We start from the raw sequence: 54,624 nt of genomic DNA, 5'->3' as shown, positions 1-54,624 counted from the left end.
AGCCCCACCACGGGTCCCCGGCCCGCTGCCGCCCTTGGTCGGGCACGGCGGCGACCAGGAGTTCGGCGTCGCCGTCGCCGTCCACGTCGTCCATGAGCGGCCAACTCCAGGAGGGCTCGTAGCCGAAGTTCTCGTAGGAGCCCGGATCGGAGTCGCCCTTCTCCGGGTACGGGTCGGCGCCGGCGCTCTCCGGGCACAGCAGCACCGCCCCCTCGCCGGTCAGCCCCTCGGGGCCGCCGCGCAGCAGGATCACGTCGCCCTTGTTGAGAGGCAGGCGCCGCTCCCACACCGGGCGGTGCACGCTCGCCGCGACCTCGTCGCGGCCGTCCCCGTCGACGTCGCCGGCGGCGAGCTCCCGGCCGAACCGGTCCCCCTCCGCGGAGTCCCTGGGGACGCCCGGGGAGTCCAGGGTCAGCTCGCCGACGGGTCCCCCGTCCAGGCCGTCCGGGCCGCCGAAGAGGACCGTGAGCCTGCCCGGCTCCCCGTCGGAGTCCTCCGCGGAGGAGCCGGTCCGGTTGAGCACCAGGTCGCCGTAGCCGTCGCCGTCGATGTCGGCGACCGCACCGGAGTCGGCGATGACCGGGTCGAGGCTCTGCACCGCCTCCTCCCCCTCCGCACCGGAGAGCCGCACCTCCGCGGGGCCCCTGGTGTCCTCGAGGACGGGGAACACCACGAGGTCGTCCTCGCCGTCGCCGTTCACGTCCCCGGCGACGTCCGCGCGGTCGTCCTCGCCGTCGCCGTTCGCGTTCCCGCGGACGCCTCCCTCTTCCGCCCCGGGGCCGGAGGGCTCCTCCTCGTCCGGGGGCTCCGCGGCCCGCTCGATCGGCGGTGCGGTGGGGAGCGCGGCCCCGCACCCGGTCGAGGCGGGGTCGACGGGGCCGCCGCAGAACGAGCAGAGCAGGAGCACGGCGGCGGACGCGGACGCGACCGCGATGAGCGTCCGTCGGCGGTCGGGCATGAGGGGGCGCCTTTCCAGGAGGGGATGCCTGGGGGAGACGCGCGCCTTTCGCCCCGGGTTGCCATGGAACGCCGCGCCGGGGCGCCCCCACGGCACGGCTCCGGGGCGGGAACTCCGGGCTCAGGCCCCGGGCAGCTCCTTGGCCAGTTCGATGAACTCCAGGTCGTCGCGGCGGGGGACGCCGAAGCGCTCGTCGCCGTAGGGGAAGGGCGAGACCGCGCCGGTGCGGGCGTAGCCGCGCCGCTCGTACCAGGCGATCAGCTCCTCGCGTTGGCGGATCACCAGCATCCGCATCCGGCGGGCGCCCCACACCCGGGCCGCGTACCCCTCGGCCTCGGCCATCATCGCGCCGCCCAGCCCCTTCCCCTGGGCGGCGGGGCTGACCGAGAACATGCCGAAGTAGGCGTCGCCCTCCCCGGAGCGCTTGAGCTCGCAGCAGACGGTGAGCCGCCCGCCGGCCTCGGCCACCAGCACGGTGGTGCCGGGGGCCCGCAGCAGCGCGGTGACGCCCTCGGCGTCGATCCGCTGCCCGCCGAGCAGGTCCGCCTCGGTGGTCCAGCCCTCCTTGGAGCCTTCGCCCCGGTAGGCGGAGTTGACCAGCTCGACCAGGGCCGGCACGTCCTCCGGTCCGGCCGGCCGCGCCGCTCCGGCCCTGGTCTCCTCGCCCGCGCGCATCCGCCGCCTCCCGCTTCCCGTCGCCGCCCGTCCGCTGCGCGGATCAGGGTATACCTCCTGGCCCGGGGCACGGCGACCGGGGAAGGGCGCCCCCGCCCCCGCCGCGTCAGGCGCCGGCGGGGACGGCCTCGGCGAGGAACCCGCCGATGAGCTCGTCGACCCGGTCCGGTTCGTCCAGCGGGGCCAGGTGCCCGGCGCGCTCGATGTCGGCGTAGCGGCCGCCGGGCGCGGCCGACGCGGCGCGGCGGACCGCCCGCCCGTCGACGGCCTTGTCGTGCACGCCGTGCAGCCACAGCGAGGGGGCCCGGAGCCGGTGCAGCTCCGGGACGAGGAAGGTGCGCATCCGGCGGGGCCCGTAGGCGTGGATCTGGAAGTCGTCCAGTACGAGTTCGCGGTGCGCGGCCCGGAGCCGCCCCTCCTCCTCGATCCGCGCCATCATCCACGGGTAGCCGGGGGTCTGCGCGCCCCGGACCAGGTGCGCCCGCATGGCCCGGTGCAGCACGGAGGGGCGGGCCAGCAGGCCGGTCGCCCTGCGCAGCGGCCACTCCCACTGCAGGAGGCACCAGGTGGGGAACTGGGCCGGGCGGACCTCCTCCAGGCCGCCGGCGCCGATCGCGGCCAGGGCGGTGACCCGCTCCGGGCGGGAGGCGGCGTAGCCGGCGGCGACCGAGCCGCCCATGGACAGCCCCACCAGCGCGGTCCGCTCGATGCCGAGCAGGTCCAGCAGCTCGTCGACCACGGACTCCAGGGCCGCCTGGTCGAGCCGCCCCGACCAGGGGCGCGACCCGCCGTGGCGGGGCATGTCGACCGCGATGACGTCGCGGTCGCGGGCCAGGTGCGGCAGGAGGGAGTGCCAGATGAGCGGGGCGCTGTCCAGCATGGCCCCGTGCAGCAGCAGGACCGGCGGCGCGCCGGGCGGGCCCGCCCGGTACACCCGCAGCGGGCCGCCGGAGAGGCGCAGGTCGGTGGGGTCGGTGAAGGCGCCGGCGGGGGTCATTCGGCTCCGATCTGGGCGTCGAGGCGGTCGAGCAGGGCGGTGTGGGCGCGGCGCGCGGCCTCCGGGTCGGCGCGGGAGGCGGGCTCCTCCCAGCCGGCGCTGATCAGGTCGGCCATCAGGGAGACCGCTTCCGCCGGCCGCTCCGGCGGCAGCCCGCCCAGGGCGGAGGCCGCGTTGGCCAGGCCGACGCCGAACACCGACATCAGCACCGAGGCGGCGCCGGGGTCGAGGTCCGCGCGGATCATCCCGGCCCGCTGCAGGTCGGCGAGGTAGTCGCCGAGCCAGTCCATCCGGGCGCGGTAGCGCTCGGGTCCCTTGGTCCGGACGTAGTCGCCCAGGACGTCCTCGTCGGAGAGGTACAGGGCGAGCATGAGCCGGTCGCCGAGCAGGGCCTCCAGGCCGAACCGGAAGGCGGCGGAGAGGGAGACCGGTTCCGGGGAGGCCGCGGCCCGCTCCCGCACGTCTCGGGCCAGGTCGCGCATGGAGCGGGCGAGCAGTGCGTCGAGCAGCTCCTCCTTGGAGGCGAAGTCCAGGTAGACGGCGCCCTTGCCGACCCCGGCGCGGGCCGCGATGTCGGCGATGGTGGAGCGGCGGTAGCCCTTCTCCAGGATCACCTCGCGCGCGCGGTCCAGCACGGTCCCGGCGCGGTCGGGGATGGTCGGTCGGGGCACGGGGTCCTCCTCGGGCCGCTCCGGCAGTGTAGTGACCAGAGTAGTCGATTCGGTCACTACATCCGCGCCCCTCCCCCGCACGGTCGGTTCAGGGGCCGCTCCCGGGCACGGCGCAGACCCCCGGCGCCGGCACGCCGGCGGGGAGCACGACGCCGTGGCCGAGCCGGGCGGCGGCTCGGTGAAGAACCCGGTGGCGGCGCGGGCGAGCGGCGCCCCCGCCCTGGTGCCGCGACTTCGGTCCCCGGGCGGCGCCCCGGGCTCCGGTCGGAGCCCGGGGCGGGAGTCCGGGGGAGCTGGGAGGGGCGGCGCGCCGCTTCCGGCCCGGGGTCAGCGGCGCAGCACGAAGACGCCCCAGCCCATCTCGTCGCGGCCGTACTCCAGGTGGCCGCGGCGGCTCCGGTCCAGGAAGCCGCGCATCCCCTCGGCGTCGGGGTGGCCGGGGTTCTCCCGGAGCCAGGCGTGGACCGCCCGCCACTGGGCGGCGATGTAGCGGTCCCAGTCGTCGGGGGCGGAGAGCACCATCTCGACCAGCTCGAACCCGGCCGCCGCGATGCGGTCGGCGGTCCCGGGCAGGTCGGCGTAGTCGTCCGGGCCGAAGCCGTGCGCCTCCAGGCACCCGGCGCTCGGGGTGCCGTGCCAGTAGACCTCGCCGACCAGCATCGTGCCGCCCTCGGCGAGCAGCGGGGCCATCAGCTCCAGGGTGCCCGCCAGGCCGCCGCCGATCCAGGTGGCGCCCAGGCAGGAGACGACGTCGAAGCCGCCCCGAGGGGCCTCCTCCCGGGCGTAGCGGGCGGCCTCGCCCTCGACCAGGCCGACCCGGTCGACGACGCCGAGGGAGGCGGCGCGCTCCCGCGCCGCGGCCAGGAACACCGGGCTGAGGTCGACCCCGGTCCCCGAGGACCCGTACCGGTGCGCCCACCGGCAGAGCAGTTCGCCCTTGCCGCAGGCCAGATCGAGCACCCGGGTCGCCGCGGTCGGCGCGCAGATCTCGCCGACCAGGTCGAGCTTGGCCTCGCTGAGCGGGTTGAGGATGGTGTGCAGCGCTTCGGCGCGCTCGTGGAATCGCAGTGCGTTGCTCATCGCCCCGGATGATCCCGCGCCGCCCCGCGCCGGTGCCAGTGCTTTTCCGGTGCGCCGCCCCGGTTCGGCCGCCGAGGGAGGCGGTGAAGTGGAAGGCGGGGACGGCCGCGCCCACCGTCGGGTGGAAGCGGTGCGCGGCGTGCCGTCCTGGAGTCCGGGTGGAGCCGGCCGCAGCCGAGGGCGGCGGCGCCGGCCCCGGGTTCCGCGAACGCCCCGGCGAGCCGGTGGCCCTGGGGGCGCGGTTCGGCGTCGGCCAGGGCGGCGAACTCCTCGGGGCGCCGATGCCCGGGCCGCAGCTCCGGCATCGTCCGGGCCGGGACGGGCCGCACCCTTTCGTCGGGATCGGGCGGATCTCCGGCGACTTTCGTCGATTTTCGACGAAAGGGGGATTGACGGTCGCCATAACCAGGCATAGTTTCGTGGCCCGGATCACACTCAGGGGTGTGCGGCCGCCCGCGGACCGCGCGCCCGCGCTCCCACCGAGCCCTCGGGAGGCCGCGTGAACTCTCCGGGCGACGTCCTGGACCTCATCAGCCGGGGCGATGCCGGCACCCGGGCCGAACTGGCCCGGATCACCGGGCTGGCCCGGTCCACCATCGCCCAGCGGGTGGAGGCCCTGATCGCCCACGGCCTGGTGGAGGAGCGCGAGACCGGCGCCTCCACCGGCGGGCGGCCGCCCCGGGTGCTGCGGCTCAACACCGACCGCAACCACGTCGTCGGAGTCGACCTCGGCGCCACGCACTGCCGGGTGGCGCTGATGGACATCGGCGGCGCCCTGCTCGCCGACCGGGAGGACCCGCTGCTCATCACCGAGGGCCCGGAACCGGTGATGCGGCACATCGAGGAGCGCATGCGGGAGCTGCTCGCCGAGGCGGGCCGCCCCCTGGAGACGGTCAAGGCGGTCGGCATCGGGGTGCCGGGCCCCGTCGAGTTCGCCACCGGCCGCCCGGTCAACCCGCCCATCATGCCCGGCTGGCACGAGTACCCCGTGCCCGCCCACTTCGCCGGCCGCTACGACTTCGACGTCCTGGTCGACAACGACGTCAACACCCTGGCGCTGGGCGAGCTCCGGCACGGCCGCACCGCCGCGGAGAACCTGCTGTTCGTCAAGGTCGGCACCGGCATCGGCTGCGGCATCATCGCCGGCGGCCGGCTGCACCGCGGCGCCCAGGGCGCCGCCGGCGACATCGGGCACATCCGGGTGCCCGGCGCCGGCGACGCCCCCTGCCGCTGCGGCAACACCGGCTGCCTGGAGGCGGTCGCCGGCGGCGGCGCCCTGGCCGCCCGGCTCACCGAGGCGGGGGTGCCGGCCGCCGACGGCCGCGCGGTGGCCGCCCTGGCCGCCGCCGGGGAGCCGCTCGCGGTCCGGCTGGTCCGCGAGGCCGGCCGCGGCATCGGCGACGTCCTCGCCGGCCTGGTCAACTTCTTCAACCCGGAGGCCATCGTCGTCGGCGGCGCCCTGGCCGCCGTGCACGAGCCGCTGCTCGCCGGGGTCCGGGAGGTCATCTACCGGCGGTCCCTGCCGCTGGCCACCAACCGGCTCACCGTGGCGCCCAGCGGAGCCGGCGAGAAGGGCGGCGCGCTCGGCGCCGGCCGGCTCGCCATCGACCACGTCCTCGCACCCGAGCAGATCGACCGGGCCCTGGCCGGGCGCGCGGCCGGCCCGGCGAGCGCGGCGCGGTGACCCGCCCGCACCCAGGCGACATCCCCCGAACATCCAGCACATGGAGGCCCACGATGGGTTCGAAACCGCTTCGGCGCACCCCCGGCCGGTACGCGCTCGGCGCGCTGGCCGCCGCCGGCACCGTGCTCGCCGCCACCGCCTGCAGCACCCCGGAGGGCGGCGGAGGCGACGGCGGCGCCGAAGGCCCGTTCACCATCGGCGTCAGCAACGGCTTCATCGGCAGCGAGTGGCGCGAGCAGATGCTGTCCACCCTGGAGGACGCCTTCGCCGGGTACCAGGACGAGGGGGTCGTCGACGAGCTGGTGGTGGAGAGCGCCGACGTCGACGTCAACGGCCAGATCCAGCAGATCCGCAACCTGATCCGGTCCGACGTGGACGCGATCATCGTCAACCCCAACTCCCCCACCGCCCTGGACCAGGTCTTCGCCGAGGCCGCCGAGCAGGGCATCCGGATCGTCGCCATCGACCAGGCGGTGGAGTCCGAGCACGTCACCAACGTCGTCATCGACCAGGCCGAATGGGCCTCGATCTCCGCGGAGTGGCTGGCCGAGGAGGTCGGCGAGGGCGGCGAGATCATCGCCGTCAACGGCATCGACGGCCACCCCGCCAACGAGGACCGCTGGGAGGGCGCCCAGGCCGTCTTCGACGAGGCCGGGGTGGAGGTCGTCGCCAACGACTTCGCCGAGTGGGACCAGAGCAAGGGGCAGACCGTCACCCGCGACCTGCTCACCGGCAACCCCGACGTGGACGGGGTCTTCGTGCAGGACGGCATGGCGCTCGGCGCGTTCCAGGCCCTGCAGGCCGAGGAGAAGGTCGGCGAGATCGCGATGACCGGCGAGGCGCGGGTCGGCTACATGAAGCAGTGGGCCGAGCAGCGCGAGGAGAACGGCGACTACAGCAGCATCGGGGTGCCCAACCCGCCGTCGGTGTCGGTGTCGGCGCTGCACGTCGTGGTCCGGATGCTGCAGGGCGAGGAGCTCGCCGCCGACTCCCTGGACGGCAACTCGCTGTTCCTGCCCATCCCCGACCCGGTCACCGACGAGAACTTCGACGAGCGCTTCGACGAGGTCGCCGACGAGCCCGACGCCTACGCCGTCGACCACGCCATCACCCGCGAGGAGGCCGGCGCCTACTTCGAGTAGGCGCCGCAGCGGACAGGGAGACGCCTGTGGACACGACGCCGTTCCTGCGGATGAGCGGGGTGCGCAAGCGCTACGGCGGGGTCACCGCGCTGGCCGGCGCCGACTTCGCCGCCGACGCCGGCACCGTGCACGCCGTGCTCGGCCCCAACGGCTCCGGCAAGTCGACCCTGCTGAAGGTGCTCACCGGGGTGGTCGCGCCGGACGCCGGGGAGGTCCTGCTGGACGGGCGGCCGCTGCGCCCCCGCGGCCCGCGGGACACCCTGGCCGCCGGGGTGAGCGCGGTCTACCAGGAGCTGTCGCTGATCGACGACTTCACCGTGCTGGACAACCTGGTGCTCGGCGTGGAGCCGACCCGCTTCGGCCTGCGCGACCCGCGCGCGGCCCGGGCCCGGGCGCTGCCCTGGCTGGAGCGGTTCGCCCCCGCCTTCGGCGGCCGGGTGCCCGCCGGCGAGCGCGCCGGCGACCTCGACCCCGGCGAGCGGCAGGTGGTGGAGGTCTGCAAGGCCCTGGTGCGCGACCCGCGGGTGCTGGTGCTGGACGAGGCGACCGCCTCGCTCCGCCGCGGCCAGGTCGACGTGCTCTTCGAGGTCCTGGCCGAGCTGCGCGAGCAGGGCGTGCTCGTCCTGTTCATCACGCACCGGCTGGCCGAGATCCTGGCGCTGTGCGACAGGGCCACCGTGATGCGCAACGGCGCCGACACCGCCACCGTGACCGTCGGCGAGGTGCCCGAGCGGGAGCTGGTCGAGCTGATGTCCGGCGGGGCCGGGGCGCAGGACCGCCCCGCCGGGCAGGCCGGCGCCGCGGCCCGGCCGGACTCCGGGGCGCGCCCGGCCCCGCCCGCCGCCCCGGCATCGGCGGCGGAGCCGCTGCTGGAGGTGCGCGAACTGTCCGGCGCCCGGCTGCACGGCGTCTCCCTGCAGGTCCGCCCCGGCGAGGTGCTGGGCCTGGGCGGCCTGCAGGGCCAGGGCCAGTCCGACCTGCTGGCCGCCCTGTTCGGGGCGGACCGGCGCACCGGCGGAACCGTCCTGCTCAACGGCGCACCGGTGCACCCCCGCTCGCCCAAGCAGGCGGTGCGCGCCGGCTTCGCCTACGTCCCCGGCAACCGGGGCGCCCAGGGCCTGGCGCTGGGCCGCCCCGTCCTGGAGAACTTCGCGCTGCCCTCGGTCGGCCGCCGGGCCGTGCTGGGCGCGGCGCTGTCCCGGCGCCGCGAACTCGCCGCGGCGCGCGCCGTCGCCGAGCGGATCGGCATCCGCTACGGCTCGCTGGACGACCCGGTCTCCACCCTGTCCGGCGGGAACCAGCAGAAGGTCGTGGTCGGCAAGTGGTTCCCCACCGAACCGGCCGTGGTGCTGATGGACGACCCCGCCAAGGGCGTCGACGTCGGCGCGAAGGCGGAGATGTTCGCGGTCGTCGCCGAACTGGCCGCCGCCGGCGCCGCCGTGCTGCTCGGCTCCAGCGACGACCGGGAGCTGGTGGAGGTCTGCGACCGGGTGCTGATCATGTTCGAGGGCCGCATCGTCGACGAGGTCTCCGGCGACCGCCTCACCGAGGACGCCCTCATCGCCGCCTCCATGCACATCACCCCCGCCGACGCGACCGCCGCCCGCGGCCTGCCCGCACCGGACCGCGAACCGGCCGCCTCCGACGGGGGAGGCCGCCCATGACCCGCCCCCGCGCGGAGGAACCGGACACCGGGCCGCCGCAGGCCCGGGAGACACCGGGCCCCCACCCGGCGCCGGCCGCTCAGACCCGGCCCTCCGGCGGGGCCGTGCACCGCTCGGCGCGGCCCACCGGTGCTCCCGGTGAAAGCGGCCTTCCGGGAACCGCCGGGAGACCGGGCGTGCTTCCGGCGCCGGCCGGCCGATCCAGTGGGCAGGGAGGCGGGCGGCGGTCCTGCATCCCCGCCTCCGGCCCTGCCCTGCGCCGCGGAACCGCGTTTCCGAACGGCCCTTCCCCTGTCGGTGCGCGGCGGGAGACCCCGGCCTCCTCCGTCTCGGCGGCACGGCCCCCGGCCCGGCATCCGTACGGGCTCCTCCGTCCGGGCGGCCCCGAGAGCGCCCGGATGCCGCGCCCCGCCGAGTGCCGCGGAGCACCTCCGACCGGGCCCCGGCCGGTGTTTCCGGTTCCCGCCCGGGACCGGCGCCGGGGCGGGCCGGGGCCCGGGGGACGGAGGGGCCGGGACCGCCGGCCCGGCCCCTCCGCCGCCCCGCCGCGGAGCCGCGCCGACCGGACCGGAACCGAGGGAGAACGATGAGCACCCCCAGCAGAACCGGAGGACCCCCGCCGAAGGCGGCGGGCCCGCCGCCGCTCCCGGCCCGAGCCGGGCGGGCGCTGCTGTCCGCGCGGATGCCGACGGTGGCGGTCGCCGCCCTGCTGGCCGCGACCGTGGCCGCCTCCGCCGCGCTGCAACCCGGATTCTTCTCCCCCTACGGCCTGACCTCCAGCTTCGCCACCTTCCTGCCGCTGGCGACCATCGCCGCCGCGCAGACCGTCATCGTGCTCGGCGGCGGCATCGACCTGTCCATCGGGGCGGTCGTGACGCTCTCCTCCGCGGTGTCGGTGGTGCTGATGCAGGGCGACGACGCGCGCCTGCCGCTGGCACTGGCGGCCGGGCTGGCCACCGGCGCCGCATGCGGCCTGCTCAACGGGCTGGTCGTGGCCGGGCTCCGGCTCCAGCCGATCGTCGCCACCTTCGCCACCGGCTCGATGTTCGGCGGCGCCGCGCTGCTGGTGCTGCCCAAACCCGGCGGCACCGCGTCGCCGCTGCTCACCGAGGCCTACCGGATGGTGGTCCTGGCCTACATCCCGGTGCCGGCCGTGCTGCTCCTGCTGCTCTGGCTGGCCTGGAGGGTGCTGCGCCGGCACCGCTTCGGCCAGTACCTGTACGCGGTGGGCGGCGACGCCGGGGCCGCCTACACCTCCGCCGTCCCCGTCTCCGCGGTGCGGGTGCTCTCCTACACCCTCGGCGGCCTGATCGCCGCGCTCGCCGGGACCGCGCTGCTGGCCGACTCCGGCGCCGGCGACCCCACCCTGGGCACCGAGCTGACCCTCGGGTCGATCGCGGCGCTGGTCATCGGCGGCACCCGGCTGCGCGGCGGCTCCGGCGGGGTGGGCGGCGCGGTCACCGGCGCGATCGTGCTCTCCCTCATCCAGGGGCTGGTCTTCTTCGCCGGGGTGCCCACCGACGCCCGGGAGTTCGTCTACGGCTGCGTCATCATCGCCGCGATCGCGCTGGCCGGGCTGCTCACCGCCCGCGCCGCGCAGCGGCCCGCGTTCCAGGGAGCGAACCGTTGAGCACCTCCACCGCACCCGCCCCCGCCGCACCGCAGGCCCCGGAGCGGCCCTCCGCCGCCCGCAGGCTGCTCCGCGACCCGGTGGCCGTCTCCGCCGCGGTCACACTGCTGCTGTGGACGGCCACCGTGCTCCACTCCCCGTCCTTCGCCGAGTGGGGGCAGGTGGTCACGCTGCTCACCGTGGCGTCCTTCCTCGGCGTGATCGCCATCGGCCAGACCCTGGTCATCATCGCCGGCGGGGAGGGCATCGACCTGTCGGTGGGCGCCACCGCCACCCTGTCGGCGATCATCGCCTCCCGGTTCATGGCCGGCTCCGACGACGGGTTCCTCACCGCCGTGCTGCTGGCGCTGGCCGCCTGCTGCGCCGTCGGCGCGGTCAACGCGCTCGGGGTGCTGGTCTTCCGGGTGCCGCCGCTGGTGATGACGCTGGGCATGATCGCCGTGGTCACCGGCTTCATCCGGCTCTACACCGGCGGCCGCCCCGAAGGGTCGGCGGCGCCGCTGCTGCGCACCCTGGTCACCGGGGACACCGTCGCCGGCGTCCCGGGAGTGCTGTGGCTCTGGCTCGGGCTGGCGGCCCTGGTCATCTGGATGCTGCGGCGCAGCCCCTTCGGGTGGCGGCTGTACGCCGTCGGCGGCAACCCGGCCACCGCCTACCTGTCCGGGGTCAGCCCCGCGGCGGTGAAGTTCGCCGCCTACGTCCTCTCCTCCCTGTTCGCGGGGGTCGGCGGGCTGCTGCTGCTCGGCTACGCCCAGAACGTCTACACCAGCCTGGGCACCGACTACATGCTCAACAGCGTGGCCGCCGCGGTCATCGGCGGCACCGCGCTGATCGGCGGGGTCGGCGGCTACCTGGGCACCGCCATCGGCGCCGTGCTCCTCACCGTCCTGGACACGCTGCTCCGCGTCACCCAGGTCGGCGGCGGCGAGTGGGGCGACGCCCCCCGCCAGATCATCTACGGCGCGGTGCTCATCACCGTGCTGACCGCCTACGGCAGGCAGAGGCGGCTCCGCCAGTGACCCCCCGCCGCGCGGAGAACGGAGAGGACGACGCGACACCTCCGCCTCGCCACCGAGGAGGAGCCCAGGACCGGGCCGCACCGGCCCGGGGACGACCACGAACCACAGGAGCTCACATGCGTGCTTGGTTCCCGCAGTGCGGGCCGCGCCCCGGCGGCCGCGCCCGGGCGACGGACCTCCCGGCCCCCTTCCGCACCGGGGAGGCCCGATGACCGCGCGGAAGAGCGGCGACCGGCTCGGCGTCGGCATCGTGGGCAGCGGGTTCATCGCCGGCTTCCACACCCGCGCCTTCCAGGGGGTGCGCGACGCCGACGTGACCGCGGTCTGCGGGCGCACCGAGGCGTCCGTGCGCGAGCTCTGCGACCTGGCCCGGGAGCTGAGAGTCGGCGACCCCGCCCCCTACGCCGACGTCCGGGAGATGGTGCGCGACCCCGCCGTGGACGCGGTCTGGGTGACCACGCCCAACCACGTCCGGGTGGAGACGGTGCGCGCCATCACCGAGGAGGTCTCCTCCGGCCGCGCGGTACTGCGCGGCATCGCGATCGAGAAGCCGCTGGGGCGCACCGTCGCCGAGGCCGAGGAGGTGCTGCGCCTGGTGGAAGGCGCCGGGCTGCTCCACGGCTACCTGGAGAACCAGGTGTTCGCCCCCGGGGTGACCCGGGCGCACGAACTGGTGTGGGCGCGCGGCGCCGCCGTGTCCGGCACGCCGTACCTGGCGCGCTGCGCCGAAGAGCACAGCGGCCCGCACAAGGCGTGGTTCTGGCAGGGCGAGAAGCAGGGCGGCGGCGTCCTCAACGACATGATGTGCCACAGCGTGGAGGCCGGCCGCTACCTGCTGACCCCGCCGGAGTTCCCGGCCGGCGAGTGGCTGACACCGGTCAGCGTGGACGCCACCATCGCCTGCTTGAAGTGGTCCCGGCCGGACTACGCCGACGACCTGGTCCGCCGGTACGGCCCGGAGGTGGACTACCGGCTCCGCCCGTCGGAGGACTACGCCCGGGCCACCATCGTCTACCGCAACGGCGAAGGCGACGAGGTGGTCGCCGAGGGCACCACGTCCTGGAGCTACGTCGGTGCGGGCCTGCGGCTCAGCTTCGAGCTGCTCGGCCCGGAGTACAGCATGGCGGTGAACAGCCTGGACACCGAGGCGAAGATGTTCCTCAGCCGGGAGATCGCCGGAAACCCCGGCGAGGACCTGGTGGAGAAGCAGAACGCCGAGGGCGGGCTGATGCCGCTGCTGCCGGACGAGGCCGCCGCCTACGGCTACACCGAGGAGGACCGGCACATGGTCACCCGGTTCCTCGACGGCGAGGTCCCCGCCGAGGGGCTGGACGACGGGCTGGAGGTCACCCGGCTGCTGATGGCCGCCTACCTCTCCGCCCAGGAGGGGCGCCGGATCGACCTCACCGACCCGGCCACCGCGAAGCGGCTCTCCTCCTTCGTGCCCGACGTCGCGCAGGGCACCTGGCGGCCGGGGCGCTGAGGACCCGGCGGAACCGGGAGGGGCGGCGGGACCATCGAGCGGGGCCCGCCGCCCCTCCCCTCTCCCTCCCCCGATGATCTTGACGTTGCGGCCCCGTCAGAGCGCTCTGACGGGGCCGCAACGTCAAGATCATCGCCCTGGGGCGGGCTTCTGCCGGCAACGGCCTCAGGCGTGCGGGCCCACCGTGATCGGGCCGATGGACAGCTCGGGGCGCGCGCCGAGGACCGCGCCCATCCGCTCCACCTGATCGTCGAGTTCGGCCAGCCGGGCGGCGGAGAGCGGCTCCAGCGGCTCCACCGCGATCCGCACCCGGCGGCCGGACAGCCGCTGGTGCCACACGCCCGCGACGGTGCCGTCGATGAGCAGCAGCGGGTAGTTGCCCGCTTGGCCCCGGGCGAGCGCGCGCTCGTAGGCCCGCCCCGGGAAGATCCGCTCCCGGGGATGGCCGCCCACGCCGTAGGCGTCGAAGTAGGGCAGCAGGCGCAGGCCGCGCGCCGGGGCCTCCGCGGGGGCGGTGTCGCCCGCCGCCACCCAGGCGGTGGCGCCCTCCACGTCGACCGGCTGCACCGCGTCGGCGTTCCGCTCGAACAGCGCGGCGGCCCAGGTGACCGGGGCCGCCAGCCAGCGGGCGAAGGACTGCGGGGTCGCCGGCCCGTAGGCGCGCAGGTAGCCGGTGAGCAGCAGGGTGAGCGCCTGCTCGGCGGGGAGGGGGCCGAATCCGGGCAGCAGCCGCCGGGGCGAGGTGAGGGTGACCTTCCGGCCGCGCGGTGCGCCGAAGCAGAGCACCCCCCGGTGCGCGGCGAGGTGGGTGGCGGCCCGCCACCGCGGCCAGGCGCCCTGGAAGGCCTCCAGCACCGGGTCGCCCGCCCAGGAACCGGTGCGCTCCACGATCGCCTCGGTCAGCTCGTCGGTGGTGAGCTCGGCGCCGGCCAGCGCGTCGTCCATCGCCTCCAGCACCCGCCCGGTCTGCTCGTCGCTGAGGTGGGCGCGCGGGCCGCCGCCGTTGCCGGACCCGGCGGGCAGGGCGGACAGCGCCCCCGTCCACATCGGCAGGTCGCGGGCGGGGAGCAGGTGCACGGTGCCGCGCGGGCCGTAGGTCTTGACCAGGGTGTGCTCGGTCAGCAGGGCGGTGCGCACGTCCTGCCGGGTGGCGCCGTCCAGCCGCAGCGCCACCGAGACCTCGCCGGCCGACTGGATCTGGGCGTGCGCCCCGGACATCGCCGCCACCGCGTCGGCGGGCGCCGCCCCGGCGGGCCGGGCGCCCAGTCCGTGCCGCTCCACCCGGCGGTCGATCGCCTGCCGCCAGGTCATCCGGGCGGTGCGCGCCGGGGTTCCGAGGGGCGCGGAGGCAGAGGGCATGGGGGCTCCCGAGGGTCCGGCGGCTCCGTCCCGGGCCGCGTGGACCGCCAGGATAGGGGCGGCCGAGGACGGTACCTGTCCGCAATGACCGGCGCCGCCCCGCCCGTTCCGGGGCCGTGCGGCCGCCGGCCGCTCTCCGGCCTCTGCGGGCGGCCGCGCCCCGGGTCGGCTATCCGTCCTGTTCAGCGGGGCATGCGGGGGCGGCCCCGCCGTGCTCCGCGGACGGGGACGGTCCGGCGGGGGCCGCCGACCACCTGCGCACCGCCAGCTCGGCGCCGAGGTACAGCAGCACCCCGCCCGCGATGCACAGCGGGGCGAAGTAGGCCGGCAGCGACCCGGCCGACCCGAGCAGGTAGCCGGCGCCGATCTCGAACAGGCTCCACCCGGCGGCGCCGGCCGCGGCGTGCGGGGCCGCCTCCCGGTAGCGGACGCCGGAGGCCCCGGCCAGCCGCGGGACGAGGGTGCGCAGGAACGGCACGAACCGCCCGATCAGGACCGCGCGCGGACCGTGCCTGCGGAACAGCGCGGCCACCCGGTCCCAGTGCCGGGCGGGGATGCGGCGGCCGGCCCGGGAGGCGCGCAGCCGCGGCCCCAGCACCCGGCCGCTGCGCACCGCCAGCGCGTCGCCGGCCGCGGCGGCGCAGAACGCGGTGGCGAGCAGCGCGGAGAGGGAGAGCGCTCCGCTCGCGGCGAGCACCCCGGACCCGACCATCACCACCGCGGAGGGCAGCACGATCCCGGGGAGGAACGCCGTCTCGGCGAAGACCACCGCGGCCAGGACCGGGTACACGCCCGCGGGCGGCAGGGCCGCGATGTCGGCGGCGTTCACCGGATGCGGCCCGCGGCCTCGGAGGGGGTCCCGCGCAGGATCGTCATGTGCAGCTCTTCGAGTTCGGGGCTGGGGTCCATGCCCATGTCGGTGCGGAGCCGGGTGGCCACCTCCCGGTAGGCGTCCAGCGCCTCCACCCGGCGGCCGCTGCGGTACAGGGCCAGCACCAGATGCTGCCAGAACCTCTCGTGGTAGGGGTATTCGCGGGTCAGCGAGCGCAGCTCGGCGACCAGGTCGCCGTGGCGCCCCAGGGCCAGGGCCGCCTCGTTGTAGCGGTCCAGGGCGCGGATGCGCTCCTCCTCGATCCGCCCGGCGACGGCGCTGCGGAACCGGTCGGAGCCGAGGCCGGGCAGGACCGGGCCGCGCCACAGCGAGAGCGCCTCGCGCAGCCAGGCGGCACCGGACTCCAGGTCGCCGCCGTCCAGCACGCGCCGGGCCCGCTCCGCCTTGTCCCGGAAGACCAGCAGGTCGAGCTGGTCGGCCACGAGCGCGATGGAGTAGCCGCCGCCGGAGCCGCGGACGATCCCGGCCGCGCCGGCCCCGCACCGGCGCAGCGACTGCCGCAGCCGGGTGAGGTGGGTGTAGAGCGTCGCCCTCGGGTTGTCCGGGCCGTCCCCGTTCCAGATGAGGGAGGCCAGCTCGTCGGCGGGCAGCGCTCTGTGCGGGTTGGCCAGCAGGACGCCGAGCAGGGCGCGCTGCTTCCCTCCGGGGAGGGGCAGCGGGTGGGAGTCCGCCTGGGCCTCCAGCGGGCCGAGAATCCGGAAGACCGGTTTGGCATGCATGGCTTCTCCCTTTTTCCGTTCCGGGGGCGGTGCGGCCCGGAACGGAGTGGTGAGGCGGGGGAATCGGCAGAATCGGTGCGGGGTTTCGGAGGATTCGAGGGATATCGCCGTCCGGGTACACGCGCCCGTCGGCGACTTTCAGTTTACTCTTCGCGACTCTCCGTGGGATCGATCGGCCGAAAGTCGAAAAAGTCGAGAATGCGCGGTCGGAGAAAACGGGGCGGTTCCCGGATCCGCCCTCCGGAACCGTCGGGTCGCCGACTATGCAGGGGTTCGCGAGGCTTGCCCGAGGTGGAGGAGGGTTGTCCGGAATCGGGGGCGGCGGGGGTCGCGGCCGCCGGCGGTCCGGTGGGGTGAAATGGCCGGGGGCCACCCGCTCGGACCTGCGAGAAATGAAAGAGAAAGGTCACTGAAAGTGAGTGTGTTCTAACGTAGTGCCCGGCGACCTCAGGGGCGGAAATCGGAAAAGATCATGCCCCGCCGAGCGGGCGGGGCGAGAAAGGCGGACATGCCAGCAAAGGAACCGACCCTTTATGAGGGCGTCGAGGTAATTCGCCGGATCCAGCAACTCATGGTCGTCTGCTCACTTCTCCCGAACGACGGAAGGCTGCGCGAAGTCCTCCGAGCCGCACTCGACCTCCCCGGCGAGCCCCTCCTGGCCCGGACGCCTCCCGTCACCGACCTCCACCCGCACAGCCTCAAAGGGTGGCTGGAGTCCGTCTGGCTCTCCGACTCCCTCACCCCGGAGGAGAAGGCCCTGGTCGACTGGCAGAGCGACAGCGACAACATGTCCGCGGCGATGCGCGAACTCGACGAAGTGGAACGGGCCATCGGAGCGCGCCTGAGCATCGCCCTGGACGACCCGGAGAGCCGGTGACCGGCCCCGCTCCCGGAGCGGCGGGGCGCACCGTCTCCCCATGACCGCCCGTAGACCCGGCCCGCCCGGCGGCGGGCCGCACGAACCCGGGAACAGCCCGACGGGCGCCGGAGCCCCCTCCGGCCCCCACTCTTCGGACCGACCCCCTGCGGAGGCCGCTCGGCGGCCGATGAAACAGGAGCTCTCCGCCCGTCCCGGGCGGAGGACCCCGCTCCGGCGGGGTGCATCAACCCATGGCACCGGTGTCCGCACCACTGTCTCTAGGAGGTTCCCCATGACCCAGTCCACCATCCTGCGGCAGGCCGCCGCCGACGCGGAGTTCCGTCGCATCCTGCTGGCGGACCCGTCCCTCTTCGGCATCTCGGCCGACTCCGTGCCCAGCTCCGTCGAGCAGCCCGACACCGCCTCCCTCGAGTTCTGGACCAGGGGCCAGGGCGCGATGGAGACGGTCGCCTGCCGGACCAGCTGCAGCTGGGGGCCGTTCACCATCGCCTGCGACGGCTCCACCAAGCCCTGACCCGGGCTCCGGCGCGACCGTCCCGGCCGCCTCCGCGGCCGGGACCCCGCCGGCGGACCGGCAGCCTTCCGCGCACCCCGCCCGCACCGCCGGGCCGGGTGCGCCCCCTCCGCACCGCACCCGAACCGGGAAACCGGAGACCATGCACCCCGACTTCCCCCTCGACATCGCCGTCCGCGCCGCCGGCCTCGACGAGAGGCTCGCCCTCGCCGAGCTGGTCCCGACGCCCGGCACCGCCCCCGACCCGCTCACCGCCTGGCGGACCTCCCGGGCCGCCGACCGCCTGGAGCGCCCCGGCCTCGACCGGGACGGCCTCGCCGCCGCGCTGCTCCGCTACCACGGCGCCACCGCCGACACCGCCGCGCTCGGCGGCGCCGCCCGCACCGCCGTCGACCGGACCCACTCCTCCTGGCTCCCCGCCTACCGGGCCGCGCTCGAAGGACTCGACCGCGCCCGCCCCCGCTCCGCCTCCGCCCCCTGGCGCCGGGACGACGTCTACTACGGCCGCTCGGCCGCGGCCTGCGAGCCGTTCCTCCTCGAACTCGGCGGCAGGGTGCGCGCGGCCCTGCGCCGGGCCCGGGAGACCCCCGGGGCCCCGGGCTTCGCCGACCGCATCGCCGAGGACTTCGAGGCCCACCTGCTGGACCGCTTCTCCCTGGCCCTGGCCTGGACCGTGCAGGCCGACACCGAGGTCCACCTGGCCGGCGGCGCCCCCGGCGGCGACTACGCCGGCCACCTGGACGCGCGCTTCGCCGACGCCGCCGCGCACCACGACTTCTACCGGGACTTCCCGGTGCTGGGCCGGTGGCTGGCCGAGAACACCCGGATGCTGGCGGAGGCCGCCGAAGAGCTCGTGCTCCGGCTGGCCCGCGACGCCGACCGGATCGCCCGCACCCTTCTGGGCGCCCCCGCCGTCGAGGAGTACCTCTCGGTCGAGCCGGGCCGCTCCGACCACCACGCCGGGGCGCGCACCGTCGCCTTCGTCGAGGCCGCGGTCGACGGCGGCCGCACCGCCCGCTTCGTCTACAAGCCGCGCAGCGTCGACGCCGAGGCCGGGTCGCAGGCCCTGCTCCGCCGGCTGCGCGGCGACGGGGTCCTCGACTTCGCCACCCGGGCGGTGCTGCCCCGCTCCGGCCACGGCTACGAGGAGTTCATCCCCTCCGGCCGGAACCGCGTCGACTCGCTGCCCGCGGCCGAGGCCGTCTACCGGGAGCTCGGCGGCCACCTCGCCGCCTTCTACGTGCTGGGCGGCGGCGACCTGCACTTCGAGAACGTCATCGTGGCCGACGGCCACGCGCACATCTGCGACTGCGAGACCATCCTGGCCGCCGCACCGCCCGGCGCCGACGCCCCGATGGGCACCCTGCTCGACTCGGTCTTCTCCACCGGCCTGCTGGAGTGGCCGCGAGACGAGCAGGGCGGCCCGGACGAACTCCGGATCAGCGGCTACTCCGGCGGCGAGGCCTACGAGATGCCCACCCCGGTGCCGCAGGTGGAGGAGGGCGGCTTCGGCCCGAAGGTCGCGCACCGCTCCGGAGTGCGGGTCGAGCCCCGCGCGGCCAACCGGGTCTTCCTCGGCGAGGAGCTGCTCCGGCCGCAGGACTTCGCCGGTGCGATCACCGACGGCTTCCACCGGGTCTACGAGTGGTTCCGGCGCGACCCCGAGACCTCCGCCGGGGCCGTCGCCGCCTGCTTCGCCGACGGCGACATCCGCTTCATCAACCGCTCGACCCAGGTGTTCGCGCAGCTCATCCAGGCCGCCCAGCACCCTCGGGCGCTCGCCGACCCGCTGGAGGTGGACGCGCTCTTCGAAGGGCTGCGCGCCTCCCCCCGGGCCTGGGACGGCGACTCGGCGCTCGCCGAGCACGAACCCGCCGCGCTGTGGCGGATGGACGTCCCGGTGGTCACCGTGCCCGTCGACGGCCGCCGCTTCGTCTGCGACCACCGCGCCGGCACCGGGCTCCGCGCCGCGGCCTCACCGGTCGAACAGGCCGCCCGGCGGATCCGGGCGCTCTCCCCGCGCAACCGGGACCGCCAGGAGAGCTACATCAGGGCGGCCCTGTCCGGCGGCGGCGCCCCCGAGACCGCCGCCGCCCACCTGGAGTACGCGGTGCGGCTGGGCCGCTGGCTCTGCCGGGCGCAGGCCGACCCGGGCGCGGCCTCCCCGTGGCGAGCGGAGCACACCACCGCCGCGGGCCGGCTCGAGGCCCCCGTCGAAGGCGACCTGTACCTGGGCAGCGCCGGAATCGCGCTGTTCCTGGCCTACCTCGACCGGGCCGCCCCCGACCCCGCCTTCCGCGCCGCCGCCGAACGCGCCGTCGACCACGCCGTGGCCGCCTGCGACACCACCCGGATCGGCGCGTTCACCGGGATCTCCGGCGCCGTCTACACCCTGGTCCACCTGTACCGGCTCTGGGGCGACCCCGGGCTGCTGGACACCGCCCGGCGGCTCGCCTCCCGGATCCCCGGCCTGCTCTCCGGCGACGCCGAGTGCGACGTGTTCGGCGGCGCGGCCGGGGCGGTCCCGGTGCTGCTCGCCCTGGCCGACGCCGCCGGAGGCGACGGCGCCGACATCGCCCGGCTCTGCGGCGACCACCTGCTCGCCCGGGCCGAGCCCGACGGCGACGTGCTGAGCTGGCCGCTGACCGACGGCTCCGCCGGGCCCGCGCTCACCGGGTTCGCGCACGGCGCCGGCGGGATCGGCTGGGCGCTGGTCGCCCTCGGCACCCGCACCGGCCGCGAGGAGTACGTCGACGCCGGGCTGCGCGCCTTCGGCTACGAGTCCCGTCACTACGACCGCGCCGAGCAGGACTGGTACGACCTGCGCGAGATCCCGGCGAAGCGGGTGAGCGCCGGCCGGCACTACGCCAACGCCTGGTGCAACGGCTCGGCCGGGATCGGGCTGAGCCGGCTCGCCGCCTGGCGGCTGCTGGACGGCTCCGGCGCCGAGGAGACCGACGTGCTGGTCGACGCCGAGCGGGCGCTCACCGCGACGCTGCGCAACTTCCCCCGGCTCAACAACGACTCGCTCTGCCACGGCCGGGCCGGCAACGCCGAACTCCCGCTCCGCTTCGGCGAAGTGCGCGGCGAGCCCGCGTTCCGGCTCGAAGCCGAGCTGCACGCGCACGACCTCTGGCGCGGCATCGACGCGCTGGAGACCTCCGGAGGCGACTTCTTCCCCGGCCTGATGCTGGGCCTGTCCGGGCTCGGCATGCACTTCCTCCGCCTGGCCGACCCCGCCTCCACCCCCTCCGTACTGCTGCTCGACCCGCCCACGCCGGCGGCCGCCGACTGAAAGGAAACCTCCCCATGTCCGTGGACGTCTGCACGGAGTTCCTCAAGGACGCCTCCTCCTCGCCCGAGCTGCAGAGGCGGATGCGCACCATGACCGGCCTGCGGGAGATCGTCCGGCTGGGCGACCGCAACGGCTACGTCTTCGACGAGCAGGACCTGATCACCGCCTCCTCGGTCTACCGGCCCGAGGAGGGCGCCGCGGTCCCGTCCTCGCTCTCCTCGGCCACCGCCGCCCCGTCGCCCGCCGAGACCTCCTTCCTGCACCACGAGTACGCCATCGCCGACCTGCCCGGCTTCGAGGAGGTCGCCGGGCTGCTGCCCCGGCTGAAGATCAAGCCGCCGTCGGTGGACGCCGACGCGTTCCGCGCCGGGCACCGGGAGGACGACCGGCTCTCCATGGAGTACTCCCCCACCGGCACGGAGTACGCCCGCTGGCGGGCCCTGCTGCCCGAGCAGGACGCCCAGCGCCGCGCCTTCCACCTGGTCAACCTGGACGAGCACGTCGACCACCCCGGCTACGACGACTACCTGGACGCCAAGGCCGGCGTCCTCGCCGCGCTCGAGCGGGCCTTCGGCTCGGAGGTGCGGTTCTCCGGCAGCATGTGGTACCCGCCCGGCGCCTACCGGCTCTGGCACACCAACGAGAACCAGCCCGGGTGGCGGATGTACATCATCGACTTCGACGCCCCGTTCGACGACCCCGGAGCGACGTCGTTCTTCCGCTACCGGGCCCCCGGCACCGGCGAACTGGTCACCCTTCCCGAGCGGCCCGGACTGGTCCGCTTCTTCCGGGTGGAGCAGGAGCCGGAGCGGCTGTTCTGGCACTGCATCGGCAACCCCACCCCGCGCGACCGGTGGAGCTTCGGGTTCGTCGTGCCCGACGACTGGGCCGCGCGGTTCGCCATGGCAGCCGGGCGGGGCGCGTGACCGAGGCGGCGATCCGGGCGGTCGACGTGCACAAGACCTACCGCGGCCGCGGCGGCACCGCCGCGGTCCGCGGCATCGACCTCCACGTCCGCCAGGGCGAGGCGTTCGGCTTCCTCGGCCCCAACGGAGCCGGGAAGACCAGCACGGTGGCGATGATGTGCACGCTGACCGCCCCCACCCGGGGGCGGATCGAGGTCGCCGGGCACGACACGGTCGCCGCGGCGCCCCGGGTGCGCCGGTCCATCGGGGTGATCTTCCAGGAGAGCACCCTGGACGGAGAGCTCACCGCCGAGGAGAACCTGCGCTTCCACGGCGAGCTGTACGCCCTGCCGGGCGCCGCCGCGGCCGCGCGCACCCGCGAGCTGCTCGGCCTGGTCGGGTTGGCGGACCGCGGCAGAGGACTGGTCCGCACCTTCTCCGGCGGCATGCGGCGCCGGCTGGAGATCGCCCGCGGGCTGATGCACCGCCCCCGGGTGCTCTTCCTGGACGAGCCCACGGTGGGCCTGGACCCCAACTCCCGGGCCGGGGTCTGGGAGCACCTGCGCGAGGTGCGCGCACGCGAGGACACCACGCTCTTCCTCACCACGCACTACCTCGAAGAGGCCGAGGAGTGCGACCGGATCGCGATCATGGACGCTGGCCGCATCGTCGCCGAGGGCACCCCCGCCGGCCTCAAGACCGCCGTCGGCGCCGACCGGATCGAACTACGCACGGGGGACGACCCGGCCGCCGCGCGGGCGCTCCGCGACCGGCTGGGGGTGGAGGCCGAGACCCCGGCCGCCGGCGGGGTGCTGGTGCGCAGCGGGGACGGCGCCGCCCTGGTCCCGCGGCTCTGCGCGGCCCTGGACGTGCAGGTGCACGCCGTCACCGTCACCAGGCCCACCCTGGACGAGGTGTTCCTGCACCACACCGGGCACCGGATCCGTGCCGACGGCGCCGGGGAGCACCCCGCCGACCCCGTCGGGACGGCGCGGTGATGCCGGTGGCGGTCCGGGCGGCGGCCGAGGCCCGCGCCGGCCGGATGGTCTGGCTCCGGGAGATGCTGCACTTCGTCCGGGACCCGGCGCGCACCGTGATGTCCCTGTTCCATCCGCTGCTCTTCCTGTGCATCCTCGGCATCGGGCTGTCCGGCCTGGTGCCCGGGGAGGGGTACGAGGCCTTCCTGTTCCCCGGTGTGCTGGTGATGGCGGCGCAGGCGCCGGCGATCAGCGTCGGGGTGTCGATCGTCTGGGACCGCCAGATGGGCTTCCTGCGCGAGATGCTGGTGGCGCCGGTGGCCCGCAGCACCCTGGTCGCCGGGAAGTGCCTGGGCGGGGCGACCATGGCGACCTGCACCGGCGGCGTCGTCCTGGCGTTCGCCGGGGTGGCCGGGCTGCCCTACGACCCGCTGCTGTTCGCCCTGCTCCTGGCCCAGCTGGCGCTGGCCTCGCTGACCATGACCGCGCTGGCGTCGCTGGTGGCGGTGGCCGTGCGCCGCGCGCAGACCTGCAACACCGTGCTCGGCGTGCTGGTCACCCCGATGGTGTTCCTCTCCGGGATGATGTTCCCGGTCAGCGCGATGCCGCCGTGGATGGCCGCGGCCGCCATGGCCAACCCGCTGACCTACGTCCTGGACGCGATGCGCCGCACCATCGCCGCGGCCTCCCCCGGCCACGCCGCCTCGTCCCTGTTCGAGCCGCTCACCCTGGGCGCCCGGCAGCTCCCCGTCGCCCTGGAGATGCTGCTGGTCGCCGGGTTCGCCCTGGCCGCCCTGGCCGCCGCCGGCGCCTTCTTCTCCCGGAGCGACGAGTAGCCCCGGACCGCCCCTCCCGGCCCCTCCCGGGCCGGCCGACCCGCTGCGGAGCACCGATGTTCAGCGACACCCTCACCGTCGTCCGCGAGTTCTGCCGGTCTCCGGTGCACACCGGGGCGCTCTCCCCGAGCTCGCGGCGGCTCGCCGAGGCGGTGACGGTGGTGGTCCCCGGGACCGGGGACCCGGTGGTGGTCGAGCTCGGCCCCGGGACCGGGCCGTTCACCGGGGCGATCCAGCGCCGGCTGGACGGCCGGGGCCGGCACCTGGCGGTGGAGGTCAACCCGAGGTTCGCCGAGGTCGTCTCGGCCCGCTTCCCCGAGGTGGAGGTGGTGCGCGGGGACGCGGCGCGGCTGGTCGCGCTGCTGGAGGAGAACGGCGTCGGCGCCGCCGACGCCGTGGTCAGCGGGCTGCCGTGGGCGGTCTTCGCCCCGCGGGTGCAGCGCTCCATCCTGACCGCGGTCGCCGCCTCCCTGGCGCCCGGCGGCGCGTTCACCACCTTCACCTACGAGCACGCCCGCCCACTGCCCGCGGCGATCCGGTTCCGCCGGCTGCTCGGCACCGTCTTCGAGGAGGTGGTGACCGGCCGCACCGTCTGGGCCAACCTCCCCCCGGCCGTCGTCTACCACGCCCGCCGCCCGCGCCCCGGCCACCCGCCGCCCGGCACGGCCGGAGGCGGCACCGGCCCGTGAGCGGCCGCGCCCGAAAGGGCGGTGCCCCGGCCCGGGGCCGCCGGGGCGGGGCGTGGATCATGGGTCCATGGCGAGCGAACCCGATGCGGCCACCGCCCACGCCTGGAAGGCGCTCGGCGGGGCCGCGGACCTGGCGGCGAAGGTCTCCTACCGGGGAGCGGGCGAGGTGCTCCCCGCCGTGCTGCCGGTGCGGGAACTCGCGCGCGCGGCGGTCGGGGCGTGCTCCCTCGCCGCCGCCGAGCTGCTGGCCGCGCGGAACGGGGGCGCCGTCACCGGGACGGAGGTGGACGAGGCGGCCGTGGCCACCGCCTTCACCAGCGAGCGGCACCTGCTGGTGGACGGCCGCGAACCGACCCCGTTCGCGCCGCTGTCGGGCTTCTGGAGGACCGCCGACGGGTGGGTGCGCACCCACGCGAACTACCCGCACCACCGCACCCGGCTGCTGGGTGCGCTGGGCATCGGAGCCGGCGGAGGGCGCGGTGGTGCGGGCGCCGCGCCGGTGGAGCGGTTCGCCGAGGCGCTCGCGGGGCTCACCGCGGTCGAGGTCCAGGAGAGGGCCTATGCGGCCGGCGGTCTCGCCGTCGCCGTGGCGCCCGCGCCGGACAGGGGATCCGCGGCGCACGGCCGGCCCCTGGCCGAGGTCGAGGAGGCCGGCGGAGCCGGCGGGCGCCGGCTGCCGCCCGCTTCCCGGCCCGCCGCCGGGGTGCGGGTCCTGGACCTGACCCGGGTCATCGCCGGCCCGGTCGCCACCCGGACCCTCGCCCTGCTCGGGGCGGACGTGCTGCGGGTGGACCCGCCGGGGCTCCCGGAGGACCCCGACACCCACATCGACACCGGCCCGGGCAAGCGCTCCACCCTGCTGGACCTGGACTCCGCCGAGGGGCGGAGCACCTTTCGCCGACTGCTCGACTCGGCCGACGCGGTCGTGACCGGGTACCGGCCCGGTTCCCTGGACCGGCGCGGACTGGCGGCCGAGGAGCTGACGGCCCACCGCCCCGGCCTGGTCGTCGCCGGGCTGAGCGCCTGGGGGCGGTCGGGCCCGTGGGCGGGGCGGAGGGGTTTCGACAGCCTGGTGCAGGCGGCCACGGGCATCGCGGCGATCGAGGCGGGCGCCGACGGCCGCCCGGGCGTGCTGCCCGCCCAGGCCCTGGACCACGGCACCGGTTACCTGCTGGCGGCGGGGGTGCTGCGGGCGCTGGCCGACCGGCAGGCCGACGGCCGGGGCCGCCTGCTGCGGTTCTCACTGGCGGGGACCGCCCACTGGCTGCTGCACGGCATCGCTCCGGTCCCCGCGGCAGCGGGTGCCTACCGGGCGGCCGACTGGCTGACCTGGACCTCCTCCCCCTACGGGCGGCTGCGCCACGCGCTCCCCCCGGTCCGCTGCGCGGGCTCCCTTGAGAACTGGGCGACCCCGCCCACCCGCTGGGGTACCGACCGCGCCGCCTGGTCGGACACCGGGGAGGGCGGTGCGTGACCGGGGCGTCCGCCCCTCCGCACCGCGCCCGCTCGGGCACGCCGGAACCGGAGCGGGAGCGCCCCGCCCCTGCTCTCGCGGACTCTGGGCGCCCGGAGGGGCGGACGCAGGCCGAGGCCGTGCTCCCGGCCGGCCCCCGCTCGGCCCGGTGTCGGACCGGCCGCCCGGCCTTCGGAGACGTGCCTGCCGGGCAGGAAGCGGGTGGTGCCGATGCCGCCGGCGGAACCGCTCCTCCTGAAAGCGCCCGCCTCGGCCCGCCCGCCTCGGCGGCGGATCGCGGTCCGCCACCGGCGTCGGGCCGGCGGCGTGCCCGCCGGAGCGGAAGCGCCCGGCGCGGATCGTGCGGCGGCCCGTCCGGCCCGCTCCGGTGGTTCGCCGGGTCCGGCCGCTCAGGCGGCCGTTGCGGTGAGGCGGCGCAGGGCGGCGCGGGCGGGTGGGCCCCAAGTCGGCTTGCCTCCGGGGCGGCCGTGGACGCCGGCGTCCGCGACGTGGAGGGCGCCGAGCGCGCGCAGCACCGCCCAGCCGCGGGCGCGGCGCAGGGCGGCGGCGTCGGGGGCCGGCCGGTAGGCCCGGTGGAAGCGGTCGATGGCGCCGTCCGGCAGCAGGGTCCAGGCGGCGGCGAGGTCGAAGGCGGGGTCGCCGGCGAAGAGGTCGCCGAAGTCGATCACCCCGCAGAAGGCGCCGTCCGAGGTCAGGACGTTGGCCGGGTGCAGGTCGCCGTGGAGCCAGAGGTTCGGGCCCGCCCACTCGGGCGCGGCGGCGGCGTCCTCCCAGACCGCGCGGACGGCGTCCGGGTCGCGGACCAGCCCCAGGTCGGCGGCGGAGGCGAGCTCCCGGTCGAGGTACTCGGCGGTGTCGGCCAGCGGACCCCCGCGGCCCCGGCCCGCCGGCGCCCCCTCAGGGGCGGGCCGGTGCAGGGCGGTCAGGAAGGCGGCCAGGGCATCGGCCGCCTCGGCGCCGCGCGCGGCGGGGGCGCGGTCGGCGGGTTCGCCCTGCACCCAGGTGGTGACGAGCCAGGGCCGGGGGAACCGCTCGGAGGGCTCGCCGAGGCGCTGCGGGACGGGGACCTGGAGGGGAAGGCGCGGGGCGAGGGCGGGCACCCAGGCGTACTCCTTGCGCAGCAGCGCGTCCGCGGACTCCGTCGCCCAGGGCAGCCGGACGGCGAGGTCGTCGCCGAGCCGCCACAGCTGGTTGTCCCAGCCGCGCGCGCCGAGCTTCAAAGGGAGGTCGGCCAGGTCGGGATGCTGTTCGCGGAGCAGCTCCCGGATCAGCTCCGCGGTGATCCCGCTCTCGGTGGTCGTCATGGGGAGCAACGGTAGCGGGCCGGTCCCTTGGGTTCGGCCTCCTTTTTCGGAGCCGCGATGGCGCGGCCGGCGGCGAGGCCGTGCTCGCTTCCGGCGGGGCGTTCTCCGCCACCGGCGTGCCGGCCGGCGGGGCCTCGGCCCCGCCGATTCCAGCGGCCGATGGGGGCTCCACGGGACCGGGTGCCCGGCGACTCCGTCCACCCGCCGGTCGGTGGCGGCGGACCCGGCCGCCCCGGCGGCGTCCGGCTCTCCACGACCGGCCGGGAGGCGGTGGCGTTCCCCGCCGGATCCGGACGGGACGCGGACCCTGCGCGCCGGCCCCGCCCGGATCCGGCGGGATCCGGGCCCCGGGTCGTCGCGGGGAGCCGAGGGGAAAGGGCGGTCGGCACCGGGGAACGCCCCGCCGGCCGCTCCTTCCCGGGCCGGGCTCCTCCGGTCGGCGGTCTCAGGCGGGCGGTGCGGCGAGTCCGGCGGCCACGGCGTCGAGGACCCAGTCCAGGCCGGCCGCGAAGGACGTCTCGGGGTCCACGTCCGTGCCGTCGTGGACGGCCTTGGCCAGGGCCGGGAAGCGGCCCGTGGCCAGCATCCTCGTCATGTACGGGCCGGCGGCGCGCTGCCAGTCGCGCTCGGACAGGCCGGTGGCGCGCTCGGCCCGCAGGCGCGCGACCTCGCGCCTGATCGCGCCGGTGAAGTAGGCACTGACGGTCTCCACGGCGCGCATGGCGGTGTCGATGTCGGCGAGGCCGTCGAAGGCGGCCAGCGTGGCCTCGGCCACCGCGAGGCCGTTCGGACCCAGGGCCGGGCGGCCGCCGAGCAGGTCGGCCAGCCATTCGTGGCGGAGGGCGGCCCGCCGGGTGCGGTGGGCGAGGCCGCTCAGGGCCTCCCGCCAGTCACCGGGCCGCTCCTCGGGGAGGAGCTCGGCCTGGACCTCGTCCACCATGAGGTCGAACAGGTCCTCCTTGGTGGAGATGTATCCGTACAGCCGCATCGGGCCGACGTCCAGCCGGGCGGCGACCTTGCGCAGCGACACCGCGGCCAGCCCGCCCTCGTCGGCCAGTGCGACGGCGGCGGCGACGATCCGCTCCCGGTCGAGCGGCACGGGGCGAGTCGGCGGCTCCGGCCGGTCCCATACGGTCATGGTCACACCGTACTATTGCGATACACCGTAACAGTAAAATACGGTGTATCGACATGAGACACCGCATCGCCGTGGTCGGCGCCGGCCCCGCCGGCCTCGCCTTCGCCCGCGTCATGCACCGCCGCGGCCACCCCGTCACCGTCCTCGAACGCGACCCCTCCCCCGACGCCCGCCCCCAGGGCGGCGTCCTGGACCTGCACGAAGAGCTGGGCCAGCTCGCCCTGGACAAGGCGGGGCTGCTGGAGGGGTTCCGGGCGCTGTCCCGCCCCGAGGGTCAGGCCATGCGCATCCTGGACACGGACGGGACCGTCCTGCGCGACTGGCGCCCCCGCCCGGGCGACCTGGCCAACCCCGAGATCGACCGCGGGCACCTCCGCGACCTGCTCCTCGGCCCCCTCGGCGTCCAGTGGGGGCGGGGCGTGGCGCGGGTGGTGCCGGGGACCCCGGACGGCACACTGGTCCACTTCGCGGACGGGCGGCGGGAGGCGTTCGACCTCGTGGTCGGCGCGGACGGCGCCTGGTCCAGGGTCCGCCCGGCGGTCTCGCCGGCGGCGCCGCACCACACCGGCGTCACCCTGGTCGAGACCTCCCTGGACGACGTCGACGCCCGCCACCCCGACCTCGCCCGGCTGATCGGCGACGGCGCCCTGGCCGTGTACGGGGTGAACCGGGCCCTCGTCGCCCAGCGCGGCAGCGGCGGCCACGTCAAGGTGTACGCCCAGTTCCGCGCGGCGCCGGAGCGGCACGCGGACCCCGGACCGGCCGGCGCCGAGGCCGTGCGGTCGGACCTGCTGGCCCTGTTCGACGGCTGGGCCGACCCCGTCCTCGAACTCGTCCGCCGCGGCACCGCATTCGTCCGCCGTCCCCTCTACGTCCTGCCCGCCTCGCACACCTGGGCCCACGTCCCCGGGGTGACCCTGCTGGGCGACGCCGCCCATCTGATGCCCCCGCTGGGGGCGGGCGCGAACCTCGCGATGCTGGACGGCGCCGAGCTCGCCGAGGCCGTCGCGGCCGGCCCCGGAGATCCGGACGGGGCCGTCCGCGCCTTCGAGGAGCGGATGTGGGAGCGGGCCGGCCGGTGGGCGCGGATCACGGCGGCCGGGCTGGAGCGCCTCGTGGGCCCGGACCCCGCCGAGGCCCTCGCCCTCTTCGACGAGGTCCAGCCGTCCTGACCGCCGAGCGCGGGAGCGCCGGCGCCCCGCCGCGGCCCCTTCCGGCGGAGCGCCGCCCGCGGTAGGGGCCCCGCCGCAGGCCGGGCGGGCCGGTGCGCGGCGGCCGGACCAGGCCGGCGGCGCCGCACGGGAGCCGGGCGGGTCGGCGGGCCCTTTACCCCGCGGGTAATCGACCTTCCTCCCCGCGGCGGTGATGCTCATGGTGCACCGGACGAGACGTCCTCCGAAAGGGGATCCCCATGAGCACCTCCACCAAGGCCCCGGCCGCCCGGTCCGACCGCCCGCTGCGCATCTGGCTCGGGGCGGACGCCGCCGCCTGCGCGGCGTCCGGGGTGCTGCTGGCCGCGGCCTCCCCCTGGCTGCCCGCGCTGCTCGGCTACCCGGCGGCGTTCCTCGTCCCGGCCGGGGTCTTCCTGGTCCTGTTCGGGGCCTGGCTGGGGGCCATGGCCTCCGGGCGGGGCCTCTCCCGGACCGCGGTGCGGGCCGCGGTGGCGGCCAACGCGGCGTGGGTCGCGGGCAGCCTGGCGCTGGCGCTGTCCGGGGCGTTCGGGCCGACGCTCCTCGGCACCGCGTTCGTCCTGGTCCAGGCGGCGGCCGTCGCGGTCATCGCCTGGGGCGAGGCCGCGGCGCTGCGCGGGGCCGGTCCGGCGTCCGCGTGAATCGGTGCCATACTTCGGCGACGATCCGGGAGGCGGGCATGGCGACGGCGGTGGCGGAGGGCAGGCGGGTCGGCGAGCTGCTCAGGGAGTGGCGCAACCGGCGCAGGATCAGCCAGCTGGAGCTGTCCCTGCAGGCGGAGGTGTCGTCCAGGCACCTGAGCTTCGTGGAGACCGGGCGGTCCCGGCCCAGCAGGGAGATGGTGCTGCGGCTGGGCGACTGCCTCGGGGTGCCGCTGCGCGAGCAGAACCGGCTGATGCTGGCCGCCGGCTACGCCCCGGTGTTCGCGGAGCGGCCGCTGGCGGGCGCCGGCATGGGGCCGGTGCGCGAGGCGGTCCGCCGCATCCTCGCCGGCCACGACCCCTACCCGGCGGTGGTGGTCGACCGGGCCTGGAACATGGTCGACGCCAACGGGAGCGCGGCCGCCCTGCTCGAAGGCGTGCACGAGGACCTGCTCGCGCCGCCGGTGAACGTGCTCCGGGTCAGCCTGCACCCGGAGGGCATGGCGCCGTCCATCGCCAACCTCGGCGAGTGGCGCGGGCACCTGCTGCACCGGCTGCGGTCGCAGGCGGAGTGGACCGGCGACGCCGGCCTTGAGGCCCTCTACCGGGAGCTGCTCTCCTACCCCGGCGGCGACCGGGACGGCCGGGGGCGCGGGGAGGGCGGGGCCGCCCCGGGCATCGCGGTCCCGCTGCGGCTGCGCCGGGGGGCGGCCGAGCTGTCCTTCATCTCCACCGTGGCCACCTTCGGCACCCCGCTCGACGTGACCGTCTCCGAGCTGGCCATCGAGTCGTTCTTCCCCGCCGACGAGGCGACCGCCCGGGCCCTGGGCGGCGCCCGCTCCGGTTCCTGAGGGGCCGGCCCGGGGCCGCCCCTCCCCGGCTACAGGTCGGCCGGCCTGTGCTCTTCGACGGTCTCGGCGAAGGCGCGGATGAGCTCGGTCTCGGCGGCGGTGCGCCAGACCGGGGCCCAGCGGGCGGGCGGCGCGTCGTGGACGGAGTGGACGGCCTGCGCGTGCACGGGGGAGACCGCCTCTCCGGTGGCGAGGATCGGGGCCATCTGCTCGAAGGCGGTGACGTGCGGTCCGACGGGGACGGACCGCCGCCGGGTCGCGGTGGTGGACGCCGGACGCCCGCGCAATGCGCCGGCCGAGCACATGCACGGCTTCCTGTCCCGGGACGGGACGGCGCCGTCCGCGCTGCTGGAAGCGGGCCGGGCTGAGGCCGCCGGGTACGGCGCGGACCTGATCGAGGACCGGGTGGACCGGATCGAGCCGGGTTCGCCTGGGACATGAAGTCGATCCGCACGCCGGCCGAACGCGACCGCACCGACATCGCGTCGTGGTCGCGGTTCGACCGCGGCGGCCACCGGACCGCCCACGACGCCCCCGACCTGCTCGCCGCCGACATCACCCGGTTCTTCACCGGGCTCGCCGAGGGGGCCGCCTGATCCGGGGCCGCCTCCGCCGGACCGGCCCGGCGGAGGCGGCCCGTACGGGTCATCCTCTGACCGGGTGTTCCATGGGTGATGGAATGGATCTTGCCGATCGGCGGGGCGTCACCGCGCCTCCTCCCCCGCCGCGACCCGCGGTCCGAGGCCGCACCGAAGGAGACCGGAGATGGGCACCGACCTGAGCGCCGCGCAGCGCGACCACTGGCGGCGGGTCTACGCCGAGAACCCCGCCATGTACGGCTCCGAGCCCTCGGCCCCGGCCCGGTGGGCGGGCGCGGCGTTCGCCGAGCGCGGGGCCCGCACCGTGCTGGAACTGGGGGCCGGCCACGGCCGCGACACCCTGTGGTTCGCCTCCCGGGGGCTGGCGGTCCAGGCCTGCGACTTCAGCGCCTCCGGGCTGGAGCAGCTCGACGCGGCCGCCGCCGAGCGGGGCCTGTCCGACAGGGTGGAGACCCGCCTGCACGACGTCCGCGACCCGCTGCCCCTGGCCGATGCCAGCGTGGACGGGGTCTTCGCGCACATGCTGCTCTGCATGGCCCTGTCCACCGACCGGATCCGCGCCCTGGTGGGCGAGGTCCGCCGGGTCCTGCGCCCCGGGGGCGCCCTGGTGTACACGGTGCGCCACACCGGCGACGCCCACTACGGCGCGGGCACCGCCCACGGCGACGGCATCTTCGAGCACGGCGGGTTCGCCGTGCACTTCTTCGACCGCGCCCTGGTCGACGACCTCGCCCGGGGGTGGCGTCTGGAGGAGGTGCACCCCTTCACCGAGGGAGAGCTGCCGCGCCGGCTGTGGCGGGTCGTCCAGACCAGGCCCCGGGACTGACGCCGCCGGACCGGCGCCGCGCGCGGCTCAGCGGGCGGGATGCCAGGGGTTCCCCGGCCGGGTCGCCGCCGGGGCCGCGGAGACCCGCAGCCCGTAGGCGGGCCGGCCGTGGCCGGCGACCGGCCCGAGGTAGGTGTGGCCGGTCAGGTGGCACCAGGCGGGCAGGTCCAGGGGCGCCGCCGGGTCGGTGGCGATCAGGTGCACCACCGCGCCCGGCGCCAGATCCGCCAGCCGCCCCCGGAGCCGGAGCAGCAGCCGCACGCAGGCCAGGTCGCCTCCGTCGATCACCAGGGGGTTCTCGGTACCGTGCACGGGCTCTCGGCTCCTTGCTCTCGGACTCTCGGCGGGGCGGCCGCAGCCATCGAACACCGGCGGGCGCTCCGGGGGAACCCCTCCGGTGTCCGTCCGCACCGGCCTCACGGCAGGTAGGGGCTCATCCAGGCGGCGAACCGCTCGCCGTGGCGCCGGTGGGCCTCGTCCAGGACGTCCTGGATGTTCTCCGGCGGGGTGAGATCGAAGTTCTCCCGGAGCCAGGCGCGGTAGTCCTCCCGGGCCTTCCGGATGGCGGCCAGCGCCTCTTCCGTGTCCACGTACTCGTCCTCGTCCAGCTCCTCCTTCCACTCCTCCAGGGTGGGCCCGCGGAAGTAGGGGGCGTCGCCGTGGTCGACGCCGAGCTCGGAGTCCTCGGCCAGGAGCAGCAGTCCGCGCAGGTCGCAGGCTGCGACGCCCTGCCCGCCCTCGTCGCCGAAGATGACCACGGGCAGCGAGGCGAGGTCCTCGCGGTCGTCGCAGCGCCACAGGGCGTAGAACGAGCCGGAGCCGTTGGCCTGCGCGAAGGGGATCAGCCGGGAGAGGAACTCCGGGTCGGACGGCCCGCCGGCCCGCAGGCCGGAGTCGTCGCCGTACTCCCTCATCATCTCGAAGCCGTCGGCGATCCGGAAGTTCCCCAGGCTCTCCTCCAGCTCCTTGAGCAGGTTCAGTTCTCGAACGGGCGAATAGGGGGCCATGCCGCCTCCTCCGGTCGGTTCCGTCTCGGGTCCGCGCACGGTACCGGTCGGCGGTGACGGCCGGGCTCAGCCGGCGGATCCGGCCCGCTCCCGGCGGCGGAGGTCCCAGGGGTCGTGGGCGCAGACCACGTCCACCCGGTCGCCGTGCTCGCGGCGGAGCGCCCGCAGCGCCTCCCGGGTGGCCGACCGCGCCTCCCCGTCCACCTGGGAGTCCAGCTGCACCAGGTCCATCAGCGGGTGGCCGTGCGGGGCGTCCGGGTCGAGTTCGCGGTGGTAGTAGTAGGCGTCCCCGGCGTGCAGCAGCCAGCGGCCGCCGTCGCGCACCGCCACCCCGGCGTGCCCGGCGGTGTGCCCGGGGAGCGGGACGAGCAGCACGTCCGGCGGCAGCCCGTCCAGCTCCCGGGCGCCGGGCAGGCCGAACCAGTCCTCGCCGCCGCCGGCGCCGTAGGTGGTCCAGCGCGGGCCGTGCGCCCAGTGCCCCGGCCGGTACCTGCGGCTCGGCGCCTCGGCCCGGGCGGCCCGCAGCTCCTCGGCCATGACGTGCACCGCGGCGTGCGGGAAGTCGGGCAGGCCGCCCGCGTGGTCCAGGTCCAGGTGGGTGAGGACGATGTGCCGGACGTCGGCGGGGTCGTGGCCGAGTGCGGCGACCCGCCGCACCGCCGTCTCCTCCGGGTCGAGCACCGGGCGGGTGAACTCCACCCATTCCCGGCCCAGCGAGCCGTCCGGGTCCCGGACGTCGTTCAGGCCCAGGCCGGTCTCGACCAGGACCAGCCCGGAGGCGTCGGTCTCCAGCAGCAGGGTGTGGCAGACCGCGCGGGCCGGTCCGGGGCCCTCGTAGGTCGGGTCGATGGTGAGCATGGAGCCGGTGCTGAAGTGGTGGATCCGCATGCGCCTACACTGCGACTTGAAGCGCGGTTCAAGTCAACTTCGGCGGCGGAGGACGGCATGGCGGAGGCGGGCCCCGGCGGGCTGCTGGACATCGGCGAGGTGGCGCGGGAGAGCGGGCTGGCCCCCTCGGCGCTGCGGTTCTACGAGAAGAAGGGGCTGATCGCCGCCGCGGCCCGGAACGGCCTGCGCCGCGCCTACGACCCGGGCGTGCTGCACCGGCTCGGGCTCATCACCTGCGCGCGCAGCGCCGGCTTCAGCATCGCCGAGGTCGCCGCGCTCCTCTCCGCGGGGCCCGGCGACGAGGGGCTGCGCGAGCGGATGGCCGCCAAGGCCGAGGAGGTGGACGAGGCGATCGGCCGCCTCACCCGGCTCCGGGACAGCTTGCGGCACGCCGCCGGCTGCGGCCACGACCCGCTGGTCGAATGCCCGGAGTTCAAACGGGCCGTGGGCCGCGTCCCCGACCCGGACGCGGAGCCGTGCACCTCGGCGGCGGGCGCGGGCCCGGTGCCCTGATCGGCGTCCGCCGCGGCCGGCCTCCCCGGCGCCCCGCTCCGGGAGCGGGCCGTGGCGCGGATGCCGGCGGCGCCGACGGAGACCGCGTGCACTCGGCCGGCCGGGTCGGCGCTGACCGCGGCGGCCTGGAGCGGCGGCGGCTGGCCCGCCGTCTGCGCCCTGGGCGCGGCCCTGTCCGCGACCGGCCTGCTGCTGTGGCTGCTGGAGCGCCGCTCGGTGGCGGCCCCGCCCCGAAACGGCGCCTCCGGGGCCCTCGCACGGCAGGGGCCGCTTCCCTAGCCTTGTCCGAACGGGCGGACGGAACCGATTCGAAGGATCCCTCATGGCGGCGGAGCACGGCCCCGACCGGTGGCTGACCGACTACACCCTGCTGGCACTGCGCACCGGCCGGTGCGCCCGGGAGGCCGGCGCGACGGCCCTGGTCGACCGGTACGGGGTGGACGACCTGGCCGAGCAGGTCGAGGCCGAAGAGGCCCCGCGGGCCGGGCGGCTCGCCGAGGACGCGGCCGGGCTGGCCGAGCGGCTCCCCTCCCAGGGGTTCGACGCGCACCGCTCGGCGTTCCTCGGCGACCAGCTCGCGGCGGTGCAAGCGATGGCCGAGCAGCTGGACGGCGCCGGACGGCCGCTGCGCGAACTGGTCCGGCACTGCGTCGGGGTGGAGGGGGCGCCCGTCCCCGAGTCCGAGTTCGAGGCCGCGCACGACCTGCTCGACCGGGCGCTGCCGGGCGGGGCCGGCCCGCTCGCGCGGCGGCTGGACGAGTGGCGGACCGCCCACCTGCTGGACGACCCGGCGGCCCTCCCCGGCCTGATCGAGCGGGCCGCGGCCGAGACGCGCCGGCGCACCGCCGCCCTCATCGGCCTCCCGGAGGAGGAGACGGAGGTGCGGATCGTCTCCGGCGCGGCCTTCCACGGGGCCGGCTCCTACCAGGGCGGCGGGCGCTCCGTGCTCTACGTCAACTCCGACGTCCCGCTCAACCTGGCCGACCTGTTCCACCTGGTCTCGCACGAGGGCCACCCGGGCCACATCGCCGAGGGCGCGCTGAAAGAGGTCCACTTGGTCGACGGGGAGGGGTACGCCGAGCAGCGGGTCCGGTTCATGCCCTCGCCCCAGTTCACCGTCAGCGAGGGGATCGGCCTGCACGCCCAGTCCATCGCCTTCCCCGGCGACGAGGCCCAGCGCTGGCTGCGCGACAACGTTCTGGCCGAGCGCGGCATCACCGCGGACGGCGGGGACTTCGCCGCGATCCACGGGGCCCGGAACCGGCTCTGGGGCGCCTGGGCCAACGCCTCCCTCCTCATCGACGAGGGGCGCCCGGAGGACGAGGCCCTGGCCTACCTGGCCCGCTGGGCGCTGCTCTCCGAAGCCGAGCTCGACGCGGCCCGGGCGGTCTTCTCCGGGCCGGGCGGCGGACCGTACATCTTCGCCTACCACCACGGCCACCGCCTGCTGGCGGAGTGGCTCGACGCCCCGGACCGCCCGACCCGCGTCCGTCGGCTGCTCACCGAGCAGCTCCGCATCACCGACCTGGCCCCGGACACGGAGGAGGGCACCGGATAAGGCCGTTCCGGGCGGCCCCGCCGACCAGGGGACCATGCCCCGCATGCCGGGTTCGCAGCGAAGGCCGGGAGGGGGCCGGCCGGTCGGTCGGTCGAGCGCGGCGCCTCGCGGAGCGAAGGTCAAGACGAGCGGCGACGGCAGCGGTAGGAGCGGGGCGAGGGTGGTCGCCCGGGCGCGCGCCCCACGGGGCCGGGGTTCAAGCGGGCAGCGACGGCGGGAAGGGGGACCGGCCGGTCGGTCCGGCGCGGCGCCCCACGGAGCGAAGGTCAAGACGAGCGGCGAGGGCGGGAGGGGGCCGGGCGCCGCGTTCACCGGCCCGGCCCGCACCCACCAGGGAGCCTTATCCCCATATGCCCGGTTCGCGGCGAGGGTCGGGCGGGAGCGGGGGCGCCCTGCGCACTGCGAGAGCACCCCGATTGCATCTACCAGCGAGTAGCAAGCCCCCAGACCCCCACCACCCCCTCGCCGATCACCCAGAGTGGCCAAGGCGGGCCCTCCCCGCAGGGCAAATACGACATCTCGCCCCCGCGCCGCCCCTGCCCGGGTTCCGGCCCCCTGCCTCCCGGCCTTCCGGGCCGCTCGAACCCCCGAACACCGGCCCGAACGGCCCCAATCGGGCCGCCAAGGGGCCGATCCGGGCCGGGATGCGCGCCCGGGAATCACCGGGGTGCTCTCGCGATGCGCAGGGCACCCCACCCCACCATCGCCCTACGTATTCACCCAGGTCAAAGAGGGGCAGCGGTTTCAGAGGCGGCCGGCCCCGCCGCCCGGGCGACGCGGGAACGGCGAACCCGCCACCTGCCCCCCCCCCTGCCGCCCCACCCCGCTCTGCCGCACCCGACCGACCAGCCGGTCCCCACCGCCGCCCTCGCTGCCAGCCTGAACCCCCGCCCCGCGAGACGCCGCACCCGGCTGAGGCGCCCGGCCCCGCCCCTGCCTCCGCCGTCGCCGCCGGTCTGAACCCCGGCCCCGTGGGGCGCCGCGCCCGACCGACCGGCCGGTCCCCTCCCTGCCGTCGCTGCCGGTCTGGACCTCCGCTCCGTGGGGCGCCGCGCCCGGGCGACCACCTGCACCCCGCCCCTACCGGCGCCGCCGCCCGTCTTGACCTTCGCTCCGCGGGGCGCCGCGCCCGACCGACCGGCCGGCACGCCCTCCCGCCGTCGCTGCCCGCTTGAACCTGCACCCGGTGGGGCTCGACTCCCGGGTGACCACCTGCACCCCGCCCCTACCGCTGAGGCGGGCTGGCCGGGGCGGACCGAGTGAGTCGGATCGGAAGGTAGACCGATCTGGCCGTTCGACGTGGTCTGGCGATGCGGCGCTCCCGAGGGAGGCCCCCACGTTGGGTGGCGGGTCAGGACCGCCAGGTTCGCACCACGTGCAGCACGACCGCGATCACGGCGAGGATCCCCCACGCCATTCCCTCGGGGGTGGACTCGGCCATCCAGGCGGCGGCGATGATACCGACCGCGCCCCATCCGGCGACCTTGCGCGTCCGCTCGAAGCGCGTGGCGGAGTCGGGCCGCCCATGCTCCCCCTCGCGCTTCGGTGCGGTCTCCGATTCCATGCGCGTGGCCAGCGAGTCGGTGATCTCGGTGTCGAACTCCGGGCCGAGTTCGCGTGCGGTGGAGATCGCGGCGGCGATCTCGGTGCGCAGGTCGGTGGTGCGGGTGGAGGGGGTGGTGCCCATGGCGCCTCTCCTTCAACGGTGTCACAAGCCGTGGCCACCCGAGGGCGGGGAGTCCTCAGAGTAGACGTGATTCTTCCGAATGCCCGGCAACAGGACAAGTACGCAGCGGGTTCACCCGACCGCGACCAGGTCAGCGCTCCGGCTCACCGAAGAACACCGGCATCGCCCCTTTCCGGCTTGCCTTGTCGGCCCCCGGTCGGCCCCGCCGGAGAGGCCGCCGCGCCTCCTCGCGGTCAGGCGGAGGCGCCGTTCACGGTGCGCAGCGCCTCTTCCAGGGCGGACTGGTCGGCGCCGGAGAGCATCCGGGCGGCGTGCACCATGTGCAGGGCGGTGGCCAGCCGCTCCCGGTCCTCTTCGGTGCCGAGGTCGCCGAGGAGGGCGGGGAGGATCAGGGCCAGGGCGCGCAGTCCGCCGCCCCCGCCGCTCCCTCCATCCCCGCCGCACTCGCCGCGCCCGCCCAGCCGGGCGGCCAGCGACTCCAGTTCGGGCGCCCAGGGGCGCGCCGGGACCGCGCCGGTGGAGCGCAGCCCGTCGGCGACGGCGTACCGGAGCCAGTCGGCGTACTGCCCCGGGGGCGCCTCCGGGAGCCGGGCGGCGGCCCGCTCGTAGTGCTCCCGGGCAGGCCCCGGCCGGCCCAGGTCGCGGTGGGCCTTGGCGATGTTGAGGTGCAGCGAGGGGTAGAACCCGGCGACCCGCTCGCCGCCGACCAGGTCCGCGCGGCGCAGGCACTCCCGGTTCCAGTGCAGCGCCTCCTCCGGCGTCGCCTGCTGCCGGGCCAGGTAGTGCGCGGCGATGCACGCCCCGTAGTCGTCGGCGGCGGCCTCCCAGGCGCGGTGGAACAGGTCGCGCGCGTCGTCCGGGCGGCCTTCGGCCTCGGCCCGCATGCCCTGGGCGCACAGCCGCACGACGGCGTCGTCGGTGTCGTCGGGGTTCATTGGACTCTCTTCCTCTGCTCTTCTTCTCGTGTTCCGCCGGCCCGCGGGCCGGGCGGTCATCCCTGCCGGACCGGCATGACCAGGGTGGTGAAGCTGCCCTGGTCGGCGGAGCGGACCAGCACCGGGGCGTCCGGTCCGGAGACCTCCAGCAGCACGTCGGGACCGACCGCGGAGTCGACCGCGGGCAGCAGCGTCCGCACCTCGAAGGCGATGACCAGCGGCGGGCCGGTGCAGACGGCGGGGAGCTCCGCCGCCTCGCGGCCCGGGGCGGCCAGGGTGAGCCGGTCGCCGTCGGTGCGCAGGACGACGCGCAGGACGACCGGGTCGGCCGCCCCCGGTTCGGCGAGCGCGGTGCGCAGCGCCGACCGGTCCGCGATGATCCGGTGCCGGGCGGCGGGCAGGCCGTCCAGGACCGGCCGGTAGTCGGGGAACTCCTCCTCGGAGGCGGGCAGCGGGAGCGACCGGTCTCCGCCGAGCAGCCGCGCACCCCGGCCGTCCGCCTCGATGCGCACCTCCGGCAGGCGCACCGCCCAGGCCGCGGCGGCGGTCAGCTCCCCGGTGCCGACCAGCAGCCGGCGGCGGGGGCCGTCCAGGGAGAGGGGGCGCAGCGTGCGCACCGCCAGCCGGTAGCGGTCGGTGGCGGCCAGCCGCACCTCCTGGCCGTCCAGTTCGATCAGCACCCGGCCGAGCGCCGGGAACTCCTCCCGGTCCGGGCCGGAGGCGGCGGAGGGCGCCACCTGGCGCACCGCGCCGGCCAGCTCGGCCCCGCCGACCACCGCCCTGGTCGCGGCGGTGCCCTCCAGGCCCTCCAGGCCGCACAGGATCTCCCCGACCGCGGCCCGGGCGGCCTCGGCGGTGTCCAGGGCCCGTGCCGCGTGCGCCTCCAGGACCGCGCGGGCCTCCTCCCGCGGGCCGTCGAGCACCGCCGACGCGCCGGTGAGCGGCATCCCGGCCTCGCGCAGCCGGCGCAGCAGCACCGCGCGCGGCTCCTGCTCGGCGGAGTAGTACCGGTAGCCGGTCCCGGCGTCCACCCGGGCCGGGTGCAGCATCCCGCAGTCGTCGTAGAAGCGCAGCGCGCTGGGGGCCAGCCCGACCCTGCGGGCGAAGGCCCCGATGCTCATCAGCGGCTCGGCGCCGCCCGTCTCGTCCATGCCGCCGATTGTCGGCCTTCGAGCGGCTCGAAGGTCAAAACGGGGCGCGGCGCCTCCGGCCCCGAGTTGCGGCCGAGCGGCGGCCGAGAAAGTTTACCTGGTAAACTGTGGGGGTCATGGCGATTCGAACCGAACGACATGACGACTCCATCGACCCCGCGCCGCTCGGCGACGACCCCGCCGCGCTCATCGGCGCCGCCGTCGCACTCTTCAACGCCCGGGACACCGCCGGGCTGAACCGGCTCTACCACCCCGATGCGGTCATGGTCCCCGCCCCGGGGACGCCGATGACCGGGGAGCGGCGCACCGCGGCCCTGGCCCACCTGGTCTCGCTGGGCCTGCGCATGCGCGCCGAGGTCCGCCAGGCCTACCGGGGCGGCGACACCGCGCTGCTCCTGGTCGAGTGGTCGCTCCGCGGCACCGGCCCCGGCGGCGCCCCCATGGACCTCTCCGGCACCGCCACCGACGTGGTCCGCCGCGGCCCCGACGGCCGCTGGCGCTACGCGGTGGACAACCCCTTCGGCACCGATTCCCCGCCCGCGCCCTGACCTGTGCCGGGGCCCGCCTTCCCGAGGCGGGCCCCGGCCTTCTCCGCGGCCCGCTCCGGGCCGGTCCGGCGCGGGGCCCCGGTCAGGAGCCGACCGGTTCCTCCTCCCTTTCCTCCTCCCCGCCGCCGGCCGGAGGCGCGGGCGTGCCGGTGGGCGGTACGCGCCGGAGCAGGGTCACCGCGAGGACCGCGGCGAGGGCGGCCAGGAGGGCCGCTCCCCCGGCGGCGGTGTTGAGGCCCGCGGTGAAGGCGGCGCCGGCCTGGTCGGTCAGCGCCGAGGCCTGGTCCGCGGGCAGGCCCTCGGCGGCGTCCAGGGCGCCCGGCAGGGTGTCGCCCGCCGCCCCGGGCGCGCCGTCCGGCATCTGAGCCCGGTAGACGGCCGTTCCGATACTGCCGAGCACGGCGATGCCGAGGGAGACGCCGAGGTCGCTGGCGGTGGTGTTGACCGCGGAGGCGGCACCGGCCTTCTCCGGCGGGGCGGAGCCGATCACCAGGTCGGTGGTGAGCGCCATGCTCGGCGCGACCCCGGGGTAGAGCAGGTAGAAGCCGACGATCAGCAGGAGCAGGCCGCCCGCCTCCACCTGGGTCAGGACCAGGTACCCGGAGACCGACAGGAGCGCGCCGCCGGCCACCGCGTAGGCCGGGCGGACCCGGCGGGCGATCCTGGGCGAGAGCGTCGAGACCGCCACCAGCGCGAGCGCGGCCGGCAGGATCCACAGCCCGGACTCCAGCGGCGACAGCCCGGCCACCAGCTGCAGGTACTGGGTGAAGAGCAGGTAGACGCCGCCGAGGGCGATCGAGGAGGAGAGGAAGACGCCGAGCGCCCCGCTGAACGTGCGGTCGGCGAACAGCCGCACATCGAGGAGGGGCATCGCGAGCCTGAGCTGGCGGCGGACGAAGACCACGGACAGCAGCAGCCCCACTCCCGCGGTGCCGAACGCGACGGCGGTCGGCCCGTGCTTGGCGAACTCCTTGATGCCGTAGACGATCGGCAGCAGCGAGGCCATCGACAGCAGCACGCTCGGGACGTCCGGCGCGCCGGCGCCGGGCGCCCGGTACTCGGGGACCAGTACCGGGGCCGCGATCAGCACCAGCGCCATGACCGGCACGCCGATCAGCAGCGCCGCCCCCCACCAGAACGACTCCAGCAGCAGGCCGCCGACCAGCGGACCGATCGCGACACCGACCGAGACCGAGGCGGCCCACATCCCGATGGCGGTGCCCCGCTGGCGGCCGTCCTGGAACATGTTGCTGATCAGCGACAGGGTGGAGGGCATCACTCCGGCCGCTCCGACGCCCATCGCGGCCCGGGCCGCGATCAGCAGCCCCGCGTCCGGGGCGAAGGCGGCCGCGGCGGAGGCCGCCCCGAACACGGCCGCGCCGAAGAGCAGGACCCTGCGCCGGCCGATCCGGTCGCCGAGGGTCCCCATCGCGACCAGCAGCCCGGCCATGACGAGGCCGTAGACGTCGTTGATCCACAGCAGCTGCCCGCTGCCGGGTTTCAGGTCGGCGGCGATCTGCGGGGTGGCCAGGAAGAGCACCGTCATGGCCAGGAACAGCAGGATGGTCGGCAGCAGCAGTACGGCCAGGCCGAGCCACTCTTTCGCCCCGGCGCGCGGGGCGGGGACAGGGGATGACATCGTTCTCGCTCCAGGGGGTCGGTGCTTCAGCGGCCGCCGCGCGCACCGTCGGAGACGGTGCCGGCGTAGTACTCGGCGATGTCGTCGCTGGTGGTCAGCCAGACGTCGGGCTGCGCGGCGAGGTGGGCCAGGGCCCGGTCCAGGTACTTCGCGCGGAACGCCTGGCCGATGGCGAACGGGTGCAGCGCCAGGGCCAGCACCCGCCCTCCGCCGTTCCGGGCGTCGGCGCTCAGCTGCTCGTACTGGTCCACGACGATCTGCAGGAACTCCGGGCCGGTGGTGCCCTTGCCGAACAGGCCCAGATCGTTGAGCTCGACCGTGTAGGGGACGCTGAGCATCCCGGGCACGTTCAGGGGGTAGGGCCGGTCGTCGTTGGTCCAGTCCAGGACGTAGTCCAGGCCGAGCTCGGCCAGGAGCTCCGGGGTGTGGAAGGTCTCGGTCAGCCCCGGCCCCATCCAGCCGCGCGGCCGGCGCCCGGTCGCGCCGGCGATGGTGTCGACGATGTCGGTGAGGACGGCGCGCTCCTCGTCCCGGTCCATGCCGGTGTGCAGGACCGAGTTGGTCCGCCCGTGCGCGAGCCAGGCCCAGTCCCGCTCCAGGCCGGCCTTGACGATCTGCGGGTAGTGGCGGGCGGCGTCGGAGTTGATCAGCCCGCTCGCCCGGAGCCCGTTCCGGTCCAGGATCTCGATGATGCGCCAGATGCCGACCCGGACGCCGTAGTCGCGCCACCCGTGGTTGAGCGCGTCGGGCACCAGGTCCGCGGTTCCGGGCCAGATGCTGGTGGAGGGGCGGCCGACCAGGAAGTGCTCGATGTTCAGGCCGACGTAGACGGCGACCTTCGCGCCGCCGGGCCAGTCGAAGGCGGGGCGCTCGGTGATCGGGCTGTAGTCGAAGGGGACGTTGCCGGTTGTCATGGCGATCATGCTGGCCGCCGGGGCGGGCCGTAGCGAGACCGATCTGCTCTACCATCGGTGAGCACGGCTCACCGGTCGGGAGGGGTGCTCGGAGGGGAATGGAACGTCACGAGATCGAGGCCTTCCTGGCCGTGGCCGAGGAGCTGCACTTCCGGCGCGCCACCGAGCGGCTCGGGCTGGCCCAGGGGCGGGTCAGCCAGATCATCGGGCGGCTCGAGCGCCGGCTCGGTGTGGCGCTGTTCACCCGCACCAGCCGCCGGGTCTCCCTGACCCCCGCCGGGAAGCGGCTGCGCGACGCCCTGGAGCCGGCCTACCGGCAGATCCAGGCGGCGGTCGAGGAGGCCGCCGCGACCGGCAGGGGCGTCGCCGGGACGCTGCGCGTCGGCTTCTCCTCCCAGTGGGCGAGCGACATGGTCCTCAAGGCCGCCGAGGCGTTCCGCGCCTCCCACCCGGCCTGCGCGGTCGAGGTCCAGGAGGTGCAGCTCTCCGACACGTTCGGCCCGCTGCGCGCCGGAGAGCTGGACCTGCAGCTCACCGAGTTCCCGGTCGAGGAACCGGACCTGGTCGCCGGGCCGGTGGTCTTCTCCGAGGCGCGGGCCCTCCTGGTGCCCGCGCGGCACCCGCTCGCCCGGCTCGAATCGGTCTGCCTGGAGGACCTGGCCCGCGTCCCGCTGGTCACCGTCTCAGGGGAGAGCCCGCGGTACTGGCACGACGGCCTCTATCCCCGCCTGACCCCGCGGGGGCGGCCGATCCGGCGCGGCGCCACCGCCCGGTACTGGGCGGAGGTGCTGTCGCTCGTCGCGTCCGGCCAGGGCGCCTCCCCGGCGGCGCTGCGCGCCGCCGATTACCACGCCCGGCCCGGTGTCGCCTTCGTCCCGTTCCGCGACGCCCCGCCCCTGGAGTACGGCCTGATCTGGCGGCGCGACGGCCGCACGGCGCGGGTGCGCGCCTTCACCGAGGCCCTCTGCCGGATCGCCTTCAGGGGCCGGAGTCAGCCCAGAACCGCGGCCAGCCGCTCGCCGAGGCCCTGCTCGGGGGTGTCCCAGGAGGTGGGCTCGAAGGGGTCGCCGACCGCCAGGACCCCGGGGCGGACCACGGAGAACTTGGCGCCGAAGGAGACGCCGCCGTCGTCGGCGCGGCGGTAGCCGGCCAGGGTGCGCAGCGGCTCCGGCCCGGCCTTCTCCCCCGCCTCCTGGTCGACCGTGGTGACCGCGCAGCGGATGCAGACCTTGGCGTAGCCGAGCTCGGCGGTGCCGGCCCGGGCGGTGCGCACCCGGTCCTCGGTGTGCGGGTCGGGCCAGCCGGAGACGACGATGTTCGGGCGGAACCGGTTCATCGGCAGCGCCTCGCCGCCGGCCGCGCAGATCCGCTCGTTGAGCAGGTCCAGTGAGGCGAGCGAGAGCACCAGCAGTGCGGTGCTGTCCGCGTAGCCGCTGGTGCCCGGGGTCAGCCCGGACACCCGGCGGTCGTGGTCCGGCGGTACCCGGACCAGGCGGGAGCGGGCGCCCAGCACCTCGGAGAGCCACTCCGCGGCCGCGTCGCCCTGGTCCAGCCCGGTGAAGCCCTTCTTGTGCAGCAGCACCCCGGTGCGCGGGCCCTCCGGGTCGGCCTTGAGGTCCAGTGGTTCGACCCCGGGGGCGTTCAGGACCAGGCGGGCGCCGCCGTCGGCGGCCTCCGGGCGGATCCGCGCCATCCGCGGGTCCTTGCGCTGGCTGCGGAACACGCCCTCCTCGTCGACCACCATGAAGGTGCGGTCGTGCTCCAGCCCCGCGGGGGTCAGGGCGGTGCTGCGCACCGGCGTTCCGGCGCATCCTTTGACGGGGTAGGTGACGAGTTCCGCGATACGGGCCATGGCCGCGAGCGTATCGCTCCGGGCGGGTTCAGGGCGCCTCCACCCCGGCGATCAGGTAGCGGGCGACGGAGGCGTCCAGGATCGCGGCGGACTGGTCGTCGGGCGGCCCGGAGCCGCGGAACCGGTCCAGTGCGGCCGCGGTCTCCCACCGCTCGTAGACGTCGATCCGCCCGGGGTCCAGCAGGTCCGCGGAGAGCGCGAAGTCCAGGCACCCTTCGGCGGCCCGCGCCTGCCGCACCACCTCGGCGCACCCGCGCAGGTAGGCGTCGCGCTCCTCCGGGGCGACGCGGATGCTTCCGGCGATGATCAGCATGGTCCCCCTCCCGCGTCCCTCGGCCGGGACGGCCGCGCGGAGCCCGCCGTCCGACGGTGTCCTCCCGGTAGAGCAGAACGCTACACCGCGAACCCGGCGGACGGCGGAAGGCGCCGCGGTGCCCGGCCCGAGGCGTCCGCCGTCAGGCCGGGCACCGTACCGGGCGGGGGCGGCCGATGCCGCCGCCCCCCGGGGGGTCACCCTTCGGAGCGGTCCGCTCCGGTGAATCCGTACCGGAGCACGCCCTCGGGGGCGGCGGCGAGCCGGTGGAAGCCGGCCTTCTCCAGCACCCGCACCGAGGCCGGGTTGGACGGTTCCACCTCGGCGGTCACGGTGCGGACGCCGGGGGCGGTGAGGGCGAACCCGGCCAGCGCGCGAGCGGCCTCAGAGGCGTAGCCGCGGCCGCGCCGGGAGGGCACGATCCCGTATCCGATCTCCAGGGCGCCCTCGGCGGGCGGCCAGAACAGGCCGATCGAGCCCACCGCGAGGCCGCTCTCCCGCTCGACGACCAGGCGGTGGCCGTGCTCGCCGAGCCAGGCGGGGCGCTCCCCGATCAGGCCCGCGATGACGCGGTCGCCTTCGGCGGGGAAGTCGTCCGCCCAGAGGTCCGCCCTGGGGCCGGAGAGGACCGCGCCGACGTCGGCCCCGGTCCAGGGGCGGAGGGCGAGGCGGTCGGTGACCAGGTCGGTCCGGGAGGGTGCGGGCGGGGAAGAAGAGTGGGACATGTGGTTCTCCAGGTCGTCGAAGCGACCGGACCGCACTCGTTCAGGCGGTCCGGGCAAGGGCATGCCGATGAAGGCCTGCGGCGGCCATATTCATCGACCTCCCCGTCCCGGAGTCGCGCGTCCCTCGCGCCGGGGCGAGCCTACACCCTGCCCCCGAGGGGCGAAGCAGGCCTCCGCCCGCCGGCCGCGCGGCCGCGGGGCCCGCCTTTCCCCGGGCGGCGGGGTGTGGCATGCTGGGTTTTGGGCGAACGCCCAAGGTGGTCGACCAGGGCGGTCGACCAAGATCGAGTGGAACCGGAGGAACGGTGGCGACGGCGGCGGAGCGGGGCAGGCAGGTGCGGGCGCGGCTGGTCGAGGCGGCGGCCGGGCTGATCGGCGAGCGCGGGTGGGCCGGGGTGAGCACCCGGACGGTGGCCGAGCGGGCCGGGGTCGCCCCGGGCCTGGTGCACTACCACTACTCCTCGGTGCAGGCGCTGCTCGGCGAGGCCGCGCTCCAGGTCGTCGGGGAGGTCGCCGCGGCGGCCGCCGACGAACTCGGCCCCGGTGTCGGCCTGGAGGAGGGGATCGACCGGCTGCTGGGCACCCTGGACGCCTTCCCCGGCGACGACCCCACCAGCCGCCTGTTCACCGAGGCCTACCTGGCCGCCGGGCGCGACGCGGAGCTGCGCGAAGGCGTCGCCCGGCTCCTGGAGGGGTTCCGCGCCGCGGTCGCCGAGTGGCTGCGCGGCTGCGGGATCGCCGACCCCGAGGCCACCGCGGCGGTGGTCACCGCCGCCGTCGACGGGATGATGCTGCACCGCCCGCTGGACCCCGGGCTCACCTCCGCCGCGGTCGCCCCCGCGCTGAAGCGGATGCTGGGCGCGGCGCAGTGACCGCCCCCGGACCGGCCACCGGACACGACGAGGAGAGGAGCGGCCGATGAAGGCCGTCATCATCGGGGCGGGCATCGCCGGACTGGCGCTCGCCCAGCGACTGGACGCACACGGCTGGCAGGTCACCGTGGTGGAGCGCGCCCCCGGGCCGCGCCCGCAGGGCTACATGATCGACTTCTTCGGCCCCGGATACGACGCCGCCGAGCTGATGGGCGTGCTGCCGCGGATCCAGGAGCTGGGGCACCGGGTCGACGAAGCGATCTACGTCGACGAGAAGGGCCGCCGCCGCGCCTCGGTGGACTTCAGCGCCTTCTCCGCCTCCATCAGTGGCGGACTGGTCTCCATCATGCGCCCCGACCTGGAGCGCGCACTGCGCGAATCGCTCCCCGAGCGGGTGGAGATCCGCTACGGGACCGGGCCGCGGCGGATCACCGAGGAGGCCGGCGGGGTCCGGGTCGAGCTCTCCGACGGCACCGCGCTGGAGGCGGACCTGCTGGCCGGCGCGGACGGCGTCCACTCGGCCGTGCGCCGCCTCGTCTTCGGCGAGGAGCAGGCCTACCTCCGCTACCTCGGCTTCCACACCGCCGCCTACGTCTTCACCGACGCCCGGGTGCACGCGCTGGCCGCCGGCCGCTTCCACCTCACCGACACCATCGGCGCCCAGGTGGGCCTCTACGCCCTGGACGGCGACCGCGCCGCGGTCTTCACCGTGCACCGCACCCCCGACCCCGCACTGCCCGAGGACCCGCGGGCCGAGCTCCGCCGCGTCTACGCCCGGCTCGGCTGGGTGGTCCCGCGCGCCCTGGAGCTGTGCCCGCCGCCGGAGGAGGTCTACTACGACCAGGTCGCCCAGATCGAGATGGACCGGTGGAGCAGGGGCCGCACCGTGCTGGTCGGCGACGCCTGCTACGCGGTCTCGCTCCTCGCCGGCCAGGGCGCCTCGCTCGGCATCGGCGGGGCCTTCGTGCTCGGCGAGGAGCTGGCCCGCGCCGGCACGGTCGAGGAGGGGCTGCGCCGCTACGAGGAGCGGTGGCGGCCGGTGGCCGAGGAGCGCCAGCGCGCCGCCCGGGTCGGCACCCGCTGGTTCCTCCCCGACGGTCGGACGCGGCTGTGGGTGCGCCGCCAGGCGCTGCGGGCGGCCGGCTTCGTGCCGGGGCTCGGGAACTTCATCGCCGGTTCGCTGACCGGGAAGCCCAGCCGGGTCGTCAAGGACGTCGCCTTGGAGGAGGCGGCCCGGCCCCGCTGATCCGGCGCCCTTGCCCGGACGGGTTTTGAGGGTTTCACCGGACCGTCCCCTCTCTTTCCTGCGCTTCTCCGCGCAAAGGTTCAACCGCTGCTTCAACGGTACGGTCGAAGGGGCAGGCGTTCCGAAGGAAAGGGAGGAGAAACATGGCGGAGGTCGCCGTCAGCGGCGGAAGAGCGGACCGGGCGGCGCCGGCGGGGGTGATCCGGGTCCTCGGCGCCCGCGAGCACAACCTCGCCGGGGTCGACGTGGACGTCCCCAAGGGGCTGCTCACCGTGGTGACCGGGGTGTCCGGATCGGGAAAGTCCTCCCTGGTCTTCGACACCCTGCACAAGGAGGGGCAGCGGCAGTACCTGGAATCGATGGGCATGGTCACCGGCTTCGTGAGCAAGCCCGCGGTGGAGGCGATCATCGGCCTGTCCCCCTCCATCAGCGTCGACCAGCACCTGACCAACCGCAGCCCCCGGTCGACCGTGGGCACCGTCACCGAGGTCCTCACCTACCTGCGGCTGCTGTGGGCGCGCGCCGGGCACCGGCCCTGCCCGGCGTGCGGCGGCGACGTCCCGCCCTCGCACGAGGTCGGCGAGGCGGTGCCGGACGCGGAGGGCCCGGAGGCCGGCGCGCCGGAGGACGCCGCCGAGGACGAGCCGCCGGTGCCCTGCCCGCACTGCGGCGCCGTGCTGCCCGGTCTGGCCATGGGGAGCTTCTCCTTCAACAAGCCCGCCGGGGCCTGCCCCGGCTGCACCGGGCTGGGCACCGTCATCCGCGCCGACACCGCCCGCCTGGTCGACGAGGCCCGCCCGGTCGCCGACGGCGGCGTGCCCGGCTGGCACCCCCGGCTCGCCGAGCGGAACATCGGGATCCTGCGCGCCGCCGCCCGGCACTACGGCTTCGCCTTCGACCCCGGCCTCCCGGTCGGCGAGCTCGGCGAGGCCGGGCGCACCCTGCTCCTGCACGGGGTGGACTCCCCCGAGTTCCGGCGGCTGTTCCCCGGGACAGAACCGCCCGCCCGGGTCTCCGACGGCCGGTTCGAGGGCGTCGCCGCCAACGTGCTGCGCCGCTACGCCGAGCGCATCGAGGACACCGCCTACCGGGAGAAGACCGAGCGGCTGCTGGTCAAGGAGGGCTGCCCGGACTGCCGCGGCGAGCGGCTGCGCCCGGAGAGCCGGCAGGTGACCGTCGCCGGGACCACCATCATCGAGGCCCAGCGCCTCCCGCTGAGCGGCCTGGCCGAGTGGATCGGCGCGCTGCCCGGCCGGCTGGGCGCCGAGGAGCGGGCGGTCGCCGAACCGGTCGTCGCCGACCTCGCCGAGCGGCTGCACCGGCTGGCCGCGGTCGGGGTGGGCTACCTGACCCTGGACCAGGCCGCCCCCAGCCTGTCCGCGGGCGAGGCCCAGCGGCTGCGGCTGGCCGCGCTGCTCGGCTCCGGGCTCACCGGGGTGCTCTACGTGCTCGACGAGCCGACGCTGGGCCTGCACCCCGCCGACACCGAGCGGCTCATCGGGGTGCTGCACCGGCTGCGCGACCTCGGCAACACGGTGCTGGTCATCGAGCACGACCCGGCGGTGCTGCGCGCCGCCGACCACGTCATCGACGTCGGCCCCGGTGCGGGCCGGGACGGCGGGCGGATCGTCGCCCAGGGCACCCCCGCCGAGGTGGCCGCGGTCCCCGAGTCGGTCACCGGCCGCCACCTCGGCGGGACCGTGCCGCCGCCGGCGCGGGCCGGGCGCCGGCCCGGCCGCGCGGAGCTGGTGGTGCGCGGGGCCCGGGCGCACAACCTGGCCGGCGTCACCGCGCGGTTCCCGCTGGGCCTGCTGGTCGCGGTCTCCGGGCCGTCCGGGTCCGGGAAGTCCTCGCTGCTGCTGGACGTCCTCGCGCCGGCCGCGCGGCGCCGGTTCGCCGGGGCGTCGGAGGCGGTCGGCGAGCACGACGGCATCGACGGCTGGGAGCACCTGGACAAGGTCGTCGCCATCGACCAGCAGGCGATCGGGCGGGTGCCGCGGTCCAACGCCGCCACCTACACCGACGCGTTCACCCCGATCCGCGAGGCGTTCGCCGCCACCCCCGGCGCCCGCGAGCGCGGCCTGTCCCCGGGCCGCTTCTCGTTCAACGTCGCGGGCGGCCGCTGCGAGCGGTGCACCGGCGCCGGCGTGCTGGAGGTGAAGATGCACTTCCTGCCCGCCATCGGAGTGCGCTGCCCGGCCTGCCGGGGCCGGCGCTTCAAGCCCGAGGTGCTGGCCGCCCGGTACGGCGGCCGGGACATCGCCGAGGTGCTGGAGATGACCGTCGACGACGCCCTGGCGCTCTTCGCCGACCTGCCCCAGGTCGCCTCCCGGCTGCGGCTGATGGCCGACGTCGGCCTGGGCTACCTGCGGCTGGGCCAGCCCGCGACCACCCTGTCCGGCGGCGAGGCGCAGCGGATCAAGCTCGCCAAGGAGCTGGGCCGCCGCTCCACCGGACGCACCCTCTACCTGCTGGACGAGCCCACCACCGGGCTGCACGCCGCGGACACCGCGCGGCTGCTCGCGGTCCTGCAGCGGCTGGTCGACGCAGGCAACACGGTGCTGGTCATCGAGCACGACCCGGACGTCATCCGCGCCGCCGACCACGTCATCGACCTCGGGCCGGGCGGCGGCGCGGCCGGCGGGCGGATCGTCGCCCAGGGCGCCCCGGAGGACATCGCCCGCTGCCCCGAGTCCCGCACCGGCGCCTTCCTGCACCCGGCCTGAGCCCGCGGGGCCGGGGCGGGCCTCCCCCGCTCCGGCCCCGCGGCCCGGTTCCGATCCCGCCCGTGCGGACGCAGGGCCGGCCCCCGTCACCCGGCGGCGGTGGCGGCGGTGCCCCCGTACCGCCCCGCCGCCTTCGTCCGGAGCGCGGGCGGCGGCCCCGGCCGGATCCCCTCCCGGGCCGGGGCACCCGCCCGGGGGTCAGGCCACCGGTGCGTGGGCCTCGGCCCACTCGCGCAGCTCGGCGAAGTCGCCGTCGCGCAGGCCCAGCTCGGGGGCGATGCGCAGGAGCAGGCAGTGCGCCGGGTAGCGCTCCCGGGCCCAGTCGGTGTCGTGCGGGGTGATCTCGTCGTCGATCCAGGCGAACGGGCGGCCCGCGGCGTACTCGGCCAGGGCCCGGGTCTTCCAGTGCAGGCCGGCCGGGTCGGTGAAGTGGGTCCGCTCCCACTCCACCACCGGCAGCGGCGGCAGCCCCAGGTGCGGGGCGATCCACTCGTTGGCCTCGTGCTCCCAGGTGGTGGCCCAGACCGGCTCGAACGGCAGGGCCTGCAGCTTCGGCCCGTGCGCGGGGTCGAGCAGGACGGTCAGCGGCCGCACCTGGAAGCCGCCGGTCCCGCCGCCGTGCATGGCGGTCCAGGAGTCGGGCAGCATCGTGTGCGCGATGTAGCCGGAGGGCCGCCTCCCCGGGGCGGAGCGGAACGGGTTGAGGGGGCCGTCCACGTCGATGAACAGCAGCGGGCGCTCGGTCAAGGGACCTCCTACTCGGGGGCGGGCCGCCGCCGGTTCCCTCCCCGGGGCCCGCTGACGGGTTCGACGCAGGCGGCCGTTTCCCGGTTCACGGAGGGGCCGGAACCGGCCCCGTCCCGCCGGTGCGCCGATGCGGCGGGGCCGGTTCCGGCGGCCGCCGGAAGGGCGCCGCGGCCGGCGGGTTCCGGACCGCCGTATCCGCGGCGGGGTACGGCGAAACCCCGTTGCGCCGGGCCTCCGGCCGTAAGAGCATTCCCGGATGACCGCACCGGAGATCCCCCCGCCCCACCGCCACCTGACCTTCAACGACCCGCTCTCCGAGGAGCACGCCGCCCGGCTGATCCGCACGCTCGGCCCGCTCGCCGGGAAGCGGGTGGCCGATCTCGGCTGCGGCTGGGCCGAGCTGCTGCTGCGCACCCTGGAGAGCGAGCCGGCCGCCACCGGCACCGGCGTCGACCTCGACGAGCGGGCCATCGCGCACGCCCGGGCCCGCGCCGAGGCGCGCGGCCTGGCCGACCGGGTGGAACTGGTGGCCGGCGACGTCGGAGCCTGGTCCGGCGGACCGGTCGACGTGCTGATCAACCTCGGCGCCTCGCACGTGTGGGGCGGCGACCCCGAGGAGCACACCGGGAACGCCCTGTCCGCGGCGGCCGGCCTGCTGGAACCCGGCGGCCGGCTGCTGTTCGGCGAGGGGTTCTGGCAGCGGCCGCCGACCGCGGCGGAGATGGCCGCGATGCCGGAGGACCTGCCCCGCGGGCAGTACCGCTCCATGGCCGGCCTGGTCGACTTCGCGATGTCGCACGGGTTCCGCCTGCTCGCGCTCTCCGAGGCGAGCCAGGGCGAGTGGGACGAGTTCGAGAACGGCCACGCGCTCAGGTTCGAGGAGGCGATCCTGGCCGACCCCGGCTCCCCCGGCGCCGCGGAGCTCCGCGCCCGGGCCGACGCCCTCCGGGAGGTCCGGCTGCGCGGTTTCCGCGGGCTGCTGGGCCTGGCCTACCTCACGCTGGTCCGCACCTGACCTGCCGGGCCGCTTCTCCGGTCCGCCGGGACGGCGGGTCCCGGCGCCGGCCCGGGGAGGGGTCGGGCCGACGCCGGGGCGCCCCTGCCCTCGGGTCGGGAGGGCCCCGGGCAGGCGGCCGCTGCGACCGCCGCCGCGGAGCCGGGCGCCCCGGTCCCGTTCGGCGGGCGGGGAAGGCGCTCCGGCGGCTGGGAGCGGTCCCGGCGCCGGAGCGGCCGCTCCGGTGGCCGGACTGCCCGCCGGCGCGCCTCCCCGAGCGCGGTCGGTGAGGCCGATGGAGACGATCCTTCTCCATCGCGGCCGGCGGCGGGGGCGCTTTCCGGGAATCCGATCGCCGGGAGGCGACCGAAACCCGCCGGGCCGCCTTGTCCCGGGGGTCCGCGCGGCCGCGGACCCCATTGCCTTTCATACCCCCTAGGGGTATTCTGTTCGCCATCCGCGTACCCGGCCGGGGTATGCGGGAGACGGTGCGGGTGGGGCCGCCACCACCCGCGAGAGCGGAAGGAGGGCCGGGGCATGCGGGTCGAAGGCTTCGCGGAGGAGGGCTACGAAGAGGTGCGCCGGGTCTTCCAGCGCCTGGTCGACGACGGCCGGGAGACCGGCGCCGGGGTCTCGGTCCGGAAGGGCGGCCGCGAGGTGGTCCGGCTGAGCGGGGGATGGGCCGACACCGGCCGGCGGCGCCCCTGGCAGGCCGGCACCATGGTGCAGACCTACTCGGTCTCCAAGCCCTTCGCCGCGCTCGCGGCGCTGGTCGCGGTCGCCGACGGGGCGCTCGGACTGGACGACCCGATCGCCGACCACTGGCGCGAGTACGGAGTGCGGGGCAAGGACCGGACCACCCTGCGCCACCTGCTCACCCACCGGGCCGGCCAGCCCCGCTTCCCGGAGTCCGCCGCCGCCCTGGACCCGCTGGACGGCGCCGGGCTGCGGCGCGCCCTCGCCGAGGCCGCCCCGGAGCACCCGCCGGGCACCGCGATCGGGGAGCACGCGCTCACCTACGGCCACCTCATCGACGGCGTGCTCCGCGCGAGCACCGGCGCCTCCCTGGGCGAGGTGTTCGACACCCGGGTCCGGCCCGCGCTCGGCCTGGACGCCCGGTTCGCGGTGCCCGAGGAGGAGCTGCACCGGGTCGCCGACCTGGAGTACGCGGTACCGGAGTGGCCCCGGCTGCTGCCCGCCGAGCCCTGGCTGCGCACCCCGCCGGGCCCGCTCGACCCGGAGCTGACCAACTCGAGGGCATGGCGCGGGGCGGTCTTCGGCGGGGTCGGCCTGCACGCGACCGCGAGCGGCCTGGCGGAGTTCTTCTCCCGGCTCACCGACGAGGACGGCCCGGTCCGCGCCCTGCTCGGGCCGGAGCTGCACGCCGAGTACGTCTCCCCGCAGGCCACAGGGTACGACGAGGTCTTCGGCACCGAGCTGACCTGGACCGCGGGGTTCATCCGGGACCGCGGGAAGATCGCCAAGGGCGGCGTCGGCGGCTCGGCGGCCTGGTGGTCGCTGAAGAACGGCCACGCCGCCGCCTACCTGACCCGCCGCCTGGACGACCACTCCCGCGCGGCCGAGATCGCCGCCGCCCTCGGCGACGACCTCACCGTCACCACGGAAGGCTGACCGTTGAGTGAATCCCAGCGTTCCTTACGCCGGTCTTCTTCCTGCTTCACCGACCGCCGCCGGCTCCGAAGAGCGAGGTCTCACGCGGTCTCCACGAGGCGTTTCTCTTCTCCGGGCGACTTCCCGGCGAGGGTTCCGATGTCAGGCGGTGCCCTCTTCGAGATGGGCCCGCTTCCAGGCGCTCTGACGGTGAACGTCCTGCATTCGCGCCGGATCGCCGAACCGCCTGAGGCGATGGCAACGGAGGATCATCGAGAAGCGCTGATGAAATCGCCGACAGTTGTCACCCCCCGCGCGGCCCGGCCGGCGGGCCTCCGCCGGCCGGGCCGCGTCCGGGAGGGCGGGCGCGTGCCCCGGCACCGGTGACCGCCCACGCTCCCCACCCGGCTCCGCGGCTTCGCCCCGGGGCCGCCCCTGGGCGCCGGGCCGCCGCCATCGGGGCGGACCCCGGCCGCCCGCCGGGGCGGCGGCAGGGGCCGGCCCGCGCCGGGGGCGGGCCGCCGGACGGGACGCTCACTGCAGCCAGAAGCCGGTGCGGGCGAGCCAGAGGTCCAAAAGGCCCTCGTCGCCGGTGACCTCGACGCC

General features: G+C 76.3%; 53 protein-coding genes and 1 pseudogene (2 of these 54 cut by a window edge). 30 read left to right on the top strand and 24 right to left on the bottom strand.

The features are described from left to right. The 5 genes from D459_RS33465 to D459_RS0103425 all read right to left on the bottom strand — a co-directional run. Positions 1 to 958, bottom strand: the 5' portion of a protein-coding gene (locus tag D459_RS33465; RefSeq protein WP_017591599.1) for an FG-GAP repeat protein. 62 nt of this gene lie to the left of the window's left edge; 958 of the gene's 1,020 nt are visible here — the first part of the coding sequence; it begins with the start codon at positions 956 to 958; its stop codon lies off the left edge, out of view. A 120-nt stretch (positions 959 to 1,078) separates the two neighbouring features. After that, on the bottom strand, positions 1,079 to 1,633 hold the full coding sequence (locus tag D459_RS0103440; protein WP_017591598.1) for a GNAT family N-acetyltransferase: 555 nt from the start codon (positions 1,631 to 1,633) through the stop codon (positions 1,079 to 1,081). Between the two features lie 106 nt (positions 1,634 to 1,739). Continuing rightward, positions 1,740 to 2,630, bottom strand: coding sequence for an alpha/beta fold hydrolase (locus D459_RS0103435; protein WP_017591597.1), 891 nt, complete (start codon positions 2,628 to 2,630; stop codon positions 1,740 to 1,742). Continuing rightward, a complete protein-coding gene (locus tag D459_RS0103430; protein WP_017591596.1) occupies positions 2,627 to 3,301 on the bottom strand; it encodes a TetR/AcrR family transcriptional regulator in 675 nt (224 codons plus the stop codon). Before D459_RS0103430 ends, D459_RS0103435 begins: the two co-directional genes overlap by 4 nt. Positions 3,302 to 3,628: 327 nt before the next feature. Next, positions 3,629 to 4,381 (bottom strand): SAM-dependent methyltransferase, encoded by a 753-nt coding sequence (locus D459_RS0103425; protein ID WP_017591595.1) that lies wholly within the window; start codon positions 4,379 to 4,381, stop codon positions 3,629 to 3,631. Between the two features lie 499 nt (positions 4,382 to 4,880). On the opposite strand from D459_RS0103425, the gene D459_RS0103420 reads away from it, so the two are divergent. From D459_RS0103420 to D459_RS0103395, 6 genes are all read left to right on the top strand, one after another. After that, positions 4,881 to 6,065 (top strand): ROK family transcriptional regulator, encoded by a 1,185-nt coding sequence (locus tag D459_RS0103420; protein WP_017591594.1) that lies wholly within the window; start codon positions 4,881 to 4,883, stop codon positions 6,063 to 6,065. A gap of 53 nt (positions 6,066 to 6,118) precedes the next feature. Then, the gene (locus D459_RS0103415) at positions 6,119 to 7,207 is read left to right on the top strand and encodes a substrate-binding domain-containing protein (RefSeq protein ID WP_017591593.1); all 1,089 of its coding nucleotides are present in this window, start codon (positions 6,119 to 6,121) and stop codon (positions 7,205 to 7,207) included. 26 nt (positions 7,208 to 7,233) lie between these two features. After that, positions 7,234 to 8,871 (top strand): sugar ABC transporter ATP-binding protein, encoded by a 1,638-nt coding sequence (locus tag D459_RS0103410; protein ID WP_017591592.1) that lies wholly within the window; start codon positions 7,234 to 7,236, stop codon positions 8,869 to 8,871. A 586-nt stretch (positions 8,872 to 9,457) separates the two neighbouring features. Further along, a complete protein-coding gene (locus tag D459_RS0103405; protein WP_017591591.1) occupies positions 9,458 to 10,501 on the top strand; it encodes an ABC transporter permease in 1,044 nt (347 codons plus the stop codon). Beyond that, entirely contained in the window at positions 10,498 to 11,520 is a 1,023-nt protein-coding gene (locus D459_RS0103400) for an ABC transporter permease (RefSeq protein WP_017591590.1), read from the top strand. The genes D459_RS0103405 and D459_RS0103400 overlap by 4 nt, the downstream gene beginning before the upstream one ends. Positions 11,521 to 11,728: 208 nt before the next feature. After that, positions 11,729 to 13,003 (top strand): Gfo/Idh/MocA family protein, encoded by a 1,275-nt coding sequence (locus tag D459_RS0103395; RefSeq protein ID WP_017591589.1) that lies wholly within the window; start codon positions 11,729 to 11,731, stop codon positions 13,001 to 13,003. Positions 13,004 to 13,168: 165 nt separating this feature from the next. Here the strand turns inward: D459_RS0103395 and D459_RS0103390 are convergent, their stop codons facing one another. The 3 genes from D459_RS0103390 to D459_RS30590 form a co-directional block, all read right to left on the bottom strand. Next, complete coding sequence (locus D459_RS0103390) at positions 13,169 to 14,362, bottom strand: winged helix DNA-binding domain-containing protein (RefSeq protein ID WP_017591588.1); 1,194 nt, start codon at positions 14,360 to 14,362, stop codon at positions 13,169 to 13,171. Positions 14,363 to 14,531: 169 nt separating this feature from the next. After that, positions 14,532 to 15,191 carry a DedA family protein gene (locus tag D459_RS30595; protein WP_017591587.1) on the bottom strand — a complete coding sequence of 220 codons (660 nt, stop codon included), beginning with the start codon at positions 15,189 to 15,191 and terminating at the stop codon, positions 14,532 to 14,534. Beyond that, entirely contained in the window at positions 15,188 to 15,973 is a 786-nt protein-coding gene (locus tag D459_RS30590; protein WP_017591586.1) for an AfsR/SARP family transcriptional regulator, read from the bottom strand. Before D459_RS30590 ends, D459_RS30595 begins: the two co-directional genes overlap by 4 nt. A gap of 508 nt (positions 15,974 to 16,481) precedes the next feature. On the opposite strand from D459_RS30590, the gene D459_RS0103375 reads away from it, so the two are divergent. The 8 genes from D459_RS0103375 to D459_RS0103340 all read left to right on the top strand — a co-directional run bounded on the left by D459_RS0103375 (position 16,482) and on the right by D459_RS0103340 (position 25,543). Beyond that, complete coding sequence (locus tag D459_RS0103375) at positions 16,482 to 16,850, top strand: DurN family substrate-assisted peptide maturase (protein WP_017591585.1); 369 nt, start codon at positions 16,482 to 16,484, stop codon at positions 16,848 to 16,850. 274 nt (positions 16,851 to 17,124) lie between these two features. Continuing rightward, positions 17,125 to 17,367, top strand: a complete 243-nt coding sequence (locus D459_RS0103370; RefSeq protein ID WP_017591584.1) for a cinnamycin family lantibiotic — start codon at positions 17,125 to 17,127, stop codon at positions 17,365 to 17,367. 142 nt (positions 17,368 to 17,509) lie between these two features. Continuing rightward, positions 17,510 to 20,662 carry a type 2 lanthipeptide synthetase LanM family protein gene (locus tag D459_RS0103365; protein WP_017591583.1) on the top strand — a complete coding sequence of 1,051 codons (3,153 nt, stop codon included), beginning with the start codon at positions 17,510 to 17,512 and terminating at the stop codon, positions 20,660 to 20,662. A 14-nt stretch (positions 20,663 to 20,676) separates the two neighbouring features. Next, positions 20,677 to 21,588, top strand: coding sequence for a Nif11-like leader peptide family natural product precursor (locus D459_RS0103360; protein WP_017591582.1), 912 nt, complete (start codon positions 20,677 to 20,679; stop codon positions 21,586 to 21,588). After that, on the top strand, positions 21,585 to 22,565 hold the full coding sequence (locus tag D459_RS0103355) for an ATP-binding cassette domain-containing protein (protein WP_017591581.1): 981 nt from the start codon (positions 21,585 to 21,587) through the stop codon (positions 22,563 to 22,565). Before D459_RS0103360 ends, D459_RS0103355 begins: the two co-directional genes overlap by 4 nt. Next, on the top strand, positions 22,565 to 23,380 hold the full coding sequence (locus D459_RS0103350) for an ABC transporter permease (RefSeq protein ID WP_017591580.1): 816 nt from the start codon (positions 22,565 to 22,567) through the stop codon (positions 23,378 to 23,380). The genes D459_RS0103355 and D459_RS0103350 overlap by 1 nt, the downstream gene beginning before the upstream one ends. A 56-nt stretch (positions 23,381 to 23,436) precedes the next feature. Beyond that, positions 23,437 to 24,069: a class I SAM-dependent methyltransferase gene (locus tag D459_RS0103345; RefSeq protein WP_017591579.1), complete on the top strand. Its 633-nt coding sequence runs from the start codon at positions 23,437 to 23,439 to the stop codon at positions 24,067 to 24,069. A gap of 67 nt (positions 24,070 to 24,136) precedes the next feature. Then, positions 24,137 to 25,543 (top strand): CoA transferase, encoded by a 1,407-nt coding sequence (locus D459_RS0103340; RefSeq protein ID WP_017591578.1) that lies wholly within the window; start codon positions 24,137 to 24,139, stop codon positions 25,541 to 25,543. A 389-nt stretch (positions 25,544 to 25,932) separates the two neighbouring features. Here the strand turns inward: D459_RS0103340 and D459_RS0103335 are convergent, their stop codons facing one another. Both D459_RS0103335 and D459_RS0103330 read right to left on the bottom strand, forming a co-directional pair. Beyond that, positions 25,933 to 26,847: an aminoglycoside phosphotransferase family protein gene (locus D459_RS0103335; RefSeq protein ID WP_017591577.1), complete on the bottom strand. Its 915-nt coding sequence runs from the start codon at positions 26,845 to 26,847 to the stop codon at positions 25,933 to 25,935. A 445-nt stretch (positions 26,848 to 27,292) separates the two neighbouring features. Next, complete coding sequence (locus tag D459_RS0103330) at positions 27,293 to 27,985, bottom strand: TetR/AcrR family transcriptional regulator (protein WP_040709077.1); 693 nt, start codon at positions 27,983 to 27,985, stop codon at positions 27,293 to 27,295. Between the two features lie 53 nt (positions 27,986 to 28,038). On the opposite strand from D459_RS0103330, the gene D459_RS0103325 reads away from it, so the two are divergent. From D459_RS0103325 to D459_RS0103315, 3 genes are all read left to right on the top strand, one after another. Continuing rightward, positions 28,039 to 29,157: an FAD-dependent oxidoreductase gene (locus D459_RS0103325; protein WP_017591575.1), complete on the top strand. Its 1,119-nt coding sequence runs from the start codon at positions 28,039 to 28,041 to the stop codon at positions 29,155 to 29,157. Between the two features lie 239 nt (positions 29,158 to 29,396). Next, positions 29,397 to 29,816, top strand: a complete 420-nt coding sequence (locus tag D459_RS0103320; RefSeq protein ID WP_017591574.1) for a hypothetical protein — start codon at positions 29,397 to 29,399, stop codon at positions 29,814 to 29,816. A gap of 38 nt (positions 29,817 to 29,854) precedes the next feature. Further along, the gene (locus D459_RS0103315; protein ID WP_017591573.1) at positions 29,855 to 30,667 is read left to right on the top strand and encodes a helix-turn-helix domain-containing protein; all 813 of its coding nucleotides are present in this window, start codon (positions 29,855 to 29,857) and stop codon (positions 30,665 to 30,667) included. A gap of 29 nt (positions 30,668 to 30,696) precedes the next feature. On the opposite strand, the gene D459_RS35770 is transcribed toward D459_RS0103315, so the two are convergent. Next, entirely contained in the window at positions 30,697 to 30,873 is a 177-nt protein-coding gene (locus D459_RS35770; RefSeq protein WP_017591572.1) for a hypothetical protein, read from the bottom strand. A 13-nt stretch (positions 30,874 to 30,886) separates the two neighbouring features. Here D459_RS35770 and D459_RS34075 point away from each other — a divergent pair, with 13 nt between their 5' ends. The 3 genes from D459_RS34075 to D459_RS0103295 all read left to right on the top strand — a co-directional run bounded on the left by D459_RS34075 (position 30,887) and on the right by D459_RS0103295 (position 32,092). Then, entirely contained in the window at positions 30,887 to 31,108 is a 222-nt protein-coding gene (locus D459_RS34075; protein ID WP_206540749.1) for a hypothetical protein, read from the top strand. Then, positions 31,105 to 31,263: a hypothetical protein gene (locus D459_RS35765; protein WP_017591570.1), complete on the top strand. Its 159-nt coding sequence runs from the start codon at positions 31,105 to 31,107 to the stop codon at positions 31,261 to 31,263. Before D459_RS34075 ends, D459_RS35765 begins: the two co-directional genes overlap by 4 nt. Positions 31,264 to 31,432: 169 nt before the next feature. After that, the gene (locus D459_RS0103295; protein WP_017591569.1) at positions 31,433 to 32,092 is read left to right on the top strand and encodes a class I SAM-dependent methyltransferase; all 660 of its coding nucleotides are present in this window, start codon (positions 31,433 to 31,435) and stop codon (positions 32,090 to 32,092) included. A 27-nt stretch (positions 32,093 to 32,119) separates the two neighbouring features. On the opposite strand, the gene D459_RS0103290 is transcribed toward D459_RS0103295, so the two are convergent. The 3 genes from D459_RS0103290 to D459_RS0103280 all read right to left on the bottom strand — a co-directional run bounded on the left by D459_RS0103290 (position 32,120) and on the right by D459_RS0103280 (position 33,987). Continuing rightward, positions 32,120 to 32,404 (bottom strand): sulfurtransferase TusA family protein, encoded by a 285-nt coding sequence (locus D459_RS0103290; RefSeq protein ID WP_017591568.1) that lies wholly within the window; start codon positions 32,402 to 32,404, stop codon positions 32,120 to 32,122. A 104-nt stretch (positions 32,405 to 32,508) separates the two neighbouring features. Continuing rightward, positions 32,509 to 33,099 (bottom strand): hypothetical protein, encoded by a 591-nt coding sequence (locus D459_RS0103285; protein ID WP_017591567.1) that lies wholly within the window; start codon positions 33,097 to 33,099, stop codon positions 32,509 to 32,511. A gap of 66 nt (positions 33,100 to 33,165) precedes the next feature. Continuing rightward, a complete protein-coding gene (locus tag D459_RS0103280) occupies positions 33,166 to 33,987 on the bottom strand; it encodes an MBL fold metallo-hydrolase (RefSeq protein WP_017591566.1) in 822 nt (273 codons plus the stop codon). Between the two features lie 57 nt (positions 33,988 to 34,044). On the opposite strand from D459_RS0103280, the gene D459_RS0103275 reads away from it, so the two are divergent. The 3 genes from D459_RS0103275 to D459_RS0103265 are packed head-to-tail and all read left to right on the top strand — an operon-like array spanning position 34,045 to position 36,058. Then, positions 34,045 to 34,500, top strand: coding sequence for a MerR family transcriptional regulator (locus D459_RS0103275; RefSeq protein ID WP_017591565.1), 456 nt, complete (start codon positions 34,045 to 34,047; stop codon positions 34,498 to 34,500). A 51-nt stretch (positions 34,501 to 34,551) separates the two neighbouring features. Next, positions 34,552 to 34,779 (top strand): hypothetical protein, encoded by a 228-nt coding sequence (locus D459_RS0103270; protein WP_017591564.1) that lies wholly within the window; start codon positions 34,552 to 34,554, stop codon positions 34,777 to 34,779. Between the two features lie 43 nt (positions 34,780 to 34,822). Next, entirely contained in the window at positions 34,823 to 36,058 is a 1,236-nt protein-coding gene (locus D459_RS0103265) for a hypothetical protein (protein ID WP_017591563.1), read from the top strand. A 1,351-nt stretch (positions 36,059 to 37,409) separates the two neighbouring features. Here the strand turns inward: D459_RS0103265 and D459_RS0103260 are convergent. The 3 genes from D459_RS0103260 to D459_RS0103250 form a co-directional block, all read right to left on the bottom strand. Then, positions 37,410 to 37,745 carry a hypothetical protein gene (locus tag D459_RS0103260; protein WP_017591562.1) on the bottom strand — a complete coding sequence of 112 codons (336 nt, stop codon included), beginning with the start codon at positions 37,743 to 37,745 and terminating at the stop codon, positions 37,410 to 37,412. A gap of 233 nt (positions 37,746 to 37,978) precedes the next feature. Next, positions 37,979 to 38,680, bottom strand: a complete 702-nt coding sequence (locus D459_RS0103255) for a hypothetical protein (RefSeq protein WP_017591561.1) — start codon at positions 38,678 to 38,680, stop codon at positions 37,979 to 37,981. Positions 38,681 to 38,736: 56 nt separating this feature from the next. Further along, positions 38,737 to 39,831, bottom strand: coding sequence for a MerR family transcriptional regulator (locus tag D459_RS0103250; protein ID WP_017591560.1), 1,095 nt, complete (start codon positions 39,829 to 39,831; stop codon positions 38,737 to 38,739). Positions 39,832 to 39,947: 116 nt separating this feature from the next. On the opposite strand from D459_RS0103250, the gene D459_RS36465 reads away from it, so the two are divergent. Next, positions 39,948 to 40,379, top strand: coding sequence for a YybH family protein (locus D459_RS36465; protein ID WP_017591559.1), 432 nt, complete (start codon positions 39,948 to 39,950; stop codon positions 40,377 to 40,379). An 82-nt stretch (positions 40,380 to 40,461) separates the two neighbouring features. Here the strand turns inward: D459_RS36465 and D459_RS36460 are convergent, their stop codons facing one another. Then, on the bottom strand, positions 40,462 to 42,018 hold the full coding sequence (locus D459_RS36460; protein ID WP_017591558.1) for an MFS transporter: 1,557 nt from the start codon (positions 42,016 to 42,018) through the stop codon (positions 40,462 to 40,464). 26 nt (positions 42,019 to 42,044) lie between these two features. Next, positions 42,045 to 42,932, bottom strand: a complete 888-nt coding sequence (locus D459_RS0103235; protein ID WP_020380036.1) for a polysaccharide deacetylase family protein — start codon at positions 42,930 to 42,932, stop codon at positions 42,045 to 42,047. Between the two features lie 98 nt (positions 42,933 to 43,030). On the opposite strand from D459_RS0103235, the pseudogene D459_RS34065 reads away from it, so the two are divergent. After that, positions 43,031 to 43,837 (top strand): annotated as a pseudogene (locus D459_RS34065) (LysR family transcriptional regulator); the annotation flags it as partial. An 86-nt stretch (positions 43,838 to 43,923) separates the two neighbouring features. On the opposite strand, the gene D459_RS0103225 reads toward D459_RS34065, so the two are convergent. The 3 genes from D459_RS0103225 to D459_RS0103215 form a co-directional block, all read right to left on the bottom strand. Continuing rightward, complete coding sequence (locus tag D459_RS0103225; protein WP_026120021.1) at positions 43,924 to 44,784, bottom strand: MOSC domain-containing protein; 861 nt, start codon at positions 44,782 to 44,784, stop codon at positions 43,924 to 43,926. 28 nt (positions 44,785 to 44,812) lie between these two features. Then, a complete protein-coding gene (locus D459_RS0103220; protein WP_017591554.1) occupies positions 44,813 to 45,097 on the bottom strand; it encodes a putative quinol monooxygenase in 285 nt (94 codons plus the stop codon). 197 nt (positions 45,098 to 45,294) lie between these two features. Continuing rightward, positions 45,295 to 45,858, bottom strand: coding sequence for a GNAT family N-acetyltransferase (locus D459_RS0103215; protein ID WP_020380035.1), 564 nt, complete (start codon positions 45,856 to 45,858; stop codon positions 45,295 to 45,297). A gap of 269 nt (positions 45,859 to 46,127) precedes the next feature. Here D459_RS0103215 and D459_RS0103210 point away from each other — a divergent pair, with 269 nt between their 5' ends. The 3 genes from D459_RS0103210 (at position 46,128) to uvrA (ending at position 50,666) form a co-directional block, all read left to right on the top strand. Next, complete coding sequence (locus tag D459_RS0103210; protein ID WP_017591552.1) at positions 46,128 to 46,694, top strand: TetR/AcrR family transcriptional regulator; 567 nt, start codon at positions 46,128 to 46,130, stop codon at positions 46,692 to 46,694. A gap of 46 nt (positions 46,695 to 46,740) precedes the next feature. Next, entirely contained in the window at positions 46,741 to 47,940 is a 1,200-nt protein-coding gene (locus D459_RS0103205; protein WP_017591551.1) for an FAD-dependent oxidoreductase, read from the top strand. Between the two features lie 143 nt (positions 47,941 to 48,083). Then, positions 48,084 to 50,666: an excinuclease ABC subunit UvrA gene (gene uvrA, locus D459_RS0103200; RefSeq protein WP_017591550.1), complete on the top strand. Its 2,583-nt coding sequence runs from the start codon at positions 48,084 to 48,086 to the stop codon at positions 50,664 to 50,666. 198 nt (positions 50,667 to 50,864) lie between these two features. Here uvrA and D459_RS0103195 read toward each other — a convergent pair whose 3' ends face one another. Beyond that, entirely contained in the window at positions 50,865 to 51,413 is a 549-nt protein-coding gene (locus D459_RS0103195) for an HAD domain-containing protein (RefSeq protein ID WP_017591549.1), read from the bottom strand. A gap of 256 nt (positions 51,414 to 51,669) precedes the next feature. Between D459_RS0103195 and D459_RS0103190 the strand changes: the two genes are divergently transcribed. Next, complete coding sequence (locus tag D459_RS0103190) at positions 51,670 to 52,428, top strand: SAM-dependent methyltransferase (RefSeq protein WP_017591548.1); 759 nt, start codon at positions 51,670 to 51,672, stop codon at positions 52,426 to 52,428. Positions 52,429 to 52,944: 516 nt separating this feature from the next. Next, a complete protein-coding gene (locus D459_RS0103185) occupies positions 52,945 to 54,039 on the top strand; it encodes a serine hydrolase domain-containing protein (RefSeq protein ID WP_017591547.1) in 1,095 nt (364 codons plus the stop codon). Between the two features lie 513 nt (positions 54,040 to 54,552). On the opposite strand, the gene D459_RS0103180 is transcribed toward D459_RS0103185, so the two are convergent. Further along, positions 54,553 to 54,624, bottom strand: the 3' end of a protein-coding gene (locus D459_RS0103180) for a maleylpyruvate isomerase N-terminal domain-containing protein (RefSeq protein ID WP_017591546.1). 711 nt of this gene lie beyond the right edge of the window; 72 of the gene's 783 nt are visible here — the last part of the coding sequence; its start codon lies off the right edge, out of view; the stop codon is at positions 54,553 to 54,555.

This window comes from Nocardiopsis potens DSM 45234 (assembly GCF_000341105.1).
Classification (GTDB): Bacteria; Actinomycetota; Actinomycetes; order Streptosporangiales; family Streptosporangiaceae; genus Nocardiopsis_A; species Nocardiopsis_A potens.
This window is presented reverse-complemented; position numbering and strand designations above follow the sequence as displayed.

What these genes read in the sequence shown, in the direction of transcription:
- D459_RS0103295 (WP_017591569.1), top strand. Translation starts at nt 31,433, where the DNA reads ATGGGCACCGACCTGAGCGCCGCGCAGCGCGACCACTGGCGGCGGGTC.
- D459_RS0103335 (WP_017591577.1), bottom strand. Translation starts at nt 26,847, where the DNA reads ATGACGACCACCGAGAGCGGGATCACCGCGGAGCTGATCCGGGAGCTG.
- D459_RS0103415 (WP_017591593.1), top strand. Translation starts at nt 6,119, where the DNA reads ATGGGTTCGAAACCGCTTCGGCGCACCCCCGGCCGGTACGCGCTCGGC.
- D459_RS0103185 (WP_017591547.1), top strand. Translation starts at nt 52,945, where the DNA reads ATGCGGGTCGAAGGCTTCGCGGAGGAGGGCTACGAAGAGGTGCGCCGG.
- D459_RS36460 (WP_017591558.1), bottom strand. Translation starts at nt 42,018, where the DNA reads ATGTCATCCCCTGTCCCCGCCCCGCGCGCCGGGGCGAAAGAGTGGCTC.
- D459_RS0103375 (WP_017591585.1), top strand. Translation starts at nt 16,482, where the DNA reads ATGCCAGCAAAGGAACCGACCCTTTATGAGGGCGTCGAGGTAATTCGC.
- D459_RS0103265 (WP_017591563.1), top strand. Translation starts at nt 34,823, where the DNA reads ATGGCGGCGGAGCACGGCCCCGACCGGTGGCTGACCGACTACACCCTG.
- D459_RS0103255 (WP_017591561.1), bottom strand. Translation starts at nt 38,680, where the DNA reads ATGAACCCCGACGACACCGACGACGCCGTCGTGCGGCTGTGCGCCCAG.
- D459_RS0103340 (WP_017591578.1), top strand. Translation starts at nt 24,137, where the DNA reads ATGGCGAGCGAACCCGATGCGGCCACCGCCCACGCCTGGAAGGCGCTC.
- D459_RS0103320 (WP_017591574.1), top strand. Translation starts at nt 29,397, where the DNA reads ATGAGCACCTCCACCAAGGCCCCGGCCGCCCGGTCCGACCGCCCGCTG.
- D459_RS0103285 (WP_017591567.1), bottom strand. Translation starts at nt 33,099, where the DNA reads ATGGCCCCCTATTCGCCCGTTCGAGAACTGAACCTGCTCAAGGAGCTG.
- D459_RS0103220 (WP_017591554.1), bottom strand. Translation starts at nt 45,097, where the DNA reads ATGCTGATCATCGCCGGAAGCATCCGCGTCGCCCCGGAGGAGCGCGAC.
- D459_RS0103325 (WP_017591575.1), top strand. Translation starts at nt 28,039, where the DNA reads ATGAGACACCGCATCGCCGTGGTCGGCGCCGGCCCCGCCGGCCTCGCC.
- D459_RS0103440 (WP_017591598.1), bottom strand. Translation starts at nt 1,633, where the DNA reads ATGCGCGCGGGCGAGGAGACCAGGGCCGGAGCGGCGCGGCCGGCCGGA.
- D459_RS35770 (WP_017591572.1), bottom strand. Translation starts at nt 30,873, where the DNA reads ATGGCCCCGATCCTCGCCACCGGAGAGGCGGTCTCCCCCGTGCACGCG.
- D459_RS0103250 (WP_017591560.1), bottom strand. Translation starts at nt 39,831, where the DNA reads ATGGACGAGACGGGCGGCGCCGAGCCGCTGATGAGCATCGGGGCCTTC.
- D459_RS0103425 (WP_017591595.1), bottom strand. Translation starts at nt 4,381, where the DNA reads ATGAGCAACGCACTGCGATTCCACGAGCGCGCCGAAGCGCTGCACACC.
- D459_RS30590 (WP_017591586.1), bottom strand. Translation starts at nt 15,973, where the DNA reads ATGCATGCCAAACCGGTCTTCCGGATTCTCGGCCCGCTGGAGGCCCAG.
- D459_RS0103225 (WP_026120021.1), bottom strand. Translation starts at nt 44,784, where the DNA reads ATGGCCCGTATCGCGGAACTCGTCACCTACCCCGTCAAAGGATGCGCC.
- D459_RS0103360 (WP_017591582.1), top strand. Translation starts at nt 20,677, where the DNA reads ATGTCCGTGGACGTCTGCACGGAGTTCCTCAAGGACGCCTCCTCCTCG.
- D459_RS0103365 (WP_017591583.1), top strand. Translation starts at nt 17,510, where the DNA reads ATGCACCCCGACTTCCCCCTCGACATCGCCGTCCGCGCCGCCGGCCTC.
- D459_RS36465 (WP_017591559.1), top strand. Translation starts at nt 39,948, where the DNA reads ATGGCGATTCGAACCGAACGACATGACGACTCCATCGACCCCGCGCCG.
- D459_RS35765 (WP_017591570.1), top strand. Translation starts at nt 31,105, where the DNA reads ATGAAGTCGATCCGCACGCCGGCCGAACGCGACCGCACCGACATCGCG.
- D459_RS0103370 (WP_017591584.1), top strand. Translation starts at nt 17,125, where the DNA reads ATGACCCAGTCCACCATCCTGCGGCAGGCCGCCGCCGACGCGGAGTTC.
- D459_RS0103395 (WP_017591589.1), top strand. Translation starts at nt 11,729, where the DNA reads ATGACCGCGCGGAAGAGCGGCGACCGGCTCGGCGTCGGCATCGTGGGC.
- D459_RS0103390 (WP_017591588.1), bottom strand. Translation starts at nt 14,362, where the DNA reads ATGCCCTCTGCCTCCGCGCCCCTCGGAACCCCGGCGCGCACCGCCCGG.
- D459_RS0103275 (WP_017591565.1), top strand. Translation starts at nt 34,045, where the DNA reads ATGGCGGAGGCGGGCCCCGGCGGGCTGCTGGACATCGGCGAGGTGGCG.
- D459_RS0103260 (WP_017591562.1), bottom strand. Translation starts at nt 37,745, where the DNA reads ATGGGCACCACCCCCTCCACCCGCACCACCGACCTGCGCACCGAGATC.
- D459_RS0103405 (WP_017591591.1), top strand. Translation starts at nt 9,458, where the DNA reads ATGAGCACCCCCAGCAGAACCGGAGGACCCCCGCCGAAGGCGGCGGGC.
- uvrA (WP_017591550.1), top strand. Translation starts at nt 48,084, where the DNA reads ATGGCGGAGGTCGCCGTCAGCGGCGGAAGAGCGGACCGGGCGGCGCCG.
- D459_RS0103435 (WP_017591597.1), bottom strand. Translation starts at nt 2,630, where the DNA reads ATGACCCCCGCCGGCGCCTTCACCGACCCCACCGACCTGCGCCTCTCC.
- D459_RS0103315 (WP_017591573.1), top strand. Translation starts at nt 29,855, where the DNA reads ATGGCGACGGCGGTGGCGGAGGGCAGGCGGGTCGGCGAGCTGCTCAGG.
- D459_RS0103190 (WP_017591548.1), top strand. Translation starts at nt 51,670, where the DNA reads ATGACCGCACCGGAGATCCCCCCGCCCCACCGCCACCTGACCTTCAAC.
- D459_RS0103350 (WP_017591580.1), top strand. Translation starts at nt 22,565, where the DNA reads ATGCCGGTGGCGGTCCGGGCGGCGGCCGAGGCCCGCGCCGGCCGGATG.
- D459_RS0103345 (WP_017591579.1), top strand. Translation starts at nt 23,437, where the DNA reads ATGTTCAGCGACACCCTCACCGTCGTCCGCGAGTTCTGCCGGTCTCCG.
- D459_RS0103330 (WP_040709077.1), bottom strand. Translation starts at nt 27,985, where the DNA reads ATGACCGTATGGGACCGGCCGGAGCCGCCGACTCGCCCCGTGCCGCTC.
- D459_RS0103205 (WP_017591551.1), top strand. Translation starts at nt 46,741, where the DNA reads ATGAAGGCCGTCATCATCGGGGCGGGCATCGCCGGACTGGCGCTCGCC.
- D459_RS0103235 (WP_020380036.1), bottom strand. Translation starts at nt 42,932, where the DNA reads ATGACAACCGGCAACGTCCCCTTCGACTACAGCCCGATCACCGAGCGC.
- D459_RS0103280 (WP_017591566.1), bottom strand. Translation starts at nt 33,987, where the DNA reads ATGCGGATCCACCACTTCAGCACCGGCTCCATGCTCACCATCGACCCG.